This window comes from Pseudomonas sp. SDO5522_S412 (genome assembly GCF_054071215.1).
Genome location: NZ_JBSVWQ010000021.1, coordinates 1 through 53,710 on the forward strand (window position 1 = coordinate 1; position 53,710 = coordinate 53,710).

The following is a 53,710-nucleotide window of genomic DNA, read 5'->3' on the forward strand; positions in this document are numbered from 1 at the left end:
AGCAAGCTCCCTCGCCACAACAAGCGTCCTTATCACAATAAGAAAGCACCAGCCGGGAAGGTGCCCCCGGCGTCATTATCTGATCGTTCCCACGCTCTGCGTGGGAATGCATCCGGTGACGCTCCGCGTCACGACTTTAAAGCGGACGCGGAGCGTCCAGGGCGGCATTCCCACGCGGAGCGTGGGAACGATCTAGCCGGGAAGGTGACTCAGCGGCAATGCCCCGGGCGTCTTCACCGTCTGAATCGCGAAGTTGCTGCGGATATCACTCACCCCCGGCAACTTCAACAAGCTCCCTGTCAGGAACCGTTCATACCCGCGCAAGTCCGGCACCACCACTTGCAGCAGGAAATCCGACTCCCCCGACACCAGAAACGCCGAAATCACCTGGGGCAGCGCCGTCACCGCCAACCGAAACGCCTCCGCCTGTTCGTCGTTATGCCGCTCCACTTTCACCCCGACAAACACCGTCAGCCCCAACCCGACTTCATCCCGGTCCAGGCTTGCCTGGTAACCACGAATCACCCCGGCCTCTTCCAGCAGCCGCACACGCCGCAAGCAGGGCGAGGCCGACAGGCCAATCTCGTCCGCCAGTTGCACGTTGCTCAGCCGGCCATCCCGTTGCAGGGCTTCAAGAATCTTGCGGTCAAATGCGTCCAGCTTCAGATTTGGCATAAGTGAAATGTTTCGCCCGAAAAAAGTGGCAGATTGTGCCAAGACTAGACGCTTTTCCATCTGACTACGCAAGCACCTGCCCCGGCCTTCGCCCCTAAAATTGCCCTACGAATCACCTACCGCAAGGGGCAGGCACATGGCAGAACTCTGGTTGTTTTTAGTCGCGTTGGCAGTGGTGTACCTGCTGCCCGGCCCGGACATGATCCTGCTGCTGCAAACCGGCGCCCGCCAGGGCAAGGCGATGGCACTGGCAACCGCAGGCGGCTTGGGCCTGGCGCGAGCCTGCCACGTGGCGCTGGCGGGGATGGGCCTGGCGACCCTGTTCAAGGTCGCACCCTGGACATTCGATGTGGTGCGCCTGGGCGGTGCGGCGTATCTGCTGTGGATCGGCGTGCAGTGCCTGCGCTCAAACCTGCTGCCCAACCTGAACGCCGAGCACAGCACGGCGCCGGCGCATGCCTGGCGCGAAGCCTTCCAGCGGGGTTTGCTGACCAACCTGCTCAACCCCAAGGCGCTGCTGTTCTGCTCCGTGCTGCTGCCGCAATTCATTGATCCACATGGCGCATCGGTGACGGCACAGTTCGCGCTGCTGGGGGCGATTCTGGTGGCGGTCGGCCTGGGATTCGACAGTTGCTATGGATTGGCCGGCGCAAGAATCGGCCGCTGGCTGGAACGCAGCCCGTCCGCCCAGCGCCTTCAGCAATGGCTGTTTGGCAGTCTTTTGATCGGTTTTGCGATACGCCTCACCTTCGTACAGCAAGCCTGAGCTTTGCGGCGCATTTGCCGTCATCTTTTGTATCAAAGAGACGTGTAAGATACGCGACACATTGCCAGGGATGCTCACCATGTTTGATTCGTTAAAAGCGACCAGCCGCCGTTTTTTCGGGGCCTTGATCTCAGTGGTGAGTGTTCTGTTCAGCGCCGTTCGATGGCTGGCACGCAGCCTGTTCGGCCAGTGGCAGCCGCCGCGCTGGCTGCAAGCCACAGGCAACGGCCTGGTCAACGTCGGCCACAAGGCCCGGGCTTATCCGCGCCAGGCTGCGGGCGGCGCGCTGGCCCTGGTACTGGTGCTGGCCGCGGGCTTTTACGGCTGGCACTGGTATTCCCACCTGCCTCAGCCCCACACCGTGGGTTATTCGCTGCACAAGCCCAACCTGACGGATTACACCCAGCCGCAACCGGTTGTGGATAATTTGCAGGTACGCTTCGCCGAATCCGTGGCCCCGCTGGCGGCCATCGGCAAGCCGGTCACCGAAGGCATCACCCTCAAGCCTGCCATCGCCGGCGCCTGGCGCTGGGCGGATGACCGCAGCCTGGTGTTCACCCCGGAAAAAGACTGGCCCGTCGACGCCCACTACACCATCGACCTGGCCAAGAAAACCCTGTTGGCCGACGGCGTACTGCTCAGCCAATACACCAGCCAATTCTCCACCCAGCCGTTCCGCGCCACCTTGACGCAAAACGAGCTGTACCAGGACCCGAGCAACCCGACGCAGAAACAGCTGGTAGCGACCTTCCACTTTTCCCACCCGGTAGACGAAGACAGCGTACGCAAACGTGCCTCGGTCACCCTCGGCAAAGGCTTGGCCTACCGCGATGCGCAACTGCCCAATCGCCCGGAAATCACCTTCGACGAACACAAGCTCAACGCCTTTGTGCGCTCTGCCGCCCTGGCCACCCCACTGGAAAGCACCCCGGTCAGCGCCAAGCTCGATGAAGGCCTCAAGGCCCGTGATGGCGGCAATCCCAGCTCGGCGCCGCTGGTGGCCGAAGTCACCGTGCCCGGCCGCTATCGCCTGACCTTTACCGGCGCCGAAGTCAGCTTTGTCGACAACGAGCGCGGCGAACCCGAGCCGGTGTTGATGTTCAGCAGTTCCAGCGCCGTGGCCGACGAGACCATCGCCAACAAGGTGCAGGCCTGGATGCTGCCGGAAAAAGCCGAGGACGATACCCGCCCCTGGAACCTGCAAGACATCGACGACAAACTGCTGGCAAGCAGCACCAAGGTCAAGCTGACCCACGTGCCGAGCGTCGAACCGCTGAATACCCTGCACGCCTTCAAGTTCAAGGCCCCGCCGGGCCGCGCCCTGTATGTGCGGGTGCCGGCCAACCTGGAAGCCATCGGCGGCTACCTGGCGAAAAATCCGACAGCCTCTCTCGTGAGCATGCCGGCTTATCCACGCACGCTGCAGTTCCTGTCCGACGGCGCCCTGCTCAGCCTCACCGGCGAAAAACGCCTGGGCTTCATGGCCCGTGGCGTACCCGGCGCCCATGTGGAAATCGCGCGCCTGCTGCCCAACCAGTTGCAACACCTGGTGGACCAGAGCAGCGGCAGCTTTGCCCGACCGAATTTTGCCAACGACTACTTCGACCGGATGGTGGAGCGTCAGAGCCTGGACATTCCGCTGTCGGCTGGCGACCCGTCGAAAACCGTCTACGACAATGTCGACCTGAGCAGCTACCTGACGGCCAACGGCGGCCGCCGGGGGATTTTTGTGCTCAAGCTGAGCCCGCAGGACGACCCGGCTGATCGCACCTTCGACTACTCGCGCAACACCACCAGCGACCTGCGTTTCATCGTGGTCACCGACTTGGGCATCATCGCCAAGCGCTCCAGTGATGGCAGCCACGATGTGTACGTGCAGTCCATCGGCAACGGCTCGCCGGTGTCCGACGCCCAGGTCGATATCATCGGCCGCAACGGTTTGCCGGTCGCCAGCGGCCATACCGACGCCGAAGGTCACGCGCACTTCGCCAAGCTGGATGAATTGCGCCGTGAGAAAACGCCGTTGATGTATGTGGTCAGTCGCGGCAATGACCAATCCTTCCTGCCGATTGCCCGTCAGTCGCAACAGCTGGATTTGTCACGCTTTGATGTAGGCGGCCTGGAAGAGGACGGTGCGATCAATCGCCTCAGCGCCTACCTGTTTACCGATCGCGGCCTGTACCGGCCCGGCGAGACCGCGCACCTGGGCATGATCGTGCGCAGCGGCGACTGGAAAGGCGCCCTGCAAGGCCTGCCGGTTGAGTTGCAGATCACCGACCCCCGTGGCCTTGAGGTGATTCGCCAGCCGTTGAAACTGTCGGCCAGCGGTTTTGAAACCTTCGATTTCCCAAGCAGCGAAGTAGCGCCATCCGGCGATTACACCGCGACCCTGCAACTGATCGGTGAGAAGCAGCGTCGTACCGATCTGGGCAGCGTCAGCTTCAAGGTCCGCGACTTTGAACCGGACCGGATGAAAGTCAGCCTGAGCCTGCACGATACACCGGTGCTGGGCTGGATCCCGCCGGACCAGGTGGTGGCCAAGGTCACCGCGATGCACTTGTTCGGCGCTCCGGCGGCGGGTCGCCGCGTCACGGCGAAAATGTCCCTGAGCCCGACGCTCGCGGCCTTTGATCGCTACCCGGATTACCGCTTCCGCCTGAATGACTCGCTGGAAGAAGCCAGCTCCGAAGACCTGGCCGAAACCACCGTCGACGACAATGGCCAGGCGGTGCTGGACCTGAACCTGCAACGCTTCGCCAACAGCACCTACCGCCTGCAAGTGATGACCCAGGTGTACGAAGCCGAAGGCGGTCGCAACGTCGCCGCACAAAGCGCATTGCTGGTGTCGGCGGCGCCGTACCTGGTGGGTGTGAAGAGCAAGGATTCGCTGTCTTTCGTCGCCAAGGACGCTCCGCGTGAAGTGCAATGGCTGGCCGTGGCGCCAGACCTCACGCCAGTCGCAGTCGACGGCCTGACCAGTGAAGTGGTTGAGCACCGTTACGTCTCGGTGCTGGTGAAGCAATCCAACGGCACCTACAAATACGAGTCGCGCATCAAGAACATCAGCCAGCCGGCCTCGCCGCTGGTGATAACCAAGGACGGCGCCAAGCAAACCCTGAACACCGGCACCCCGGGCGATTTCACCCTGCAACTCAAGGACGCCAACGGCAACCTGCTGAACCAGATCGACTACAGCGTCGCCGGCCGGGGCAACACCTCGCGCTCCCTGGAGCGCAACGCCGAACTGCAACTGCGCCTGGATAAACGCAGCTACGCCACCGGTGATGAGATCGCCATCAGCATTCGCGCGCCTTACACCGGCGCCGGGTTGATCACCATCGAGCGGGACAAGGTCTACACCCAGCAGTGGTTCAAGGCCGACAGCACCAACAGCGTGCAACACATCCGCGTTCCTGCGGGGCTTGAGGGCAATGCCTACGTCAACGTGCAGTTCGTACGGGACATTGGTTCGTCCGAGGTCTACATGAGCCCGCTGTCCTACGGCGTAGTGCCGTTCAGTATCAACCTCGACGCGCGGCGCATGGCGCTGAAAGTCGAAGGCCCGGCGAAGATCGAGCCGGGGCAGACCCTGGACATCAAGGTCAACGCCGACCGCCCTGGCCGCGCAGTGGTCTACGCGGTGGACGAAGGCATCCTGCAAGTGGCGCGCTACCAGACGCCGGACCCGTTGGGCTTCTTCTTCCAGAAGCGGGCGCTGGAGGTCGGTACCAGTCAGATCCTTGACCTGATCCTGCCGGAATTCAGCCGCCTGCTCAGTGGGGCAGCGCCGGGTGGCGATACGGAAGGCGCCCTGGCCAACCACCTCAACCCGTTCAAGCGTAAACATCAGCCGCCTGTGGCCTGGTGGTCTGGCCTGGTGGACTTGCCGGCCGGTGAAAGCGTGCTGCACTACCAGGTTCCGGACAGCTTCAATGGCAAGCTGCACCTGTTTGCGGTGGCCGTGGACAGCGACAGCGTGGGCGTCAGCGAGGCCAACACCGAAGTGCGCGGGCCGCTGGTGATCACGCCGAACGTGCCGGCCTTTGTCGCACCGGGGGATGTGTTCAGCGTCAGCGCCGGGGTGTTCAGCAACCTGGACGCGGCGGCGGACGTGAAGTTTGAAGTGCAGACCAGCGATGGCCTGCAGGTGCAAGGCGACAAGGCCAGCACCCTGGCCCTGCAACCGCGCAAGGAGGGTGTCGCCGAGTTCAAGATCAAGGTAGGCGAAACCCTCGGCTCGGCAGACTTGCGCTTCGTCGCGGTGCTGCCGGATGGCAAGCGTATCCAGGTGGCGGAAACCACGTCGATCCGACCCTTGAGCGAGCATCGGGTGGCCCTGAGCCTGGGCCGTTTCGACAGCGCCAGCAAAGAGCTGAAACCGACCCGCGAGCTGTTCAGCCAGTTGCGCGATGTGCAGTTGGGCGTCGCCGCTTCGCCGCTGGTATGGGCCAACGGCCTCAAGCATTACCTGGATGACTATGGCTACGCCTGCACCGAGCAATTGGTGTCCAAGGCCATGCCGGCGTTGATCTGGGGTGGTAACGCGCCGGAGGCCGAGCAGGCCTTCAGCGGTGCGGTGCGCATGCTGCGTCAACGGCAGAACCAGGCCGGCGGTTTCGGCTTGTGGGCGGCCAACCCGGACGTGGCGCCGTATGCCAGCCTGTACGCCACCGACTTCCTGATCGAAGCCAGGGAGCGCGGGCTGCCGGTGCCGGAAGACCTGCTGCAACGTTCCAACGCGTACCTCACCGACCTGGCCAACGGCCCGAGCGAAGGCCTGTCGGAATTGCGCAACCGCGCCTACGCCAGTTACCTCCTGAGCCGTCAGGGGATTCTGGTGAGCGGCGCCTTGAGTGATATCCGCGAGCGCTACGAAAGCTACTTCAAGGACACCTGGCAGAACGACATTGGCGCGGCGTACCTGGCCGCCAGCTACAAGCTGCTCAAGCAGGATCGTCAGGCCGATACCTTGTTCCGCAAGGTGCCGTGGCTTTCCCTGTCGGATAAATGGAACAGCGACGGCCTGTATTACGACCCGCTGGTGCACGACGCCGAGCACCTGCATTTGCTCGCGCGGCACTTCCCGGAAATGCTCGACGATGTGCCGACAAGCCTGCTGGATAAACTCGGCAAGCGTCTCAACGAGCAACGCTACAACTCGCTGTCGGCGGCACTGTTGCTGCGGGCCCTGGACAATTACGGCCAGCGCGCCCAAAGCGACATGACCCTCAAGGCCACCGCATGGCTCAGCGACAAGCAGCAACAGTTGTTGCAGATGGCCGGCCAGCCGCCACGTGCGGCGGTGCCTGCCGGTACGCAAAAACTGCAGATGGAAAAATCCGACGGCCCGGCGGCGTTCTACATGCTGAGCGAAGCGGGCTATGACAAGGGCGCCAACCTCAAGCCGATCAACAGCGGCCTGGAAATCATCCACGAATACCTCGACCTCAAAGGCAATCCAGTCAGCAAGGTCGCGGTAGGCGATGAGTTCCTGGTGCGCCTGCGCTTGCGCGCCACCGACCGTGATCAGGTGCAACAAGTGGCGGTGGTCGACCTGCTGCCGGGCGGCGTCGAGCCTGTGTATAACTTGCCGCCGGAGCCGGAAGCGGCCAGCACCGAGGAAAGCGAAGGCGACGATTCGGAGTACGTTGAAACCGGCGAAGACACCGAAGAAGCCGATGCCTGGCAGGCGCCGATTGGCGAGACCGACTTGAGCAACTGGCAGCCGGACTACGTCGACGTGCGTGATGACCGAGTGGTGTTGTACGGCACCGCGCTGCGGGATGTAGGCACCTTCGTGTACCGCGTGCGCGCCACCAACGCCGGTACCTTCAATACGCCACCGGCCTACGCCGAGGGCATGTACGAAACCACCCTGCAAGGACGCGGCAAAGTAGGCCAGCTTGAAATTACCAAGCCTTAAAAGCCTGACGCCGCTGCTGGCAGCGGCGTTGATTCTGGCGGGGCTACGGTTGTGGCCCCACGCGCCGCTGGAACAGGCAGCCACCTCCTCACGGGTGGTGCTGGCCGATGACGGTTCGCTGCTGCGCATGACCCTGGCGGCTGACGGGCAATATCGCCTGTGGCTACCCCTGGAACGGATTTCTCCGTCACTGGTGGAGGCGTTGCTGCTCAAGGAAGACCGCAATTTCTACTGGCACCCCGGGGTCAATCCCCCGGCGTTATTGCGGGCGGCCATGGCCACCTATAGCGGCGGCCAGCGTCAGGGCGGTTCGACGCTGAGCATGCAGTTAGCGAGGCGCCTGTGGGATCTCAACACTCGCCAAGTGCCCGGCAAGCTGCAGCAGATGGCCCTGGCGTTGTGGCTGGAGGCGCGTTACAGCAAGCACGACATCCTTGAGGCCTACCTCAACCTGGCGCCCATGGGCGGCAATATCGAAGGTGCCGAAGCGGCCAGCCGGATCTATTTTGGCAAGTCAGCGGCGCAGTTGTCCTTGTCTGAAGCCCTCGCGCTGGCCGTGATTCCCCAGCAACCGGGTCGTCGGGCGCGCTTTGGGCCTTCCCTGCAAACCGCCCGGCAACGGCTGATGGCCGACTGGCGGGAAACTTATCCACAGGACCCGCGTAACGACAGTTTGCTGGACCTGCCGCTGGAAGCCCGCAACCGCCAGCAGATCCCGTTTCTCGCGCCGCACCTGAGCGAACAGTTGCTGGCCTCGCAAACCGGCAATGAGTTGAACAGCACCCTCAACCTGGCGCTGCAACAATTGCTGGAACGGCTGATCACCGGCTTCATCGCCGAGCGCCGCAGCAGCGGTGTGGAAAACGCCACGGCGATCCTGATCGACAGCCGCGACCAGAGCGTAAAAGCCCTGGTGGGCTCGGCAGACTACTTATCCACAAGCATCCACGGCCAGGTCAACGGCGTGTTGTCGCGGCGCTCGCCGGGCTCCACGCTCAAGCCATTCCTGTATGGGCTGGCGCTGGACCAAGGGGTGATCCACCCCATGAGCATCCTCAAGGACATGCCGAGTAACTTCGGCTACTTCCAGCCGGAAAATTTCGACGGCAGTTTTGTCGGTCCGGTGACAGCCCGCGACGCGCTGATTCGCAGCCGCAATATTCCGGCGGTGTGGCTGGCCAGCCAAACCCGCTCACCGTCACTCTACGGATTGCTGCAACGGGCCGGGATCAAGGGCCTGCGCGGCGAAAGCCATTACGGCTTGGCGCTGGCCTTGGGCGGCGGCGAGATGACGCCCGAGGAGCTGGCGCGGCTGTATGTGATGCTGGCTGGTGACGGGCATTTGCGGCCGCTGCGCTATTTGCAGGAACAGCCGCAAACCACTGGCGCCCAGCTACTCACGCCGCAGGCCGCGTTTATGGTGCGCGACATGCTGCGGCGCAACCCGCGCCCGGACGGGCTGCCGGGGCGCCACTGGCGTACGGCCTGGAAGACCGGCACGTCCTGGGGTTTTCATGATGCATGGAGCGCCGGCCTCGTAGGCCCGTACGTGCTGGTGGTGTGGGTGGGCAACTTCGATGGCCGTCCGAATCCTGAGTTTATCGGTGCGAAAACTGCGGCACCGTTGTTCTTCCGTATCGCCGACGCCCTGCCGCTGGCCTTGCCCAATGTGGTGATCAAGCCCGACAAGCCGCCCGCCGGGCTGATCCGCATCGACGTCTGCGCGGCCTCTGGTGACTTGCCCAACCGTTGGTGCCCACGTACCCGCAAGACCTGGTACATCCCCGGCGTGTCACCGATTCGGGTGTCCAACCTGCACCGCCCGGTGCTGATCGACACCCGCACCGGCAAGGCCGCGTGCCCGCCGTTCGACCCGCAGTACACCCGTGAAGAAGTCTTCGAGTTCTGGCCCAGCGATGTGCAGCGGCTGTTCCGCGCCGCCGGACTGCCCCGGCGTACGCCGCCCAATGTGCAGAAAAGCTGCCAACCCAACCGTGTCGGCGATCAAAGCGAAGCGCCACAGATTCGCTCGCCGCTGACCCAGGTCAGCTACCACCTGCGCCTGTCCCAGCCCCAGGAAAGCATCCCGCTGAACGCCAACGCGGCCAGTGATGCACTGACGCTGTATTGGTTCGCCGACCAGACCCTGATCGGCCAGGGCCCGCCGCAAACCACGCTGAACTGGCGGCCGGGTAAGTCGGGGGAGTACCGGTTGCGGGTGACTGACGATCAGGGCCGCAGCGCCAGCCGAGGCTTGAAGGTTGAGTTTGTACCCTGATCAGGCGTCCTCGTCGCCTAAACCGGCAGTGCCGGCATCTTTTGCGAAATGCTTGTACGCCACCCCCAGCTTGCGTTGCTCAAAGATCGAAAACACCAGGGTGCCCAGCAGAATCATCATCCACACCAGGAACACCTTCATGGTGTCCACCTGGGCCACCACCAGCAGCAAGGTCACTACGCCGCCAATCACCATGCCCAGGCCCATCCAGGCGCCCAGCACGCGGCCTACCGCCAGGCGCATGCCCGTGGGCAGCAAGAGCCGCAGCGCGAGCAACACCACAAACATCGTCAGCAAGAAGCCAAACGCGGCCATGAAAGGAATCACGAAGCCATTGTCACGGTACAACCAGGCCAGAAACCGATAGGCGGGATTCAGCTCTGCCATTTGCTGGTAGGTGGCGGGGCCCGGCAAATGCAGTTGGGCAAAATGTTCCGGCGTCATGGCCATGATGCCGACGCCGATCAAACCCACCACCACCGCGTAGAAACCACCGGCGCGCCACAGCGGCGCCAGCACACGGCGGTTTTCCACCTCCTTGGTCTCGGCCAGGCCGAAGACCGCGTCAGGTTGCCGGCCCTGGGCAATCACCGTCTTGCCCGCACGCTCGCAGGCGTCGCCAATCAGCATCACCTGCATATCGTGGGTGAGGAGCAGTTCGCCCTGGCGGCGGGAGCTGCTGATCCATTCATGGTCGTCAGGGCGCTTCTTGCCGAACAGGTCGATACCCTCGGCAATCACTGTCACTTCACCGGTGGCGTCCTGCAGGCGGAAGTCATTGCAGCGAGCCTCGGCCGAGACCTGGCTCCAGCTCCAATCGCCATCCTTGTCTTTGGTGCCTTCTTCGATGACCCACACGTAACCCGCGCAAGGCTTGCCGTGGACCGGGGAGATCAGCGGCGTGTCGACGATCACCTTGCCGTTCACCTCCACCAGCCCCATGGCCAATGAGCGTATCTGGCTGGTGGCCAGGCGCTGTTCGGTGCGATAGAAATTGGGGCCGAAGCTGGCCAGCAGTCCGATCAGGATGCACACAGGAAAAAACAGCGCCACCAGGATCGTCGGGGCGTAGACCATCAGGCCAATAAAGCCGGCGAGAAAGACCAGTGCCACCAGGGTTTTCCACGCTGGTTTTTTTGTGACAACCCCTGCCTGGGTGGTTTTCATGCCCCCGGCACCTCAAGCTTCACGCCGTCGTAGCGGGTTTCTTCGGCGCTGATGGCCAGCAGCGGAATGCGCTGATAACCGAGCATCTTGGCGAAGAACAGATCAGGAAAAATCGCGATGGCGATGTTGTAGAGGTTGACCGACTCATTGAAGAACTCGCGACGGTCGGCGATGCGTTCCTCCACCGCCGAGATCGCCTGCTGCAACTCGACCATGTTGGGGCCGGAGATCAGCGTCGGATAATTCTCGGCCACTGCAATCACCGACTTGAGCGCCGTATTGAGCTGGTTGGAGGCATCGACTTTATCGGTGAGGCTGCTGGCGTTGAGGTACGCGGTGCGGGCGTCGCTGAGGCGGGTGAACAGCGCGTTCTCATGGTTCATGGCGGTTTGCACCACGCGCATCAGGTCGGGAATCTGGTCTGCCCGCTGCTTGAGCAGCACGTCGATGTTGGCGAAGGCTTTATCCACATCGTTGCGGCGCATCACCAGGCCGTTGTAGACCCCCACCAGCCAGCCGACCAGGCCGACGACAATGATCAGCACGACGATACCGGCGATCAGCAGTTCGATGTTCATGGCGGCGGCATTCCCTGGCTAGTTATCCACAGGGCGCATTCTAGGGGTAAAGCAGGAGAATACTCCCGGAATTAGTCCACAGAAACGCCAAGACCCGATGTCCGGTAGCCTGAAAAAGCAAAACCCCCGAAGAACGGGGGTTTTGGTGGTTCGGGTGCGGCTTATTCCACCGTCACCGACTTCGCCAGGTTACGCGGCTGGTCAACGTCGGTGCCCTTCAGCACAGCCACGTAATACGACAGCAGCTGCAGCGGGATGGTGTAGAGGATCGGCGACAGGGTGTCGTGGATGTGCGGCATGTTGATGACGTGGGTGCCTTCGCCATTGGTCATGCCGGCCTTCTCGTCCGCGAACACGATCAGTTGGCCGCCACGGGCGCGCACTTCCTGCAGGTTGGACTTGAGCTTCTCCAGCAGTTCGTTGTTCGGCGCGACGGTAACGACTGGCATGTCGTCATCCACCAGGGCCAGCGGACCGTGCTTGAGCTCACCGGCCGGGTAGGCTTCGGCGTGGATATAGGAGATTTCCTTGAGTTTGAGCGAACCTTCCATTGCCACCGGGTATTGCGCACCACGGCCGAGGAACAGGGTGTGGTGTTTGTCGGCGAACAGCTCAGCGACTTTCTCCACAGTGCTGTCCATGGCCAGGGCTTCACCCAGGCGGGCCGGCAGGCGGCGCAGTTCTTCGACCAGGTGTGCCTCGACGCCTTCGCCCAGCGTGCCGCGAACCTGGCCCAGGGACAGGGTCAGCAACAACAGGCCGACCAACTGGGTGGTGAAGGCCTTGGTGGATGCCACGCCGATTTCACGACCGGCCTGGGTCAGCAGGGTCAGGTCGGACTCGCGCACCAGGGAGCTGATGCCGACGTTGCAGATCGCCAGGCTGCCGAGGAAGCCCAGTTCCTTGGCGTTGCGCAGGGCGGCCAGGGTGTCGGCGGTTTCACCGGACTGGGAGATGGTCACGAACAGAGTGTCGGGCTGCACCACCACCTTGCGGTAGCGGAATTCGCTGGCGACTTCGACCTGGCACGGGATGCCGGCCAGTTCTTCCAGCCAGTAACGGGCGACCATACCGGCGTGGTAGCTGGTGCCGCAGGCGACGATTTGCACGTTGCGCACTTTGGCGAACAGCTCAGCAGCTTGCGGGCCGAAGGCTTGCACCAATACCTGGTTCTGGCTCAGGCGACCTTCCAGGGTGCGTTGCACCACGGCCGGTTGCTCGTGGATTTCCTTGAGCATGAAGTGGCGGAACTCGCCCTTGTCGGCGGCTTCGGCGCCGTCACGATACTGCACGGCCTCACGTTCCACGGACTGGCCGTCAACGTCCCAGATCTGCACGCTTTCACGGCGGATTTCGGCGATGTCGCCTTCTTCCAGGTACATGAAGCGGTCAGTCACCTGACGCAGGGCCAGTTGGTCGGAGGCGAGGAAGTTCTCGCCCAGGCCCAGGCCGATCACCAATGGGCTGCCGCTGCGGGCGGCAACCAGGCGGTCAGGCTGGCTGGCGCTGATCACGGCCAGGCCATAGGCGCCATGCAGTTCCTTGACGGTAGCCTTGAGGGCATTGGTCAGGTCGCCGATGTCCTTGAGCTTGTGGTTCAGCAGGTGGGCGATGACTTCGGTGTCGGTGTCCGAGGTGAAGACATAACCCTGGCCTTTGAGTTGTTCACGCAGCACTTCGTGGTTTTCGATGATGCCGTTGTGCACAACCGCCAGGTCACCGGAGAAGTGCGGGTGAGCATTGCGTTCGCACGGCGCGCCGTGGGTGGCCCAACGGGTGTGGGCGATACCCAGGCGGCCTACCAGCGGCTCACCGGCCAACGCTTGTTCGAGTTCGCTGACCTTGCCCGGGCGACGCATGCGCTCAAGCTTGCCGGCGTTGGTAAAGAGCGCCACACCGGCGCTGTCGTAGCCACGGTATTCCAGGCGTTTGAGGCCTTCGAGCAAAATGGCAGTGACGTTTCGTTCAGCGACTGCGCCAACAATTCCACACATGGTTTCTCTCCTAGATGACTGCCGCGCAAATCAGCGTGATGCCGCGGGCTTGAATCTGGTCGCGGGCCTCAAGTGGCAGGCGATCATCGGTAATAAGGGTATGGACGCTGCTCCAGGGCAGTTCCAGGTTGGGGATCTTGCGGCCAATCTTGTCGGACTCGACCATCACCACCACTTCGCGGGCGACTTCGGCCATGACGCGGCTCAGCCCCAGTAATTCGTTGAAAGTGGTGGTGCCGCGCTCCAGGTCGATGCCATCGGCACCAATAAAGAGCTGGTCGAAATCGTAGGAACGCAGTACCTGTTCGGCGACCTGGCCCTGGAACGAGTCCGAATGCGGGTCCCAGGTGCCGCCGGTCATCAACAGTACCGGCTCGTGTTCCAGGTCGCTCAAGGCGCTGGCCACGTGCAGGGAGTTGGTCATCACCACCAGGCCGGGCTGGTGGCCCAATTCGGGGATCATGGCGGCGGTGGTGCTGCCGCTGTCGATGATGATGCGCGCGTGTTCCCGCAAACGCCGGACGGCCGCACGGGCGATGGCGCGCTTGTAGGCCGAAATGGGCTGTGCCGGATCACCGACCAGTTCCTGAGGCATGGTGATGGCGCCACCGTAGCGACGCAGCAACAGACCGTTACTTTCGAGGGCCGCCAGGTCCTTGCGGATGGTGACTTCCGAGGTTTCGAAACGCTTGGCCAATTCGTCCACACTGACTTCACCTTGCTCGGTGAGCATGGCAAGGATGTTGTGGCGACGTTGGGGTGTATTTCGTTTCGACATGGTGATGATAAGTTTCGTTTCGAAAGATAACGAAGGCAATCAAAACCTATTCATTCAAAATGGTCAAGCATGCGACTGAGTTTTTTGAATCAACACAGATAAAAATGTGGGAGCGGGCTTGCTCGCGGTGTGTCAGTCGGCGCATGTATCAACCGAAAGACCGCCTTCGCGAGCAAGCCCGCTCCCACATAAGTACCGCAGTGTTTCAGGGTTGTGGATAACTCAGGTCTTTTTGATTTTGACCGGGCGTTTCCAGCCGTCGATGTTGCGCTGGCGGGCGCGGGCGACGGCCAACTGGGACTTATCCACATCCTGGTTGATGGTGGAACCTGCGGCGGTGTTTGAACCATCACCGATAGTGACGGGGGCGATCAGCGAGTTGTTGGAGCCGATAAACACGTCTTCGCCAATGGTCGTCTGGTACTTGTTGGCGCCGTCGTAATTGCAGGTGATGGCGCCTGCGCCGATATTGCTGCGGGCACCGATCACTGCATCGCCGAGGTAAGCCAGATGGCCGGCCTTGGCGTCGTCACCCATCCGGGCGTTTTTCAGTTCGACAAAGTTACCCACGTGGGCCCTGGCTCCCAACACGCTGCCCGGACGCAAACGCGCGAACGGACCGGCATCACTGCCCTCGCCCATCACCGCACCGTCGATATGGCTGTTGGCCTTGATCACCACCCCCTTGCGCAGGGTGCTGTCCTTGATCACGCAGTTCGGCCCGATCACCACGTCATCTTCAATGACCACACGACCTTCAAGGATCACGTTGATATCGATCAGCACGTCGCGGCCAACGGTGACGTCACCCCGCACATCGAAACGTGCCGGATCACGCAGCGTCACGCCCAGCGCCATCAGGCGGCGGCCTTCACGCAGTTGGTAGTGACGCTCCAGCTCCGCCAGTTGCTTGCGGTCGTTGGCGCCCTGCACTTCCATCGGGTCGTGGGGCTGTTCGGTGGCTACCACCAGGCCATCGCTGACGGCCATCTCGATGACGTCGGTCAGGTAGTACTCGCCCTGGGCGTTGTTGTTGGACAAGCGGCTCATCCAGTCAGCCAGGCGATCAGCCGGCACAGCGAGGATGCCGGTGTTGCCTTCAGTGATGGCGCGCTGGGCTTCGCTGGCGTCTTTATGCTCGACGATGGCGGCGACCTTGCCGTCAGCGTTGCGCACGATGCGACCGTAGCCGGTCGGGTCGTCCAGCTCGACAGTGAGCAGGCCCATCTGGCCTGGCACCACGTGCTTGAGCAGGCGCTGCAAGGTTTCCACTTCGATCAGCGGCACGTCACCGTAGAGGATCAGCACGGTGTCTGCCTTGATGAACGGCACGGCCTGCGCGGTGGCATGGCCGGTACCCAATTGATTGTCCTGCAATACGAAATTCAGGTCATCCGCCGCCAGCCGCTCACGCACCACATCGGCACCGTGGCCGATCACCACATGAATGCGCTGTGGATCCAGCTGCCGGGCGCTGTGGATAACATGGCCAAGCATGGAGTTGCCGGCAACCGGGTGCAGCACCTTGGGCAGGGCCGAACGCATGCGGGTGCCCTGGCCTGCGGCAAGAATTACGATTTCGAGAGACATGAATGGCTACCAATCCTGGGCGGTCAGACTTCAGACCAAAGAAGTGTTTTGCAAAAAAAGAAAAAGGGTAGCCGAGGCTACCCTTTTTAATCAATCACGCATGAGGCTTGACGGCTTAGCCGCCAAACTTCTTGCGGATCTGCTGGACGGTGCGCAGCTGAGCTGCGGCCTCGGCCAGACGTGCAGCAGCAGAACCGTAGTCGAAATCTGCGCCTTTTTCGTTCAGGGCCTTCTCGGCAGCCTTGACGGCTTCCTGAGCGGAGGCTTCATCCAGGTCGGCAGCACGTTGCACGGTGTCGGCAAGTACCTTGACCATGTTCGGCTGAACCTCGAGGAAACCACCGGAGATGTAAAACACCTCCCGTTCCCCGCCCAGCTTGGTCAGAGTGATCGGACCAGGCTTCAAGGATGTAATCAATGGCGCGTGGCCAAAGTTAATACCCAGGTCGCCCAGTTCGCCGTGTGCAATCACACTCTCGATCTGACCGGAGAAGATTTCCCCTTCCGCGCTGACGATATCGCAATGGAATGTCATAGCCATCTGCTTGCCTCAACCTGATTAGCGCCCGTTACCGGGCGCCGGAATTACAGTTTCTTGGCTTTCTCGATCGCTTCTTCGATGCCGCCGACCATGTAGAACGCTTGTTCTGGCAGGTGGTCGTAGTCACCGTTGAGGATGCCTTTGAAGCCAGCAATGGTGTCTTTCAGGGAAACGTATTTACCCGAGGCACCGGTGAAGACTTCAGCCACGAAGAACGGCTGCGACAAGAAGCGCTGGATCTTACGAGCGCGGGATACCAACTGCTTGTCGGTTTCCGACAGCTCGTCCATACCCAGGATCGCAATGATGTCCTTCAGTTCTTTGTAACGCTGCAGAACGTACTGGACGCCGCGAGCGGTGTCGTAGTGTTCCTGGCCGATGACGTTCGGGTCCAGCTGGCGCGAAGTCGAGTCCAGTGGATCGACCGCTGGGTAGATACCCAGGGAGGCGATGTCACGGGACAGTACGACGGTGGCGTCCAAGTGGGCGAACGTGGTCGCTGGCGACGGGTCAGTCAAGTCATCCGCAGGTACGTATACCGCTTGGATCGAGGTGATCGAACCGTTTTTGGTCGAAGTGATACGCTCTTGCAGAGTACCCATCTCTTCGGCCAGGGTCGGCTGGTAACCTACTGCGGAAGGCATACGGCCCAGCAGTGCGGATACTTCAGTACCGGCCAGGGTGTAACGATAGATGTTGTCGACGAACAGCAGAACGTCGTTACCTTCGTCACGGAACTTCTCGGCCATGGTCAGGCCGGTCAGTGCTACGCGCAGACGGTTGCCCGGCGGCTCGTTCATCTGACCGTAAACCAGTGCCACTTTGTCCAGAACGTTGGAATCCTTCATCTCGTGGTAGAAGTCGTTACCCTCACGAGTACGCTCACCCACACCGGCGAACACGGAATAACCGCTGTGCTCGATGGCGATGTTACGGATCAGTTCCATCATGTTTACGGTTTTGCCTACACCGGCACCACCGAACAGACCGACTTTACCGCCCTTGGCGAACGGGCAAACCAGGTCGATAACCTTGATGCCGGTTTCCAGCAGGTCGTTGCCGCCCGCTTGTTCCGCGAAGGAAGGCGCAGGACGGTGAATGCCCCAGCGCTCTTCGGTGTCGATTGGACCGGCTTCGTCGATCGGGTTACCGAGGACGTCCATGATCCGGCCCAGGGTCGCTTTACCGACCGGTACGGAGATGGCTGCGCCAGAGTCAGTGACTTCCAGACCGCGCTTCAAGCCTTCGGTGGAACCCATTGCAATGGTACGAACCACGCCGTCGCCCAGCTGCTGCTGAACTTCCAGGGTGGTGCCTGCATCGCTTTTGACTTTCAAAGCGTTGTAGATGCTCGGTACGCTGTCGCGTGGGAATTCCACGTCGATAACGGCGCCGATGATTTGAACGATACGTCCGCTACTCATAGCTGGATCCTCTGAATATTTGAACCGTTAAACCGCGGCAGCGCCGCCGACGATTTCCGAGATCTCTTGGGTGATCGCAGCCTGACGCGCCTTGTTGTAGATCAGCTGCAAATCGCTGATCAAATCACCGGCGTTGTCGGTAGCGTTCTTCATCGCGATCATCCGCGCAGCTTGTTCAGCCGCGTTGTTCTCGACCACCGCCTGGTACACCTGCGACTCCACGTAGCGCACCATCAAGCCGTCAAGCAGCTCTTTGGCGTCTGGTTCGTAGAGGTAGTCCCAGTGGTGCTTGAGTTCTTGTTCCGGGGCGGCCACCAATGGAATCAACTGCTCCACGGTAGGCTGTTGCGTCATGGTGTTGATGAACTTGTTGGATACCACGGAGAGGCGGTCAATCCGGCCTTCCAGGTATGCATCCAGCATCACCTTGACGCTGCCGATCAAATCATTGATCGACGGTTCTTCACCCAGGTGGCTGATAGCTGCAACGACGTTACCGCCGAAGTTGCGGAAAAAGGCCGCACCCTTGCTACCGACCACACACAGATCGATCTCGACGCCTTTTTCGCGGTTTACCGCCATGTCCTTGACCAGGGCCTTGAACAGGTTGGTATTCAAACCACCGCACAAACCACGGTCACTGCTCACCACGACATAACCGACGCGCTTTACTTCGCGATCGATCATGAACGGGTGGCGATATTCCGGGTTGGCGTTGGCCAGATGACCAATAACCTGGCGGATACGCTCCGCGTAGGGACGGCTAGCAGCCATGCGCATTTGTGCCTTGCGCATTTTGCTGACCGCCACTTTTTCCATGGCGCTGGTGATCTTTTGCGTGCTTTTGATGCTCGCAATCTTACTGCGAATCTCTTTTGCGCCTGCCATGTAACACCTATCAGGTTAGCAAGCGGGAGCCTCGCGGCCCCCGCTGCGGCTTACCAGGTTTGGGTGGCCTTGAACTTCTCGATACCGGCTTTGATGCCAGCGTCGATGTCGTCATTGAAGTCACCCTTCACGTTGATCTTCGCCATCAATTCGGCGTGATCGCGGTTGAAGTAAGCAATCAGCGCTTGTTCGAAGCTGCCGACCTTGGTGATTTCAACGTCGGTCAGGAACCCACGCTCAGCGGCATACAGCGACAGCGCCATGTCAGCGATCGACATTGGTGCGTATTGCTTCTGCTTCATCAGCTCGGTAACGCGCTGACCATGCTCAAGTTGCTTACGGGTCGCTTCGTCCAGGTCAGAAGCGAACTGGGCGAATGCCGCCAGTTCACGGTACTGAGCCAGAGCGGTACGGATACCACCGGAGAGCTTCTTGATGATCTTGGTCTGAGCGGCACCACCCACACGGGATACCGAAACACCGGCGTTCACTGCAGGACGGATCCCGGAGTTGAACATGGCCGATTCCAGGAAGATCTGACCGTCGGTGATGGAAATCACGTTGGTCGGAACGAACGCGGAAACGTCGCCAGCCTGGGTTTCGATGATCGGCAGTGCGGTCAGGGAACCGGTTTTGCCGGTCACTGCGCCGTTGGTGAACTTCTCTACGTATTCTTCCGAAACGCGGGATGCGCGCTCCAGCAGACGGGAGTGGAGATAGAACACGTCGCCTGGGTAAGCTTCACGGCCTGGTGGACGGCGCAGCAGCAGGGAAATCTGGCGGTAAGCCACTGCTTGCTTGGACAGATCGTCATAAACGATCAGCGCGTCTTCACCGCGGTCGCGGAAGTATTCGCCCATGGTGCAACCGGAGTACGGTGCCAGGAACTGAAGTGCAGCGGATTCGGAAGCACTGGCGGCCACGACGATGGTGTTAGCCAGGGCGCCGTTTTCTTCCAGCTTGCGAACCACGTTGGCGATGGTCGATTGTTTCTGACCGATGGCTACGTAGACGCAGAAAATCCCGCTGTCTTTCTGGTTGATGATCGCGTCGATCGCCAGAGCGGTTTTACCGATCTGACGGTCACCGATGATCAGCTCACGCTGGCCACGGCCGACAGGAATCATGGCATCGACAGCCTTGTAGCCAGTCTGTACAGGCTGGTCTACCGACTTACGCCAGATCACGCCTGGAGCAACTTTCTCGACCGCATCGGTCTCGGTGTTGTTCAGCGGACCTTTGCCGTCAACTGGGTTACCCAGTGCGTCGACAACGCGACCCAGCAGTTCCTTACCAACCGGAACTTCCAGGATGCGGCCTGTGCACTTGGCGCTCATGCCTTCGGCCAGAGTCTGGTAGGAGCCCAATACAACGGCACCTACAGAGTCTTGCTCCAGGTTGAGGGCCATACCGTAGACGCCGCCCGGAAACTCGATCATCTCGCCGTACATTACGTCGGCCAGACCGTGAATCCGCACGATGCCGTCAGATACGCTGACGACAGTGCCTTCGTTACGGGCTTGGGAGGTCACATCGAGCTTGTCGATGCGGCCCTTGATAATTTCACTTATTTCGGAAGGATTGAGTTGCTGCATTGCTCTGCTGCCCCTTCAAACTCAAGATTTCAATGCTTCGGCAAGATTCGCGAGTTTGCCGCGAATCGAGCCATCGATAACCAGGTCGCCGGCGCGAATGATGACACCACCAATCAGGGTGGCATCCTCCGCAACTTGCAGGCGCACTTCCCGGTCGAGTCGTGCACTGAGAACCTTGGCGAGTTTGTCTTGCTGTTCTTGGTTCAATGCAAAAGCACTGGTCACTTCAACATCTACCGATTTCTCTTGTTCGGCCTTGTACAGGTCAAACAGAGCGGCGATCTCCGGCAGAAGCGGGAGACGGTCGTTTTCGGCAACGACGTGGATGAAGTTCTGCACTTTTACATCAAACTTGTCGCCGCACACGTCAATAAACGTGGCGGCCTTGTCTGCGCTCGTCAGTCGCGGGGCCTTGAGCACGCGCTGCATGGTGTCGTCTTGCGACACTGCTGCAGCCAGGCCGAGCATGGCTGACCAAGAGGCCAGCTGCTGGTGGGCCTGGGCGTGCTCGAAGGCTGCCTTAGCGTAAGGTCGGGCCAACGTGGTCAATTCTGCCATGATCGCCCTCGCTTAAATTTCAGCAGCCAGTTTGTTTACCAGCTCCGCGTGCGCGTTTTGATCGATTGTGGCACCCAGGATCTTCTCAGCACCGCCGACGGCCAGAGCACCCAGTTGGGCACGCAGCGCATCTTTGACACCGTTCAGTTCCTGCTCGATCTCGGCTTGAGCCTGAACCTTCACACGGTCAGCGTCGATACGGGCTTTTTCAACAGCCTCTTCAACGATCTGGTTACCGCGTTTCTTGGCTTGCTCAATGATTTCAGCTGCCTGAGCTTTCGCTTCGCGCAGTTGTTGACCCGCTTTATCTTGGGCCAACTCCAGGTCGCGAGCTGCTCGTGCGGCAGCGTCCAGTCCGTCTGCGATCTTCTTCTGACGTTCGTGCAAAGCCGCGATGACCGGAGGCCATACGAACTTCATGCAGAAAACTACAAAAATCAAGAACGCTAAGGACTGACCAATAATGGTTGCATTAATGTTCACGCCAATACCTCGCTCGTTCGTTGCACAACACACCAATCACTCGAAAAAACGAGTGATTAACCGGCGAGTTGACCAACGAAGGGGTTCGCGAAGGTGAAGAACAGAGCGATACCAACACCGATCATGGTCACGGCGTCGAGCAGGCCGGCGACGATGAACATTTTAACTTGCAGCATTGGAACCATTTCTGGCTGACGCGCTGCGCCTTCCAGGAACTTGCCGCCCAGCAGGCCGAAACCAATGGCAGTACCCAGGGCGCCCAGGCCGATCAACAGTGCAACAGCGATAGCGGTTAGACCAACTACAGTTTCCATCTTTCCTCCCGACTTTTACGTCGTATGGTTTAGGTTTTTTAGATTTTAAAGCGGTAAAACAAATCGTTTCATAGCCCTTCAGGGCTACCCTCCCATTTGACCGGGAGGGACATCAGACTAGTCGAGACTGGTCTTAATGGTTCTCTTCGTGCGCCATCGACAGGTAGACGATGGTCAGCATCATGAAGATAAACGCCTGCAGGGTGATGATCAGGATGTGGAACACAGCCCACGCCCACTGCAGAACAATGCCCAGGCCGCTAAGCCAGAGCAGACCACTGCCGAACATCACAGCGATCAGAATGAACACCAGCTCGCCGGCATACATGTTGCCGAACAGTCGCAGGGCCAGGGAAATCGGCTTGGCGACCAGGGTCACGAACTCCAGCAGGAAGTTCACCGGGATCAGCAGCGCTTGAACGAAGATGTTCTTGCTGCCGAACGGGTGCAGGGTCAGTTCGCCGATGAAGCCGCCGATGCCCTTGATCTTGATGCTGTAGAAAATGATCAACGCGAACACCGACAGGGCCATGCCCAGGGTGGCGTTAGGGTCCGTGGTCGAAACCGCACGGAATGGAATGTGGTGATCGCCGGAGATCAGGATGGCCAGCTGAGGAATCCAGTCGACCGGGATCAGGTCGACGGCGTTCATCAGGAACACCCAGACGAAGATGGTCAGTGCCAACGGTGCAATCACCGCGCTACGACCATGGAAGCTGTCCCGCACGCTGCCATCGACGAATTCGACCAATACTTCAACGAAGTTCTGCAAAGCACCTGGCTGACCGGAAGTCGCCTTCTTTGCCGCCATGCGGAAAATCAGGACAAAGATCAGACCCAATGCGACAGACCAGCCCAGAGTATCCAGGTGGAATGCCCAGAAGCCCATTTCTTTGGCTTCTGCTGCGGAGTGGGCAAAGCCCCAGCCGCCGTTGGGAAGCTGACCGAAGGTCAGGTTCTGCAAGTGGTGCTGGATATAGCCCGAAGCGGTTGTTTCTGCCATGGTTGCCTCAAACGCCCTAAGGTTTCGAAAGTCTTGTTTTCATTAGCAGGGGAGCGAACCAGCTGACCAGTTGGGTCAACACGAAGACGCCGAATACAGCCAGCGGCGCCAATGGCTTCACACCTGCAAAGGTCAGTGCAAACAGCACTGCCGTCAAAATCAATTTCCCCGCCTCGCCGGCATAAAAAGACCGGACGATAGCCTGGGCTGCTCGGGCGCCGGAAAACCGAAAGGCCCTGTGAGCAAAATACATATTGGGCAGCAAGGCTATCAGGCCTCCGCAGAGTCCCGAGTATCCGGCTACGACTCCATACCAATACCAGAGCGCCAAAGAGGCGATCAGTAAAATGACAAATTGAGCCACTAAAACCGGGAAAACGGCCAAGCGATGGAACGGCAACGTGTTTGGCGTGCGGGTTTCCATCACTCTTGCTCCTCAATGGTCGGCTGCCGGAAATCAATAACTTGGCATAATTTGTGCCGACAAAATGCGCGCAGAGTATAGGGGCGGTTCTGCCCCTATTCAACTGCCGGGTAGTGATTTCCGACTGCGCGCTACAGAAGCAATTGTTTCAGCGGATGTGGGCAAGGACGCCCTGAAGCTCATCCAATGAGTTATATCCGATGACCAATTGCCCTTTGCCTTTCTTGCCATGACGAATTTGCACCGCAGAGCCTAGGCGTTCGGCCAGGCGCTGCTCCAGGCGTGCAATATCCGGATCAGGTTTGGCGGTTTCGACCGGTGCAGGTTTGCCACTGAGCCACTGGCGAACCAGGGCCTCGGTCTGACGAACGGTGAGGCCTCGTGCGACAACGTGTCGCGCCCCCTCAACCTGTTGATTTTCCGGCAAACCGAGCAAAGCACGGGCATGACCCATTTCCAGGTCGCCATGGGAAAGCATGGTTTTGATGACTTCCGGCAGCGCGATCAGGCGCAACAGGTTGGACACGGTAACCCGGGACTTGCCCACCGCATCCGCGACTTCCTGCTGAGTCAGTTTGAATTCCTGCTGCAAACGCTGCAGGGCGATCGCTTCCTCGATCGGATTGAGGTCTTCACGCTGGATGTTCTCGATCAACGCCATGGCGATGGCGGTTTCATCCGGCACATCGCGCACCATTGCCGGAATGGTTTCCTTGCCGGCCTGCTGGCTGGCGCGCCAGCGGCGCTCGCCGGCGATGATTTCAAAGCGGCCTGCACCAATCGGGCGCACCACGATCGGCTGCATCACGCCCTGGGCCTTGATCGAATTCGCCAATTCCTCCAGCGCCTGCGGGTCCATGTCCCGGCGCGGCTGGTATTTGCCGCGCTGGATCAGGTCCAGCGGCAGGTGCTGCAGCTCGCGCTCGTCGGCCTGCACTGCCTGTTCTTCAAGGGTCGTGACAGTCGGACCACTCAGCAGTGCATCCAGTCCACGTCCGAGACCTCGTTTCTTGACGGCCATGGGGATTCCTTAAGTTGGCTGGGCTGCAGCGGTGCGTGAATTGCGGCGTTGACGGCGAACCATCTCGCCGGCCAGCGCCAGATAGGCAATGGCGCCGCGGGAAGACTTGTCGTACGCCAGCGCGGGCATGCCATAGCTTGGCGCTTCGGCCAGGCGGATGTTGCGTGGAATCACGGTGTCGTAGAGCTGATCGCCGAAGTGTTCCTTGAGCTGTGCCGACACATCGTTCATCAGGCTCAGGCGCGGGTCATACATGGTCCGCAGCAGGCCTTCGATTTGCAGGTTCGGGTTGAGCAACTCGGCGATACGCTTGATGTTATCCACAAGGTCGCTCAAGCCTTCGAGCGCGAAGTACTCGCACTGCATGGGGATAATCACCCCGTCGGCCGCAACCAGTGCGTTCAACGTCAGCATCGACAGCGACGGCGGGCAGTCGATCAAAATGTAGTCGTAATTCTCGCGAATCGGCGCCAGAGCGCTGCGCAGACGGCTTTCTTTCATCTGCATTTCCAGCAGCACCACTTCCGCCGCGGTCAAATCGCGGTTGGCCGGCAGCAGTTGATAACCGCCGTGCTCGGAGAAGTGCATGGCCTGGGCCAGGTCGCACTCGCCAATCAGCAAGTCGTAGACCGAGTTTTCCAGGCCGTGTTTATCCACACCGCTACCCATGGTGGCGTTGCCCTGTGGATCGAGATCGATCAACAGCACCCGACGCTTGGTAGCGACCAGGGATGCTGCGAGGTTGATGCAGGTGGTGGTTTTGCCCACGCCACCTTTCTGGTTCGCTATCGCGAATACCTTAGCCATTCTTGCTTGTGTTCCCAATCATGCCGTGCGGCGCAGTATCAGCAGATGGCGTTGGCCTTGGCAACCGGGTACGGCCAAGGCGTGTTCGCTATCGAGGTGGAAGTCTGCCGGCAATGCTAACAGCTCGTCGCTTGGATGAACGCCCTTCATTGCCAGCCAACGGGTATCGCGGTCGCCGAGGTGGCGGGTCCAGTTGCTGAAGTTCTCCATGCTGCTGAACGCCCGGGAAACAATTCCGTTGAAAGGCTGTTCAGGCGTAAAGGCTTCGACGCGACTGTGGATAACTTGCAGGTTATCCAGCTTGAGTTCGAGTTTGACCTGGGTCAGGAAGCGGGTTTTCTTGCCGTTGCTGTCCAGGCAGGTCACTTGCGACTCCGGAAACAGGATCGCCAGCGGGATGCCGGGCATGCCGCCGCCGCTGCCAACGTCGAGCCAGCGGCCGTTTTCGATAAACGGCATGACACTGAGACTGTCGAGCAGATGGCGGGAGACCATTTCGTCCGGGTCACGCACCGCAGTGAGGTTGTAAGCCTTGTTCCATTTGATCAACAGGGCCAGATAACCCAGCAGCAACTCGTGCTGGGCTTCGGTCAGGTTGACGCCAAGCTGGCGAGCACCTGTGGATAACTCTTCGGCGTGTTGCGAGGTGACCAACGAACTCAAGCGCTTTGCTCCAACTGACGGCCCGCGCCGCGTTTTTTCAAATGAATCATCAACAGCGAAATGGCTGCCGGCGTGACGCCCGGGATACGGGACGCCTGGCCCAGGGTCTCCGGCCGAGTTATCCCCAGCTTGCCTTGGATCTCTTTCGACAGCCCGGAAATGTTTGTGTAATCGATATCCACAGGCAGCTTGGTGTCTTCGCTGGCCCGCAGACGAGCGATCTCATCCTGCTGACGGTCAATGTAACCGGCGTATTTGGTCTTGATTTCGACCTGCTCGGCAACCTGTGGATCTTCTGCGCCAGCGCCGGTGACCGAGATCAGACCAGCGTAGTCGATTTCCGGACGGGACAGCAGGTTCAGCAAGTTGTATTCGTGAGTCAGCGGCGTGCCGAATTTTTCGGCAATCGCGTCGCCTTGCTCGGTGCCCGGGCGAACCCAAGTACTTTTCAGGCGTTGCTCTTCCAACTCGATACTTTCGCGTTTTTTGCAGAAGGCCGCCCAACGCACGTCGTCGACCAGGCCCAATTCGCGACCTTTTTCGGTCAAGCGCAGGTCGGCGTTGTCTTCCCGCAGGATCAGGCGGTATTCGGCCCGGGACGTAAACATCCGGTACGGTTCCTGGGTTCCGAGGGTGATCAGGTCGTCGACCAACACACCGATGTACGCCTCATCGCGACGCGGACACCAGCTGTCTTTGCCCTGTGCACGCAGTGCCGCGTTGGTTCCGGCCAGCAAACCCTGGGCGCCAGCTTCTTCGTAACCGGTGGTGCCGTTGATTTGCCCTGCAAAGAACAAACCGCCGATGACCTTGGTTTCCAGGCTGTATTTCAGGTCACGCGGGTCGAAGTAGTCGTACTCGATGGCGTAGCCAGGACGCACGATGTGCGCATTTTCCATACCGCGAATCGACTGCACGATCTGGATTTGCACGTCGAACGGCAGAGACGTGGAAATTCCGTTCGGGTACAGCTCATGGGTGGTCAGACCTTCCGGTTCGATAAAAACCTGGTGGCTTTCCTTGTCGGCAAAGCGGTGGATCTTGTCTTCGATCGACGGGCAGTAGCGCGGGCCAATACCTTCGATCACCCCGGAATACATCGGCGAACGGTCGAGGTTCGCAGCAATGATTTCGTGGGTGCGGGCGTTGGTATGGGTAATCCAGCAACTGACCTGCTTCGGATGCTGTTCCTTGGAGCCCATGAACGACATCACCGGAATCGGTGTATCGCCGGCTTGCTCGGTCATCACCGAGAAATCCACAGACCGGCCATCAATTCGCGGCGGCGTGCCGGTTTTCAGGCGACCAACACGCAGTGGCAGTTCGCGAAGGCGCTGAGCCAAGGCGATTGACGGTGGATCACCGGCGCGGCCACCGGAATAGTTCTGCATACCGATGTGGATAAGTCCGCCGAGGAAGGTACCGGTGGTCAACACCACGGATTCTGCGAAGAAACGCAGGCCCATTTGCGTGACAACACCGCGTACCTGGTCTTGTTCGACGATCAGGTCATCGGCTGCCTGTTGAAATATCCACAGGTTCGGCTGGTTTTCCAGGGTTTCGCGGACAGCGGCCTTGTACAGGATGCGGTCGGCTTGAGCACGTGTGGCTCGTACGGCCGGGCCTTTGCGACTGTTCAGTACGCGAAATTGAATACCACCTTTGTCGGTAGCCATGGCCATCGCGCCGCCGAGGGCATCGATTTCCTTGACCAGATGGCTTTTGCCAATCCCGCCAATCGCGGGGTTGCAGCTCATGGCGCCGAGGGTTTCCACGTTATGCGTCAGCAACAGGGTTTTTGCCCCCATGCGTGCTGACGCCAGTGCTGCCTCGGTACCGGCATGACCGCCGCCGATGACGATCACTTCAAAACGGGAAGGGAAATCCACCACGCACCTCGTGCCTGCTTCTGTAGGTAATTAGGAATGAGCGTTCGAGATCAGGTTTTCGAACGAGTCGGCAAGTATAGGGACTTCGCCCTTCCTAAAGAACCCTTTGCACAAAATTTAACCAGCTGTGGATGAATCACGAACAATAGAAATTAAAAGAGAGAAATTTATTAAATCTTTGTTTTTATGTTTATTTCTACTGAGGCATGTTTCTGTGGATAGATCTCTACAGGCCTTTATTTACGATATGTACAGAGATTCTAAAGTCTGTGGTTAGGTGCCAATGAGGCCCTTGGATAAGTGCTTTAAGCCTGTGGATTAAACGGGTGGTTATCCACAGAGGGGTTTTTACTCAGGTTTCAAGCCTGGTTATCAACCGGGCACAGGGGCGGTTATTCACAGGGCTTAATCCACAGAAAATACGGATCCCGATAAGTTTCAGGCAGGCAGATGCCTCCGAAAATCCTCGGTCAGGCAGGAAACAGTTCATTTGCATTTGTGAAACGGGTTGATGGAACGCCTATTGTGAGAAAGCGCCACGGCAGTTAATAATAGTTATTATCATTAACCTGCCTCGTCACCTCTCATGGCCCTTCCCTCGCATACCGTTGCAGTCCAGCACATCTATGAGCAGCACCATTCGTGGTTGCACAGCTGGCTCAAGGGAAAGTTGCATAACGCCTGCGATGCAGCTGACGTGGCACACGATACGTTCGTGCGGATCCTGGGCGGCCGCAATGCGACGCAGATCCTCGAGCCCAGGGACTATCTGGCCACAGTTGCCCGGGGACTGGTGATTGACCGCTATCGCCGCCGCGCCATTGAGCAGGCCTATCTGCAAACCCTGGCAGACCGGCCCGAAGCGATCGCAATCAGTGAAGAAGACAAGGCCATCATCATTGAAACCCTCGTTGCTGTGGATAAAGCCTTGTGTGGGCTGGGGGAACGGGCCAGGCGAATTTTCATGCTGTCCCAGGTCGAAGGCCTGACTTATCAACAGATCGCCGATCAGTTGCGTGTCTCGCTGACCACCGTCAAGAAACATATGGTTCGGGCCCTGACTGAATGCGCCTTGATCATGGCGGGCATGTAATGGCTGCCCCGGATCGCAAGACGTTCGAAGCCGCCGCCAGTTGGTACGTGCAATTTCAATCGCAGCCACCGACACCCGCGCAACAAAGTGCCTGGCAGCAATGGCTCAACGGCGATCCCTCCCATCAGGCGGCCTGGAACCAGATGGAGCAGTTGCAACGTGGCCTCGGTGCGCTACCCAAGGACTTCACCCGTCGTGCGCTCTCGGCCAGTCAACAACGGCGGCAAGTGCTCAAGCTGATGCTGATGCTCGGTGCCGCCGGGTACTTGGGGTGGAACGTTCAACAACACACGTCCCTGGGCAACCTCTGGGCTGACTATCGGACCAAGGTCGGCGAACGACGGCGAATCGGGTTGGCCGACGGCACTCAAATTGACCTCAATACGAACACGGCTATCGACGTACTTTTCGACGGGCAGCAGCGACTGGTCCGTTTGCGTGAGGGGGAAGTACTTATCCACACCGGAAAGTCGGGCCGGCAAACACCGTTTTATGTTGAAACCCATGAGGGTCGTGTTCAAGCCTTGGGTACGCGGTTCACTGTTCGTCAACTGCAAGGGTCGACGCGGGTTGGTGTGCTGGAAGACCGGGTCAGCGTGCAACCCGTCGACCAGCCGGCCAATAGCCGAGTGCTCGGACCTGGTGAGAGTGTCGACTTCGGCACGCAAGACGTAGGCCCCAGCCATATCTATCGCGGGAACCAAGCCGCATGGGTCGACGGCCAACTGATCGTTCTGGATGCGCGACTGGGGGATGTCATCGACGAACTGGCGCGCTATCGGCCGGGCGTTATGCAGTGCGATGCCGCATCAGCGCGGCTGCGGGTGTCCGGCACTTTCCGTCTGGATTCCACCGACGCCGTATTGGCCAACCTGCAGGTCACGCTGCCGATCCACGTGAAGTATTTCACGCGCTATTGGGTCTCCGTCACCCTTACCGCTTGATACTGAAAAAATACTCTCAGCGGGGGTTATCTTTTTTTTACCTGGCGCGGCCCTACAGGTAATCACGATGCTACCTTCAGGGCTTACTCACACATGCGCCTTCCTACAAAACTTCGCCAGCGTCTCTCCCATCACGGCATCACGTATGGCTTGCTGCTGGCCACGGCCGCGACTGCCAGCACCTTGCTATGCACTCGGGCCATTGCTGCCAGCCCAGTGCAACATTACGTGATCGCCTCCGGGCCACTCGACAATGCCTTGAGCCAATTTGCGTCGAAGGCCAATGTGATTCTGTCATTCTCGCCGCAGCAGACGGCGCGCCTGCAAAGTCCTGGGCTGGAGGGTGACTACTCGGTGGAGCAAGGGTTTGCGTTATTGCTGCAAAACTCGGGATTGCAGGCGGCGGTTCAAGGCCCCGGCAGCTACGCGCTGCAGCCGGCTGCGAGCGGGGAACAGCTCATGCTGGCCCCCACTACTGTCAGCACTTATCAACAGACTGGGTTCAATCAGGAAATTGCCGGGGACGTAGGTTACAAGGCGCAAAACAGCCGAATCGGTACCAAGACCAGCACACCATTGTCGGAAACCCCGCGCTCGGTGTCGGTGGTGACCGGCCAGCGCATCAAGGATCAAAAATCCCAGACACTCACAGAAGTGCTGGGCTATGTGCCGGGAATCTTTGCCCCTCCCTTCGCTGCGGGCGACGGGCTGGCCGGTGACTTGTTCTTCATTCGCGGTTTCAACGCCACGGATTATGGCTACGGCCTGCTGCGCGATGGCTTGCGAGTCCAAGGCAACCGGTATGACACCACCAGCGAACCTTATGGCCTGGAACGGGTGGAGATATTCCGTGGCCCTTCTTCCCTGCTCTACGGCGAAAACGCACCCGGTGGCCTGGTCAACCTGGTGAGTAAACACCCGACAGCTACACCACAAGGCGAAGTTCAGCTGACCTACGGTTCTAATAACCGGCGCCAGGTGGGTGTGGATATCTCCGGTCCCTTGGACGACAGCGGCAATATCCTTGGACGGGTGGTGATGCTCGGCAGGAAGTCCGACACCCAGACCGATCACGTTCCCGATGACCGTCTGTATATCGCACCGTCCCTGACCCTCAATTTCGACGACTACAACACCCTGACGCTGCTGGCCAACTACCAGAAAGACCACACCAATCTTGAACTTGGCCTACCTGCAGCAGGCACGTTACTGACCAACCCCAACGGAAAGCTCTCCAAGCACACCATGCTCGGTGACCCGGATTGGAACACCTTCGAACGGGAAACCTGGAGCACCGGCTACGAGTTCAGCCACAGCTTCAATGATGACTGGCAGTTTCGGCAGAACTCGCGCTACATGCAGTCGCGAATCACCCGCCATGAAACCTGGCCAGGCAACCTGAATAATGCGGGGTTCGGCACACAGCTGAACATGAATGCCTACGACCGCTACAACAAATCGATGGTCTACTCGCTGGATAACCAGTTGGAAGGCAAATTCCAGGTAGGCGGGCTGGAAAATACCGTGCTGTTCGGTGCCAGCTATGACCGTACCTCGTTCAGCCAGGATTGGAATGCCGGATTTGCAGGCACGATCAATGTGTATAACCCGGTGTACCTGAGGGACCCATTGACGCCTCTCGCGGTGCAAAACACGTTGCTCGAACAGCAGATGAAAGGTGTTTATGCACAGCTTCAGAGCAAGTATGACCACTGGTTATTCTTGCTCGGCGGGCGGCAGGACTGGGTCGACAGTGATTTTCGCGACAAGGTGGCCAAGGCCGGCAACATCAGCTCTGAAGACCGCAAGTTCACCTATCAGGGCGGGATCATGTACCAGTTCGACAATGGCCTGACGCCATATGTCAGCTACTCGACCGCGTTCGTTCCGGTACAGCAGATCTCCAATGCCGGCACACCGCTGGACCCGATCACCAGCAGTCAATATGAAGTAGGCCTCAAGTACGAGCCGATCGGCTGGGACACGGCGATGACGTTGTCGGTCTATGACTTGCGCAAGCAGGACGACACGTACCTCGACGCCACGACCAATACCTACCGCCAGGTCGGCGAAAGCCGGGCCAAGGGTTTGGAAGTGGAGGTCAACAGCAACCTCACACCTAATTTGAACGTGACTGCGGCCTACACCTACACCGATGCTCGGATTACCAAGGATTCGGCAACGTCGCTCGTGGAAGGTCACCAGATGACCGGTGTTCCGCGTAATCAGGCTTCGGTCTGGGGCAAATACCGCTTTCTTGATGGCCAGCTCAAGGGCTTGTCCGTCGGTGGCGGCGTGCGCTACTTCGACAGCACTTTCTCTTACACCGCGCCTTCTCTTTACGGGAAGCTGGATGCTGGAAGCGTGACGTTGGTGGATGCCGCCATTGGTTACCAGATTGACCAGCACTGGTCGGTAGACGTGAACGCGAAGAACCTGTTCGACAAGGAGTATGTGTCCGGCTGCAACGATGCGGGCCGCTGCTACTGGGGTGAAAGCCGGACGCTACTCGGAACAGTTTCCTACAACTGGTAACCAGCCAGCTGTGGATAACCGCCTATTTCCCGATACAGAAGCTTGAAAAGATCCGCCCCAACAAATCATCGGAGCTGAATGCGCCGGTGATCTCCCCCAACAGCTGCTGCGCCTGGCGTAAATCTTCAGCCAGCAGCTCACCGGCTCCTGCCAGCGTCAGTTGCTCACGGCCATGCTCGAGGGCGGCGCTGGCATGCCGCAGTGCCTCCAGGTGCCTGCGACGAGCGCTGAAGCTGCTTTCCGAAGTCTGCTCGTAGCCCATGCACGCTTTCAGATGATCGCGCAGCAGTTCCAGCCCTTCTCCTGCAGCCTTGGCACTCAAGCTGATTGTCACGTGGCCATCTTCACTGACTTCCAGGGCAATTGCCTCGCCCGTCAGGTCAGCCTTGTTGCGAATCAGCGTGACCTTGGCCGGGTCCGGCCGTTGTTCGAGGAATTCCGGCCACAGTGCGAACGGGTCTGCAGCCTCTGGCGCGGTGGCATCCACCACCAGCAACACGCGGTCAGCTTCCGTAATGGCCTTCAACGCGCGTTCCACCCCGATCTTTTCCACCTGGTCATCGGTGTCACGCAGTCCAGCGGTGTCCACCACATGCAGGGGCATGCCATCGATGTGGATATGTTCGCGCAGGATATCCCGCGTGGTGCCGGCGATCTCGGTGACGATCGCGGCCTCTCGCCCGGCCAGGGCATTGAGCAGGCTCGACTTGCCGGCGTTGGGACGGCCGGCAATCACCACGGTCATACCGTCACGCAGCAAGGCACCTTGCCCGGCTTCGCGCAGCACTGTGGATAACTCGTCGCGAACCTTATCCAGCATCGCCAGGACATGGCCATCGGCAAGGAAGTCGATTTCTTCCTCCGGGAAATCAATCGCGGCCTCCACGTAGATGCGCAAGCTGATCAACTGCTCGGTGAGGTTATGCACACGCAGGGAAAACGCGCCCTGCAACGAGCGCAACGCATTGCGCGCAGCTTGTGCAGAGCTGGCTTCGATCAGGTCGGCAATCGCCTCGGCCTGGGCCAGGTCGAGTTTGTCGTTGAGGAACGCGCGTTCGCTGAATTCACCCGGACGTGCCAGGCGGCAACCCAACTGCAGGCAACGCTGCAGCAGCATGTCCAGAACGATCGGGCCGCCGTGGCCTTGCAGCTCGAGGACGTCTTCGCCGGTAAAGGAGTTCGGCCCCGGGAAATAAAGGGCGATACCTTCATCCAGCACTTCTTCATCAGCACCTAAAAACGGCCCGTAATGCGCATACCTCGGCTTCAGTTCCCGCCCACTGATGGCCTGGGCCGCCACGCCGGCGAGCGGCCCGGAAATACGAACGATACCGACACCACCACGACCTTGAGCGGTGGCGACAGCGGCGATGGTTTCACGAGGAGCGCTCATGGCGGGTACCCGGATAAAAGTGACAGAAAGCAAAACGCCCCACTAGGGGGCGTCTTGAGTGGTGTTATCCACAGAGTAAATTACGCCTCGGCTTTTTTGGTAGCCGCTTCGATTTTACGTGTGATGTACCACTGTTGGGAGATCGACAGGCAGTTGTTGACCACCCAGTACAGCACCAGACCAGCCGGGAACCACAGGAAGAAGAAGGTGAAGATGATTGGCATCATTTTCATTACCTTGGCCTGCATCGGGTCCGGCGGAGTCGGGTTCAGACGCTGCTGGATGAACATGGTCGCGCCCATGATGATCGGCAGGATAAAGAACGGGTCTTTGATCGACAGGTCAGTTATCCACAGCATGAACGGAGCCTGGCGCATTTCCACGCTTTCCAGGAGCACCCAGTACAGCGACAGGAATACCGGCATCTGCACCAGAATCGGCAAGCATCCACCCAACGGGTTGATCTTCTCTTTCTTGTACAGCTCCATCATGGCCTGGGACATTTTCTGCCGGTCATCGCCATGTTGTTCTTTCAGCGCGGCCAGTTTCGGGGCCACGGCACGCATACGCGCCATCGACTTGTAGCTGGCAGCCGACAGTGGGAAGAAGATCCCCTTGATCAGCATGGTCAGCAGGATAATCGAGAAGCCCCAGTTACCCACAATGCTGTGGATATGTTGCAGCAGCCAGAAAATCGGCTGGGCAATGAACCACAGAATGCCGTAATCCACAGTCAGTTCCAGACCTGGGGATAACTCTTTGAGGACTGCCTGGCTCTTCGGACCGGCGTACAACGTGGCGCTAGCTTCAGCCTTGGCACCCGGCGCGACGGTCAACGTCGGGCCAGTAAAGCCAATGATGTAGTTGCCTTGGCTGTCTTTGCGGGTTTGAACCAGGTTGGCATCACCTTTGTTCGGGATCCATGCGGTCACGAAGTAGTGTTGCAACCAGGCAACCCAGCCACCTTGAACGGTTTCTTTCAGCGCGCCCTTGTCGATATCTTTCATCGACACTTTTTTGTACGGCTCGCTACTTGTCCACAGGGCTGCGCCCAGGTAAGTCGCGGTGCCGGTGGCGGTGCTGGAAGAAGGATCGGCGCTGTTGTCACGCTTGAGCTGGGCAAACAGGTTGCCCGTCCACGGCTTCGCGCTTTCGTTGTCGATCAGGTAAGTGACTTTCAGATCGTACAAACCGCGGGTGAAGCTGAAACGCTTGATGTAGTTGACGCCGTCGTGACTGAATTTCAGGTCGACGTTCAACTGGTTCTGGCCATCGGCCAGTTGATAAGTCTTCTGTTCGGTCGAATAAACCGGACGACCGGTAGCACGAGCATCCGGACCGTCAGTACCGGTCAGGCCACTTTGCGCCAGATATACACGTTCGCCACCGTTATCGAACAGCTGGAACGGAACATCCGGATGGTCTTGGCGACGTGGATACAGCGGCAATTTCAGCTGGGCGATATCACCACCCTGTGGGTCGATTGCCAGGTCCAGTACATCCGTTTTTACATGGATGAGGTCTTTATTGGTGACGACCGGGGTTTCTACCGGGGTACTGGTATCGGCATTCGCGCTGGGTACATCGGCACTGGCGGCAGCATTGTTACCCAGTGGCGTATCCGGAATAGCCGGCGCCGACTGATTGGTAGCAACATTCTGAGTCGGCAGGGCAGCTTGGCCATAATCCTGGTTCCACTTAAGAACCATAGAGTAGGACACGATTGCCAGGGCGACGATCAGGATCGTGCGTTTAATATCCATGATTACTCGGCCATCGAAGAAGAACGGGAGGTAGGGATAGGCGGAACCGGGTCATAACCACCGGGATTCCACGGATGACAGCGACCTAAACGACGAAAGGTCAGCCAGCCACCGCGCAGAAGGCCATGATTTTCTATGGCTTCCAACGCGTAGCAGGAACAACTGGGGTAGAAACGACAGTGGTTTGCCATCAGGGGACTAATGGCATAGCGGTAAAACTGGATCGGAACGAGGGCCAGTTTACGCATCAGTACTGTCTACCCCTACAGTTTCGGTGCTGACAGCTGGTGCTGGCTTGTTGGTACGAGCCAAACGTTTCCAGAGCTTGCCGAAATGCTGAATCAATTCGGGGTTTTCTACGTCCCCCAAGCCTTTGCGCGCGACGATAACAATATCCCAACCAACCAGAGTCTCCTGGTGGAGGCGAAACGATTCGCGCATCAGACGCTTGAGGCGATTGCGCTCAACGGAGAGCTTTACGCTCTTCTTGCCGATCACCAACCCGAGACGGGGGTGATCCAGATCGTTGTTACGCGCAAGGAGCAGGAGATTTTTCCCCGGAACCTTGCCGGTGGGGGAGTCAAAGACTGCCTTGAAATGCCGGGGGGTTAGCAGACGCTTTTCCCGACTGAAGTCCTGACTCACCACCAGTACCGGATTATCAAACTGCCAGACGCGCACGACCTTTGGCGCGGCGACGCGACAGGACAGCACGGCCGTTCTTGGTGGCCATGCGAGCACGGAAGCCGTGAGTACGGGCGCGTTTGATGGTGCTTGGTTGGAAAGTACGTTTCATGGCGTGTTACCTGGTTCGTCCACAACGGGCCGGAATGGCCCCCGTTTTAAGAGACCGGCGATTCTAGAGAAAGCAAGCCTCTAGGTCAATTTCCAACCAGCTTTTCCTTTAATTAGATATCTGGAGGCCTGCGGACCGAATCCGGGCGATTCGCCTTTGACGAGCAATGCCATAGATATAAAAATAAAGAAGGAAGTTATTTAAAGCTTTTCTGTAAAGCTTATAAAAGCTAGGCACCCCATCTTCTGTGGATAACTGCCTTGAGGCCATATTCTACGGGCTGTACAGAGAATGACAACACGGGGGAGAAACGGTGCTCTGCCTGTGCTGCGCTATCGGATAAGCTGTGTGTGGAATGGCTAGTTATCCACAGGCCAGTTACCCACAGACTTTCGACCCCACTTGTACAACGAGCTTAGGGGCGCTTATCCACAGAGCTTATGCACAGACCATTTGTCGCCTTTTTTACGGTTAAGGCATTGATTCTTGGCGCCCTGTGAGCAACCTACATGTGGATAAGTGGGCGGCTGGCCGCTACAATGGCGGCTGTTTTTGCCTCACCGGCTTTCAACTTAGGGGATATCCGTGTCAGTGGAACTTTGGCAGCAGTGCGTGGAGCTTTTGCGCGATGAGCTGCCTGCCCAGCAATTCAACACCTGGATCCGTCCGCTACAGGTCGAAGCCGAAGGCGACGAGTTGCGTGTCTACGCACCCAATCGTTTTGTTCTCGACTGGGTCAACGAGAAATACCTGAGCCGCGTTCTCGAATTGCTCGATGAACATGGCAACGGGCTTGCTCCGGTGCTCTCCTTATTAATAGGCAGCAAACGTAGCTCGGCACCTCGTGCTGCGCCGAATGCACCGTTGGCTGCCAGTGCCTCCCAGGCTCAGGCCGCTGCGGCACCTGTTAATAACTCGCCAGCCCCGGTCGCCCAGACGCCTTCGAAATCCTCGTCGCAGAAAAACGCGCCTATAAATGAAGAGCCGTCCCGCGACAGCTTTGACCCAATGGCCGGCGCCAGCTCACAACAGGCCCCGGTTCGTGCCGAACAGCGCACCGTCCAGGTAGAGGGTGCGCTCAAGCACACCAGCTATCTGAACCGCACGTTCACCTTTGAGAATTTTGTCGAAGGTAAATCCAACCAGCTGGCCCGCGCGGCTGCCTGGCAGGTCGCCGACAACCCCAAGCATGGTTACAACCCGCTCTTCCTTTATGGTGGCGTTGGCTTGGGTAAAACTCACTTGATGCACGCCGTGGGTAACCACCTATTAAAGAAGAACCCGAATGCCAAGGTCGTGTACCTGCACTCGGAGCGCTTCGTGGCCGATATGGTCAAGGCGTTGCAGCTCAACGCCATCAACGAGTTCAAGCGGTTCTACCGTTCCGTTGATGCCTTGCTGATCGATGACATTCAATTCTTCGCCCGCAAGGAACGTTCCCAGGAAGAGTTTTTCCACACGTTCAACGCGTTGCTCGAAGGTGGCCAGCAGGTCATCCTGACCAGTGACCGTTATCCGAAGGAAATCGAAGGCCTGGAAGAGCGCCTGAAGTCGCGCTTCGGCTGGGGCCTGACCGTAGCGGTAGAACCGCCGGAGCTTGAAACCCGCGTCGCGATCCTGATGAAAAAGGCCGACCAGGCCAAAGTCGACCTGCCGCACGACGCCGCGTTCTTTATCGCCCAGCGCATTCGCTCCAACGTGCGTGAACTGGAAGGCGCACTCAAGCGGGTCATCGCTCACTCGCACTTCATGGGTCGTGACATCACCATCGAGCTGATTCGCGAATCCCTGAAAGACCTGCTGGCGTTGCAAGACAAGCTGGTGAGTGTGGATAACATCCAGCGCACCGTGGCCGAGTATTACAAGATCAAGATTTCCGACCTGCTGTCCAAGCGCCGTTCGCGCTCGGTGGCACGTCCCCGCCAGGTAGCGATGGCGCTCTCCAAAGAGCTGACCAACCACAGCCTGCCGGAAATTGGTGATGTGTTTGGCGGTCGCGACCACACCACGGTCTTGCACGCGTGCCGCAAGATCAACGAACTTAAGGAATCCGACGCGGATATTCGCGAGGACTACAAGAACCTGCTGCGTACACTGACTACTTGATGAACACCAGCGCAGCTTATTAAGGCAAGGGACTAGACCATGCATTTCACCATTCAACGCGAAGCCCTGTTGAAACCCCTGCAACTGGTCGCAGGCGTCGTCGAGCGCCGACAGACCTTGCCGGTGCTTTCCAACGTATTGCTGGTTGTCGAAGGCCAGCAATTGTCCTTGACCGGTACCGACCTGGAAGTCGAGCTGGTCGGTCGCGTCCAGCTCGAAGAGCCCGCCGAACCCGGCGAGATCACCGTGCCGGCGCGCAAGCTGATGGACATCTGCAAAAGCCTGCCCAACGACGCGCTGATCGACATCAAGGTTGATGAGCAAAAGCTGGTGGTCAAGGCCGGTCGCAGCCGTTTCACCCTGTCGACCTTGCCGGCCAACGACTTCCCGACCGTGGAAGAAGGCCCAGGCTCGCTGACCTGCAGCCTGGAACAAAGCCGACTGCGCCGTTTGATCGAGCGCACCAGTTTCGCCATGGCCCAGCAGGACGTGCGTTATTACCTTAACGGCATGCTGCTGGAAGTCTCCGAAGGCATCATCCGCGCCGTAGCCACCGACGGTCACCGACTGGCCATGTGCTCGATGAAAGCCGATATCGGTCAGCCGGATCGCCACCAGGTGATCGTGCCGCGTAAAGGTATTCTGGAACTCGCGCGCCTGCTGACTGAGCCGGATGGCAATGTCAGTATCGTGCTGGGCCAGCACCACATCCGCGCGACCACTGGCGAGTTCACCTTCACTTCCAAGCTGGTTGACGGCAAGTTCCCGGATTACGAGCGCGTTCTGCCTAAAGGCGGCGACAAGCTGGTGATCGGTGATCGTCAGGCCCTGCGTGAAGCGTTCAGCCGTACCGCTATTCTTTCCAACGAGAAATACCGTGGTATCCGCCTGCAATTGGCCAACGGCCAACTGAAAATCCAGGCGAATAACCCTGAGCAGGAAGAAGCGGAAGAAGAAGTGGGCGTCGACTACAACGGCGGCAACCTGGAAATCGGCTTCAACGTCAGCTACCTGCTGGACGTGCTGGGCGTGATGACCACTGAACAGGTTCGCCTGATTCTGTCTGACTCCAACAGCAGCGCCCTGGTACAAGAATCCGACAACGATGACTCGGCTTACGTTGTCATGCCGATGCGCCTGTAATCATGTTCAGCAGAAGCTAGATGTCCCTCAGTCGCGTCTCGGTCACCGCGGTGCGCAATTTGCACCCGGTGACCTTCTCCCCCTCCCCCCGCATCAATATCCTCCACGGCGCCAACGGCAGTGGCAAAACCAGCGTGCTGGAAGCCATTCACCTGCTGGGGCTCGCTCGTTCCTTTCGCAGTGCCCGCTTGTTACCGGTGATTCAGTACGAACAACTGGCGTGCACAGTATTTGGCCAAGTCGAATTGGCCGAAGGCGGTCATAGCAGCCTGGGGATTTCTCGTGATCGTCAGGGGGAGTTTCAAATCCGCATCGATGGGCAGAATGCTCGCAGTGCTGCGCAGCTGGCAGAAATCCTGCCACTGCAACTGATCAACCCGGACAGCTTCCGCTTGCTGGAAGGCGCGCCAAAAATCCGCAGGCAATTCCTCGATTGGGGAGTGTTCCACGTGGAACCGCGTTTCATGGCCACTTGGCAGCGCCTGCAGAAGGCCCTGCGGCAGCGGAACTCATGGCTGCGGCATGGTACACTTGACGCCGCTTCACAAGCTGCTTGGGACCGGGAACTGTGCCTGGCCAGCGCTGAAATAGATGAATACCGCCGCGCCTATATCAAAGCCTTGAAACCAGTCTTTGAGCAGACCTTGAGCGAGTTACTTGAACTCGAGGGGCTGACGTTGAGCTACTACCGTGGTTGGGACAAAGACCGGGAACTGAGTGCAGTGCTCGCGACGTCCTTGCAACGGGATCAGCAAATTGGTCACACCCAGGCCGGACCACAACGGGCTGATTTGCGCCTTAGATTGGGCGCACATAATGCTGCGGATATCTTGTCCCGCGGTCAGCAGAAGTTGGTGGTCTGCGCTTTGCGTATCGCCCAGGGGCATCTGGTTAGCCAGGCCCGGCGCGGGCAATGTATTTATCTGGTGGATGACTTGCCGTCCGAACTGGACGAGCAGCACCGCCGCGCGTTATGCCGCTTGTTGGAAGACTTACGCTGCCAGGTGTTTATCACCTGTGTAGACCACGAATTATTGAGGGAAGGCTGGCAGACGGAAACGCCAGTCGCTTTGTTCCACGTGGAACAAGGCCGTATCACCCAGACCCACGACCATCGGGAGTGAAGGCATGAGCGAAGAAAATACGAATACGTACGACTCGACCAGCATTAAAGTGCTTAAAGGTTTGGATGCCGTACGCAAACGTCCCGGTATGTACATCGGTGATACCGATGATGGCAGCGGTCTGCACCACATGGTGTTCGAGGTGGTCGATAACTCGATCGACGAAGCTTTGGCCGGTCACTGCGACGACATCAGCATCATCATCCACCCGGACGAATCCATCACCGTACGCGACAACGGTCGCGGCATTCCGGTAGATGTGCATAAAGAAGAAGGCGTTTCGGCGGCAGAGGTCATCATGACCGTGCTCCACGCCGGCGGTAAGTTCGACGATAACTCCTATAAAGTATCCGGCGGTTTGCACGGTGTAGGTGTTTCGGTAGTAAACGCCCTTTCTGAAGAGCTCATCCTGACTGTACGTCGTAGCGGCAAGATCTGGGAACAGACTTACGTTCATGGTGTTCCACAGGAACCGATGAAAATCGTCGGTGACAGCGAAAGCACTGGTACGCAGATTCACTTCAAGCCTTCGGCTGAAACCTTCAAGAACATCCACTTCAGCTGGGACATTCTGGCCAAGCGGATTCGTGAACTGTCTTTCCTGAACTCCGGTGTGGGTATCGTCCTCAAGGACGAACGCAGCGGCAAGGAAGAGCTGTTCAAGTACGAAGGCGGCCTGCGTGCGTTCGTTGAATACCTGAACACCAACAAGACCGCGGTCAATCAGGTGTTCCACTTCAACATCCAGCGTGAAGACGGCATCGGCGTAGAAATCGCCCTGCAGTGGAACGACAGCTTCAACGAGAACCTGTTGTGCTTCACCAACAACATTCCTCAGCGCGATGGCGGTACTCACCTGGTGGGTTTCCGTTCTGCACTGACGCGTAACCTGAACACCTACATCGAAGCGGAAGGCCTGGCGAAGAAACACAAAGTCGCCACCACCGGTGACGATGCCCGCGAAGGCCTGACCGCCATTATCTCGGTCAAGGTTCCGGATCCGAAGTTCAGCTCCCAGACCAAAGACAAGCTGGTGTCCTCCGAAGTGAAGACAGCGGTCGAACAGGAAATGGGCAAGTACTTCTCCGACTTCCTGCTGGAAAACCCGAACGAAGCCAAGCTGGTTGTCGGCAAGATGATCGACGCAGCACGGGCTCGTGAAGCGGCGCGTAAAGCCCGTGAGATGACGCGTCGTAAAGGTGCGCTGGATATCGCCGGCCTGCCGGGCAAACTGGCTGACTGCCAGGAGAAAGACCCTGCCCTCTCCGAACTGTACCTGGTGGAAGGTGACTCTGCTGGCGGTTCCGCCAAGCAGGGTCGCAACCGTCGCACCCAGGCCATCCTGCCGTTGAAGGGTAAGATCCTCAACGTCGAGAAGGCGCGTTTCGACAAGATGATTTCCTCACAGGAAGTCGGCACCTTGATCACCGCCCTGGGCTGTGGCATCGGCCGCGATGAGTACAACATCGACAAGCTGCGCTACCACAACATCATCATCATGACCGATGCTGACGTTGACGGTTCGCACATCCGCACCCTGCTGCTGACGTTCTTCTTCCGTCAGTTGCCGGAGTTGATCGAGCGTGGCTACATCTACATCGCCCAGCCGCCGTTGTACAAAGTGAAAAAAGGCAAGCAAGAGCAATACATCAAAGACGACGACGCCATGGAAGAGTACATGACGCAGTCGGCCCTGGAAGATGCGAGCCTGCACTTGAACGACGAAGCCCCGGGCATCTCCGGTGAAGCGTTGGAGCGCCTGGTAAACGACTTCCGCATGGTGATGAAGACCCTCAAGCGTTTGTCGCGCCTGTACCCCCAGGAGCTGACCGAGCACTTCATCTACCTGCCATCCGTCAGCCTGGAGCAGTTGGGTGATCATGCCCACATGCAGGCTTGGTTGGCCCAGTACGAAGTCCGCCTGCGTACCGTTGAAAAATCCGGCCTGGTCTACAAAGCCAGCCTGCGTGAAGACCGTGAACGTAACGTCTGGCTGCCAGAGGTCGAACTGATCTCCCACGGCCTGTCGAACTACGTCACCTTCAACCGCGACTTCTTCGGCAGCAACGACTACAAGACGGTTGTTACCCTCGGCGCGCAACTGAGCACCCTGCTGGACGACGGTGCTTACATTCAGCGTGGCGAGCGCAAGAAAGCGGTCAAAGAGTTCAAGGAAGCCCTGGACTGGTTGATGGCGGAAAGCACCAAGCGCCATACCATTCAGCGATACAAAGGTCTGGGCGAAATGAACCCGGATCAGCTGTGGGAAACCACCATGGACCCAGCCCAGCGTCGCATGCTGCGCGTGACCATCGAAGACGCCATTGGCGCGGACCAGATCTTCAACACCCTGATGGGTGATGCGGTCGAGCCTCGTCGTGACTTCATCGAGAGCAATGCCCTGGCGGTTTCCAACCTGGACTTCTGATCAGGTTGCAGCGCAAAAACAAAAAAGGCCAACGCTTAGCGTTGGCCTTTTTTATGGGCTGGATATGAGCATTTTATAAATGCTCCACGTGGAACATCTCAGTCCTCGGAAGCCGCCGTCACACTCTCCAACCGATATCCGTACCCATAGATCGTCAGCAACTGCCAACCCCGATCCGCCGTCAGCCCGAGCTTATTCCGCAGCCGATAAATATGCGTATCCAGCGGCCGCGACGACACCATCTCCTCATGGGTCCAGAACCGTTCATACAGGTACTCTCGAGACAGCGGCCGCGCCAGGTTCTCAAACAGGCACCGCGCCAGGCGGTATTCGCGCTCCGTCAGGCTGATGGGTTTTCCCGCCCTGCTCACCGTGAGTTCAGCATCATCAAAGGTCAGGTCATTGAAGGTATGCACCTCACTGGCTGCAGACTTCTGCAACCCGTGGCGACGCAGAACGGCATTCACCCGAGCCTTAAGCTCATTGGGACGAAACGGCTTGCTGACGTAATCATCTGCACCACTGTTCAGCGCCTGGACGATATCGCTCTCGGCATCGCGGCTGGTAAGCATGATGGCGGCTGGCGGCGCTTCCATGTGCTCGCGGGTCCAGCGCAGCAATGCCAGGCCACTGAGGTCGGGCAGTTGCCAGTCAAGGATCAGCAAGTCGAAGGTCTCGCGGCGCAGTTGTCGCAGCAGGTCTTCTCCACGCTCGAAGCAGTGCAGGGTCCATGGCTGATCCGCAGCGCTGGGGATTTGTCGCAGTGTCTGTTCCACCCGCCGCAGTTCAGCAGGTTCGTCATCCAATATTGCGACACGCATGGCAGGGTCCTTTCTTATTGAAGAATGCGGGCATCGAATCTGAACAATTATGGCCAGATTCTCAGGCCCTCTGAATCTCTCGATACGCTGATATCAAATGGCCGCAAGCCATTGGAAATCGTCAACACCCAAGCTGGGAAGATACCGGCTCGAGACCTTCAGGAAAAGGATCAATGGCAATCTGGTTTTATGCTGTTTCGAGACGTATGGCCGTTCTGGGGAAGGTTGATGTATGGGGAAGACTGGTATTGGTGGTGATGGTTGCTACGCTGGGCACGGAAACGGTCGGGGCCAATAAGCCGGCGATACCTATGCCGTTCGAGGAACGGCAGACTTTGAGTGAGCCCGGCAATGGCATGGGCTTCGCCCGTTCACCGTTTCAGCAACTCAGCGAACAGCAGCAGACCCAACGTTGGGTATTTTAAGTACCCGCAAATCTGAACAAATGTTGCGAATCGGTCCGATGCACCTATGTTGTAGGTAAATTCGCTCTCGCTGGATGACACACGGATTGGAGCGACGGAAGTGCTCCGACACAGGGACGTGTCATCTTCTGCAATGGATCTCACGCTCCCAGATATTTCGGCTATCGACTGGATACCTCATCGAGTATCGTAGACGGTACTCAAGGTCTTCCCGCTGCAAGACGCTGCCTGAAAGTGCTTTCTGATGACCCATTAGAACTAGAATCTTGATGAGCGCCATGACCTTTTTCCCTTGCCGATTCCGCTCTGCCGCTTCTACGCTGTTGAGTTCGGGCCTGATCGTTACGCTTGGCGTAGTGAGTCTTCCGGCCTTGGCACGCCCTTCCCCTCCCCGTGCACCCTATATCGACGACAACCGGATGTGCCGCGCGCAACCGCTTCCGGCAGTGGTGCAGCACCTCACGGGTGAAGCCTGGAAACTGGATGCCAAGGGTGTGTCCACGGCCCTGGAAGAAGGCATGTTCATCGATGAACAAGAAAGCGTAAAAACCTCATCGGGCGCATTTGTCAGCCTGTTGCTGGGGGACGGCTCGCGGATTGTCTTGCCCTCCAGCTCCCAGGTCCGATTGCATCTGGTCGAGGAGCAATCCATTCCCCAGGTGATTCTTGAAGAAGGTCAGGTCGAGGCTTACGTGATCAAGCGTGCCAGCGACTATGACCGTTTCCAGATCATGACCCCGGTGGGCGTTCTAGGGGTACGCGGCACGCATTTCCGTGTGCGTAACGATGGCGAACAATCGCTGGTGGAAGTACTCAACGGGCAAGTGGCGGTCAATCGTGATGACGCTCCACCGAGCCCGCGCCCTATCAAGAAGAAGCCCATTACCGGTCCAGTCTCTGGTGAAGTAAAGGTTGGTGCGCGGCAGGGCCTCGCGTTCAAGAAACAAGGCGAACTCAAACCCGTGGAACTGCTTGATGCGCCACGGTTGGTCGGCCAGGACGGCCAAAAGGGCGATGCGCCTGTCTGGACCCTGTTCCTGCGGCCATTGGCCGGGGCCCAACGCTACCGGGCCCAGGTCGCGACCGATAAGGAGTTTCTGAACATCAAGCAGGAAAATTTCTCCGACAAGCCGCAAATGCGCTTCACTGGGCTGAAAGCATCGTTCTATCACGTTCGCTTGTCGGCATATGATGAACACGGGCTTGAGGGAGAAACCGGGGTTTATGACATTTTCTATTACCCACCCGCGAACCGCGTTCAGTAGTGCCCTGGACGCGAGCCGGTGAGGCTGTGGCACAGGGCTGAAAAGCGCCAACCGACTCAGGCTCAGCGGCTGTTCAATGGCCTGGTGCGCGAATGGCTGTGGGTCAGCATGTTGCTATTACCCATCACGGCCTTCCTGTCCCTGAGCCCTGGCCTGGCCCTCAATAACCTGCTGTATGACAGCCTCCGCCGGCTGGCACCTTTATCGGTGGATCCACGCATCCTGCTGGTAACGATCGACGACCGAAGCCTGAAGGAACTTGGCCAATGGCCATGGTCCCGACGTGTGCATGCCGACCTGCTTGATCGGCTGAGCGCCGCCAAGCCTGCCGGCATCCTGTTTGATGTGATCTTCAGCGAGCCCGCCCGGGAGCCAGCCAATGACCTGCGCCTGGCCGAGGCTATGTGCAACGCTGGCAACGTCCTGTTGCCTTTGATTCGTGAAGGCTCGCCGCGCTACGGCCAGCCTGTGGCGCAAATCCTGCCCGTGTTGCCCTTGCGTGATTGCGCCCGTAGCGTCGGCCATATCAACGTGGAAGCGGACAGCGACGGCATCGTTCGAAGCCTGTATTTGCGTGAAGGTCCACCAGGTAATTTGACACCGCAGTTAGCCTGGCTGGCGTTTGAACTGAGCGGCCAGCCAACCCTAATGCCGGGCGCACCTGGTCCGTCGGAAAGCTCCAGCTGGCAGCGGGAAAATGCCATTCGAATTCCTTTTATTGCCAGTCATGCCGGCTTTCCCAGCGTGCCGTATATCAGTGTCTTGCGCGGGGAGGTGCCATCCGAGTTGCTGCGCGACCGCTTGATCCTGATTGGCGCTACGGCACCGGGCATGGGCGACCGTTATGTCACGCCGCTTTCGGCCAGTGTCGGCACCACCCCGGGCGTGGAGATCCAGGCAAATATTCTCAATGGCTTGCTGCAAGGGCGCAGTATTGTCGATCTGCCCGTGTGGATGGCGACGCTACTGGCCACCGCGATGGTCGCGGTGCTGTTGGGCCTTCTGCTGTTTCGCCCGCGTTATGCACTTTGGCTGACCCTCGGTTGCATGGGGGCTGCGCTTCTGGGTTCTTGGGGCCTGTTGCGCCTGGGCCATTGGTGGTCGCCGGCAGCAAGTCTGGTTGGCATGTTGCTCAGCTATCTGATCTGGAACTGGCGGCGCCTGAGCGTGATCCTGGCCTACTTCGGCTGGGAACTGGCACGCCTGGACAACGAGCCCAAAGTGCTCCCGGAGCGCCGTCGAGCGCCCGCCAGCCAGGGTGATGTATTGCAGGGACGAATCTTCGCCCTCGAACAAGCGGTCAGCCGTACCCGGGACACTCGTCGCTTCATGGCCGATGGGCTGGAATGTTTGCCTGTAGCAACCTTGATTACCGATCCCAAGGGCAACGTCCTGCTGGCCAATCGAATTGCCCGCGATGTGTTCGACAATGAACTGGTGGCCGAAAACCTCTTGGATCAGCTCGCCGCATTAGGTTATCCACCGCTGCAGGACGGTGTTCGCCCTGCCCTGTCGACGCTGGAGATTGTCGAGTTCCGCGATACCCTTGACCGCAGCCTGCGCCTCGACCTGGCGCCGCTGCTGCCCGCAGACGGTGACGTGGCCCTGGGCTGGCTGCTGAGCCTCACAGACCTGAGCATTGAGCGTGATGCCCAGCAGCAACGGGAGACCCTGCTGCGCTTTCTGTCCCATGACCTGCGTGCGCCGCATTCGGCGATCCTGGCCCTGTTGGATGTTCAGGACTCCGCCGCGCCGATATTTGCGCAGATCGAACAACAAGTCCGCCGTGCCCTGAACCTGACCGAATCATTCGTGCAGTTGGCGAAAGCCGAATCCGATGGCTACCAATTCCAGCCCAGCCTGTTCGCCATGTTGGTGCTCGACGCATTTGATCAACTCGCAGTGCACGCCCAGTTGAAAGGCATTCGCCTGGTCCATCACCTGGATGAAGACGGCGAAGAAATGGTCTGGGCGGATCAATCGCTGCTGACCCGCGCCTTGTTCAATCTGTTGGAAAATGCGGTGAAATACAGCCCATCGGGCACCACCGTTACGTTAAGCCTGACCCGCCATGAAGACGCTTTGGAGTGCCGTATCAGCGACCAGGGGCGAGGAATCTCCCCGCAGGATTTGCCCGAACTCTTCGCTCAATACCGGCGCTTCGCCTCTGCTCATGGCAGTGAAGGATTGGGGTTGGGGCTGACCATGGTCAAGGCCGTCGTGGATCGTCACGGTGGGAGAATTCGCTGCGAAAGCGAGGTGGGTAAAGGTACGACCTTCATCCTTCAGCTGCCATTGTGGCGAGACTGAATCGCGGCTTTTCACCTGTGCATAAAAAACCGGTCTCAGGGACCGGTTTTTTAATGCGGGAAAAACTTATGCACCTTTTCCGCTGTTTTATGAGTTTGGGAAATATGTAAGTAAATCAGCAGCCTATAAGCTAAAAAGAGCAATTCGCCAACAAACCGTACACAGGTTATCCACAGAAACTCAAATTACCGGCGTGTCGACCACAACCGGCTCCGGCGGCAACGAACCCATGGCCCTTTGTTGCGCTTCATTCCATGCCTGGGCACGGTCGTTCAGCGCTGCAATGGCACGTGGGCCTTCGCCCTCGGCATACATGGGCTCGCCAATGATTACAGTGATGGTGCCTTCACGCTTGGCCCAGCCGGTCTTTGGCCAGAACTTGCCGGCGTTGTGGGCAATCGGCAGCACCGGCAGCCCGGCGTTCACCGCCAGGGCAGTACCGCCACGTGAGAACTTGCCCACAGTGCCGTAGGGCACGCGTGTGCCTTCAGGGAAGATCAGCACCCAAACCCCATCCTTCAACAGCTCATCGCCCTTCTTGGCCACATGCTTGAGTGCGGCCTTGGGGTTGTCGCGGTCGATGGCGATCGGTCGCAGCATGGCCATGGCCCAGCCGAAGAATGGCACGTACAGCAGCTCACGCTTGAGCACTTGGCTCAGGGGCGAGAAATACGCAGACAGGAAAAAGGTTTCCCAGGTGCTCTGGTGGTTCGACAGAATCACACAAGGCTGGTCCGGGACGTTTTCGGCGCCCTTGATCTCGAAACGAATGTTCAGGAACACCTTGGTCAACCACAGCGCGCAGTTGCACCAAAAGACGTTGATGAAACGATAGCGCGCCTTGAACGGCAGGAAAGGCGCGATAAAAAAGCTCAGGGTGCACCAGAGAAAGGAGCTGGTGCCCAACAGCAGGTAAAAGAAGAAGGTTCTGATGGCCTGCAAAATCGACATGGCGGCATTTACCGTTGCGGGACAACGCCCGCCTGTTAAAAGCGCGCTCCCGAACAGTCCTTGGTCAGGAAGTCAGAAGGGCTGCTAGTTGTTGATAAGTTCTGCGGCAACCGCCGCCAGATCGTCAAAAATCAAGGTACCTACCGGCAGGGTTTTAGCCTGGGTCTTTTCGCCTTTCCCGGTTTTTACCAAAACTGGCTGAGAGTCGACGGCTTTGGCGGCTTCCAGGTCACCGAGGCTGTCCCCGACAAACCATAGCCCAGCCAACGGCACGTTGTAATGTTCAGCAATAGTTTTAAGCATACCCGGTTTGGGCTTGCGGCAATCGCAGCCTTCATCCGGGCCGTGCGGGCAATACACCACCAGCCCTACTTCACCGCCCTGCTCGGCCACCAGCGTGCGCAGGCGCGCGTGCATGGCGTCGAGGGTGGCGATGTCGTAGTAGCCGCGAGCGATGCCGGACTGGTTGGTGGCGATGGCCACTGTCCAGCCCGCTTTGCTCAACTGCGCGATGGCCTCGATCGAGCCGGGCAGTGGAATCCATTCCGCCACCGATTTGATGTAAGCGTCGGAGTCGTAATTGATCACTCCGTCCCGATCGAGAATCAGCAGTTTCAACATGGTCAGCTCAGTACGGAAATGTCAGCGATATTGATGAACAGGCCGCGCAGGCGCGCCAGCATGGCGTAGCGGTTTTTCCGCACGCCCGCGTCTTCGGCATTGATCATCACCGCTTCGAAGAACGCATCCACCGGCTCACGCAAGGTGGCCAGGCGCGCCAGTGCTTCGGCGTAGTTGCGTTCGGCGATCAGCGGCTTCACTGCATTTTCTGCCTTGGCGATGGCCGAGTTCAGCGAGAACTCCTTGGCATCGGCAAACAGGCCCGGGTCGACTTCGGCATTGCCGAGGTTGTCGGCCTTGCTCAGCAGGTTCGATACACGCTTGTTCACGGCGGCCAGGGCACCGGCTTCCGGCAGCTTGCGGAAGGCCTGTACGGCCTGCACACGCTGGTCGAAGTCCAGCGCCGAACCTGGTTGCAGGGCACGTACCGACAGGTACACCGAAACGTCCACGCCTTCGTCTTCGTAACGCGCACGCAGACGGTCGAACACGAACTCCAGCACTTGCTCGGCCAGGCCGGCTTGCTTGACCTTGGCACCGAACTGGCCAACCGCAAACACCACGGCCTGGGTCAGGTCGAGGTCGAGCTTCTTGTCGATCAGGATGCGCAGCACGCCCAGGGCCGCACGGCGCAGCGCATACGGGTCTTTGCTGCCGGTAGGCAACATGCCGATACCGAAGATACCGACTAGGGTATCCAGCTTGTCAGCGATGGCCACGGCCGCACCGGTGAGGGTGGTCGGCAGCTCGGCGCCAGCACCGCGCGGCATGTACTGCTCGTTCAGCGCCAGGGCGACGTCTTGCGGCTCGCCATCATTCAGGGCGTAGTAGTAACCGGCAACACCTTGCATCTCCGGGAACTCGCCGACCATCTCGGTGGCCAGGTCGCACTTGGACAGCAGGCCGGCACGCGCAGCCCAGGCAGCATCGCCACCAATGCGTGGCGCGATGTAGGCCGCCAGCTTGGAAACCCGTACGGCCTTGTCGTAGACGCTGCCGAGTTTTTCCTGGAACACCACGTTCTGCAGGCGCAGGTTGAAGTCTTCGAGCTTCTGCTTCTTGTCTTGCTTGAAGAAGAACTCGGCGTCAGTCAGGCGCGGGCGAACGACTTTTTCGTTACCGGCGATGATCTGCTGCGGGTCCTTGCTTTCGATGTTGGCCACGGTGATGAAGCGCGGCAGCAGCTTGCCGTCGACGTCCAGCAGGCAGAAATACTTCTGGTTGTCCTGCATGGTGGTGATCAGCGCTTCCTGCGGCACGTCGAGGAAACGCTCCTCGAACGAGCACACCAGCGGCACTGGCCATTCAACCAAAGCGGTCACTTCGTCCAGCAGGCTTGGCGGCACGATGGCGGTGCCTTCCTGCAGGCGGGCCAGCTCTTCGGTACGCTTGCTGATCAGCTCGCGGCGCTCATTGGCATCCGCCAGCACATAGGCTGCACGCAGGTCATTGAGGTAGTTGGCGGGCGCGGTGATGCGCACGGCTTCAGGATGGTGGAAGCGGTGGCCACGTGAATCACGGCCGGCCTTCTGGGCGAGGATGGTGCAGTCGATGACCTGGTCACCGAGCAGCATCACCAGCCATTGGGTCGGGCGCACGAACTCTTCCTTGCGGGCACCCCAGCGCATGCGCTTGGGAATCGGCAGGTCGTTCAGCGAGTCTTCAACGATGGTCGGCAACAGGCTGGCGGTCGGCTTGCCGGTGATGACCTGGCTGAAACGCAGCTTCGGGCCACTCTGGTCGATTTCGCTCAGCTCGACGCCACACTTCTTGGCAAAACCAAGGGCGGCTTGAGTCGGGTTGCCTTCAGCATCGAAGGCGGCCTGGCGTGGCGGGCCGTCGAGGTTGATGCTGCGGTCCGGCTGCTGGGTTTCCAGTGCGGTGAGCAACACAGCCAGTCGGCGCGGCGCGGCGTAGACCTTTTTTGCGGCGAACTTCAGGCCAGCGGTTTGCAGGCCTTTTTCGATACCGGCCAGGAATGCGTCGGCCAGGGTATTCAGGGCCTTGGGTGGCAGCTCTTCGGTGCCCAGTTCAACCAGGAAATCTTGAGCACTCATTGTGCAGCCTCCAGCTTAGCCAACACTTCATCACGCAGGTCCGGGGTGGCCATCGGGAAGCCCAGCTTGGCGCGAGCCAACAGGTAGGCTTGGGCGACGGAACGCGCCAGGGTGCGTACACGCAGGATGTATTGCTGGCGCGCAGTTACCGAGATGGCACGACGGGCGTCCAGCAGGTTGAAGGTGTGGGATGCCTTCAGAACCATTTCATAGCTTGGCAACGGCAGCGGCTGATCCAGTTCGATCAGGCGCTTGGCTTCGCTTTCATAGAAGTCGAACAGTTCGAACAGCTTCTCGACGTTGGCGTGTTCGAAGTTGTAGGTCGACTGCTCCACTTCGTTCTGGTGGAACACGTCGCCGTAGGTCACCTTGCCGAACGGGCCGTCAGCCCACACCAGGTCGTAGACCGAGTCCACGCCTTGCAGGTACATGGCCAGGCGCTCGAGACCGTAGGTGATCTCGCCGGTCACCGGGTAGCACTCGATGCCGCCGGCTTGCTGGAAGTAAGTGAACTGCGTCACTTCCATGCCGTTGAGCCAGACTTCCCAGCCCAGGCCCCAGGCGCCCAGGGTTGGCGATTCCCAGTTGTCTTCGACGAAACGGATGTCGTGGACCAGCGGGTCCAGGCCGACATGTTTCAACGAGCCCAGGTACAGCTCCTGGAAGTTGTCCGGGTTTGGCTTCAGAACCACCTGGAACTGGTAGTAGTGCTGCAGGCGGTTCGGGTTTTCGCCGTAGCGGCCGTCAGTCGGGCGACGACTGGGCTGCACATAAGCGGCGTTCCAGGTTTCCGGGCCGATGGCCCGCAGGAAGGTAGCGGTGTGGAAAGTGCCGGCGCCTACTTCCATATCGTAGGGCTGAAGTACCACACAACCTTGCTCGGCCCAGTATTGCTGGAGGGCGAGGATCAAGTCTTGGAAGGTACGCACGGCTGGCGTAGGCTGGCTCACGAAATTCACCTGTTACTTGGGCTGCGATTTAAAGAGCGGGAGTATACCCGATTCGGCCGCGCCACCATCCCCTGGAGCCTTATGCCACGCTGCTTTTGGTGTTCTGAAGATCCGCTGTACATGGCTTATCACGATCAGGAGTGGGGAACGCCGCTGCGCGATGCGCAGGGACTGTTCGAGTTGCTTTTGCTCGAAGGGTTCCAGGCGGGCCTGTCCTGGATCACCGTTTTACGCAAACGCGAGCATTATCGAAAGGTCTTGTTCGGCTTTGATGCGCAGCGTCTGGCCCAACTGAGCGATGCCGAGATCGAAGCGCTGATGCTCGATCCGGGCATCGTGCGTAACCGCCTGAAACTCAATGCCACCCGGCGCAATGCCGCCGCCTGGCTGGCGCTGCAGGACCCCGTGGAGTTTCTGTGGTCGTTTGTGGGCGGCGTGCCCAAGGTCAATCATTTCAAGGACCGCAGCCAGGTCCCGGCCATTACGCCGGAGGCTGAGGCCATGAGCAAAGCCTTGAAAAAAGCCGGCTTCACCTTCGTCGGGCCGACCATCTGCTACGCGTTCATGCAGGCCTCGGGCATGGTCATGGACCACACTCAGGACTGCGACCGTTACGCGGACCTCGCCAACGCCGGTTAGAATGGCGGCTTTGCGCACCACACACGATCAGGAGTGACCTGTGGAAAAGTTTAAAGGCGCCTTGCTGGTAGGCGCTCTTCGGTTGTTTGCCCTGCTGCCCTGGCGCGCGGTGCAAGCGGTCGGTTCGGCAATTGGCTGGATCATGTGGAAAACCCCCAACCGTTCCCGTGAGACGGTGCGGATCAACCTGTCCAAATGCTTCCCGGACATGGATCCGGCCGAGCGCGAGCGTCTCGTTGGACGCAGCCTGATGGACATCGGCAAGTCCCTGACCGAAAGCGCCTGCGCCTGGATCTGGCCGGCCCAGCGTTCCATCGACCTGGTGCGCGAGGTCGAAGGCCTGGAAGTGCTGCACGAAGCCCTGGCTTCGGGCAAAGGCGTGGTCGGCATCACCAGCCACCTGGGCAACTGGGAAGTGTTGAACCACTTCTATTGCAGCCAGTGTAAACCGATCATTTTCTACCGCCCGCCGAAGCTCAAGGCGGTGGATGACTTGCTGCGCAAACAGCGGGTGCAACTGGGTAACCGCGTGGCGGCGTCCACCAAGGAAGGCATCCTCAGTGTCATCAAGGAAGTGCGCAAAGGCGGCCAGGTGGGGATTCCTGCGGATCCGGAGCCGGCGGAATCGGCCGGGATCTTCGTGCCGTTCTTCGCCACCCAGGCGCTGACCAGCAAGTTCGTGCCGAACATGCTGGCGGGGCACAAGGCGGTCGGGGTCTTCCTGCATGCCCTGCGGCTGCCGGATGGCTCGGGCTACAAAGTGATCCTGGAAGCGGCGCCGGAAGACATGTACAGCACCGACACCGCCACTTCGTGTGCGGCGATGAGCAAGGTGGTGGAGCGCTATGTGGGGGCTTACCCGAGCCAGTACATGTGGAGCATGAAACGCTTCAAGAAACGCCCGCCGGGTGAGGCGCGGTGGTATTAATGTACGGCTGACTCAAGGTTGGCACAAAACAAAATGTGGGAGCGGGCTTGCTCGCGAAG

Annotated in this window: 44 protein-coding genes; 15 read left to right on the plus strand and 29 right to left on the minus strand. The window is 59.2% G+C overall.

Going from position 1 to position 53,710, the window contains the following annotated elements; genetic code table 11:
• Positions 1-192: 192 nt before the first annotated feature.
• Positions 193-666: an Lrp/AsnC family transcriptional regulator gene (locus ACW9I6_RS07505; protein WP_032899927.1), complete on the minus strand. Its 474-nt coding sequence runs from the start codon at positions 664-666 to the stop codon at positions 193-195.
• 145 nt (positions 667-811) lie between these two features.
• Here ACW9I6_RS07505 and ACW9I6_RS07510 point away from each other — a divergent pair, with 145 nt between their 5' ends.
• The 3 genes from ACW9I6_RS07510 (at position 812) to pbpC (ending at position 9,642) form a co-directional block, all read left to right on the plus strand.
• Positions 812-1,441 (plus strand): LysE family translocator, encoded by a 630-nt coding sequence (locus ACW9I6_RS07510; protein WP_177009026.1) that lies wholly within the window; start codon positions 812-814, stop codon positions 1,439-1,441.
• A 79-nt stretch (positions 1,442-1,520) separates the two neighbouring features.
• Positions 1,521-7,364 carry an alpha-2-macroglobulin gene (locus ACW9I6_RS07515; protein ID WP_457339121.1) on the plus strand — a complete coding sequence of 1,948 codons (5,844 nt, stop codon included), beginning with the start codon at positions 1,521-1,523 and terminating at the stop codon, positions 7,362-7,364.
• Positions 7,345-9,642 carry a penicillin-binding protein 1C gene (gene pbpC / locus ACW9I6_RS07520; RefSeq protein WP_177048270.1) on the plus strand — a complete coding sequence of 766 codons (2,298 nt, stop codon included), beginning with the start codon at positions 7,345-7,347 and terminating at the stop codon, positions 9,640-9,642. Before ACW9I6_RS07515 ends, pbpC begins: the two co-directional genes overlap by 20 nt.
• On the opposite strand, the gene ACW9I6_RS07525 is transcribed toward pbpC, so the two are convergent.
• The 18 genes from ACW9I6_RS07525 to mnmG form a co-directional block, all read right to left on the minus strand.
• On the minus strand, positions 9,643-10,809 hold the full coding sequence (locus ACW9I6_RS07525; protein ID WP_457339122.1) for a hypothetical protein: 1,167 nt from the start codon (positions 10,807-10,809) through the stop codon (positions 9,643-9,645). It lies immediately after the preceding gene.
• On the minus strand, positions 10,806-11,387 hold the full coding sequence (locus tag ACW9I6_RS07530; protein WP_003213535.1) for a LemA family protein: 582 nt from the start codon (positions 11,385-11,387) through the stop codon (positions 10,806-10,808). The genes ACW9I6_RS07525 and ACW9I6_RS07530 overlap by 4 nt, the downstream gene beginning before the upstream one ends.
• 161 nt (positions 11,388-11,548) lie before the next feature.
• Positions 11,549-13,381: a glutamine--fructose-6-phosphate transaminase (isomerizing) gene (gene glmS / locus ACW9I6_RS07535; protein WP_003213537.1), complete on the minus strand. Its 1,833-nt coding sequence runs from the start codon at positions 13,379-13,381 to the stop codon at positions 11,549-11,551.
• A gap of 10 nt (positions 13,382-13,391) precedes the next feature.
• Positions 13,392-14,159, minus strand: coding sequence for a DeoR/GlpR family DNA-binding transcription regulator (locus ACW9I6_RS07540; protein WP_003213539.1), 768 nt, complete (start codon positions 14,157-14,159; stop codon positions 13,392-13,394).
• A 222-nt stretch (positions 14,160-14,381) separates the two neighbouring features.
• On the minus strand, positions 14,382-15,749 hold the full coding sequence (gene glmU, locus ACW9I6_RS07545; RefSeq protein ID WP_457339123.1) for a bifunctional UDP-N-acetylglucosamine diphosphorylase/glucosamine-1-phosphate N-acetyltransferase GlmU: 1,368 nt from the start codon (positions 15,747-15,749) through the stop codon (positions 14,382-14,384).
• A gap of 115 nt (positions 15,750-15,864) precedes the next feature.
• The gene (locus ACW9I6_RS07550) at positions 15,865-16,290 is read right to left on the minus strand and encodes a F0F1 ATP synthase subunit epsilon (RefSeq protein ID WP_008439541.1); all 426 of its coding nucleotides are present in this window, start codon (positions 16,288-16,290) and stop codon (positions 15,865-15,867) included.
• Between the two features lie 44 nt (positions 16,291-16,334).
• The gene (gene atpD / locus ACW9I6_RS07555) at positions 16,335-17,714 is read right to left on the minus strand and encodes a F0F1 ATP synthase subunit beta (protein WP_003213545.1); all 1,380 of its coding nucleotides are present in this window, start codon (positions 17,712-17,714) and stop codon (positions 16,335-16,337) included.
• 27 nt (positions 17,715-17,741) lie between these two features.
• Positions 17,742-18,602, minus strand: coding sequence for a F0F1 ATP synthase subunit gamma (gene atpG / locus ACW9I6_RS07560; RefSeq protein WP_003213547.1), 861 nt, complete (start codon positions 18,600-18,602; stop codon positions 17,742-17,744).
• Between the two features lie 50 nt (positions 18,603-18,652).
• Entirely contained in the window at positions 18,653-20,197 is a 1,545-nt protein-coding gene (gene atpA / locus ACW9I6_RS07565; RefSeq protein ID WP_003213549.1) for a F0F1 ATP synthase subunit alpha, read from the minus strand.
• 21 nt (positions 20,198-20,218) lie between these two features.
• Positions 20,219-20,755, minus strand: a complete 537-nt coding sequence (locus ACW9I6_RS07570; RefSeq protein ID WP_003213551.1) for a F0F1 ATP synthase subunit delta — start codon at positions 20,753-20,755, stop codon at positions 20,219-20,221.
• 12 nt (positions 20,756-20,767) lie between these two features.
• Entirely contained in the window at positions 20,768-21,238 is a 471-nt protein-coding gene (locus tag ACW9I6_RS07575; RefSeq protein ID WP_008439543.1) for a F0F1 ATP synthase subunit B, read from the minus strand.
• 56 nt (positions 21,239-21,294) lie between these two features.
• Positions 21,295-21,552, minus strand: a complete 258-nt coding sequence (gene atpE / locus ACW9I6_RS07580; protein ID WP_002555987.1) for a F0F1 ATP synthase subunit C — start codon at positions 21,550-21,552, stop codon at positions 21,295-21,297.
• Positions 21,553-21,685: 133 nt separating this feature from the next.
• Entirely contained in the window at positions 21,686-22,555 is an 870-nt protein-coding gene (gene atpB, locus ACW9I6_RS07585; protein ID WP_003213554.1) for a F0F1 ATP synthase subunit A, read from the minus strand.
• 16 nt (positions 22,556-22,571) lie between these two features.
• Positions 22,572-22,979, minus strand: a complete 408-nt coding sequence (locus ACW9I6_RS07590) for a F0F1 ATP synthase subunit I (protein WP_003213556.1) — start codon at positions 22,977-22,979, stop codon at positions 22,572-22,574.
• A 148-nt stretch (positions 22,980-23,127) separates the two neighbouring features.
• A complete protein-coding gene (locus ACW9I6_RS07595; protein WP_003213558.1) occupies positions 23,128-24,000 on the minus strand; it encodes a ParB/RepB/Spo0J family partition protein in 873 nt (290 codons plus the stop codon).
• A gap of 9 nt (positions 24,001-24,009) precedes the next feature.
• Positions 24,010-24,807, minus strand: coding sequence for a ParA family protein (locus ACW9I6_RS07600; RefSeq protein ID WP_003213559.1), 798 nt, complete (start codon positions 24,805-24,807; stop codon positions 24,010-24,012).
• Positions 24,808-24,825: 18 nt separating this feature from the next.
• Positions 24,826-25,470 carry a 16S rRNA (guanine(527)-N(7))-methyltransferase RsmG gene (gene rsmG, locus ACW9I6_RS07605; RefSeq protein ID WP_003213561.1) on the minus strand — a complete coding sequence of 215 codons (645 nt, stop codon included), beginning with the start codon at positions 25,468-25,470 and terminating at the stop codon, positions 24,826-24,828.
• Entirely contained in the window at positions 25,467-27,359 is a 1,893-nt protein-coding gene (mnmG, locus tag ACW9I6_RS07610; RefSeq protein ID WP_087694608.1) for a tRNA uridine-5-carboxymethylaminomethyl(34) synthesis enzyme MnmG, read from the minus strand. The genes rsmG and mnmG overlap by 4 nt, the downstream gene beginning before the upstream one ends.
• 586 nt (positions 27,360-27,945) lie before the next feature.
• Between mnmG and ACW9I6_RS07615 the strand changes: the two genes are divergently transcribed.
• From ACW9I6_RS07615 to ACW9I6_RS07625, 3 genes are all read left to right on the plus strand, one after another.
• Positions 27,946-28,452 (plus strand): sigma-70 family RNA polymerase sigma factor, encoded by a 507-nt coding sequence (locus tag ACW9I6_RS07615; RefSeq protein ID WP_008439546.1) that lies wholly within the window; start codon positions 27,946-27,948, stop codon positions 28,450-28,452.
• The gene (locus tag ACW9I6_RS07620; protein ID WP_177020335.1) at positions 28,452-29,396 is read left to right on the plus strand and encodes a FecR domain-containing protein; all 945 of its coding nucleotides are present in this window, start codon (positions 28,452-28,454) and stop codon (positions 29,394-29,396) included. The genes ACW9I6_RS07615 and ACW9I6_RS07620 overlap by 1 nt, the downstream gene beginning before the upstream one ends.
• A 93-nt stretch (positions 29,397-29,489) precedes the next feature.
• Positions 29,490-31,931 carry a TonB-dependent siderophore receptor gene (locus ACW9I6_RS07625; protein ID WP_457339124.1) on the plus strand — a complete coding sequence of 814 codons (2,442 nt, stop codon included), beginning with the start codon at positions 29,490-29,492 and terminating at the stop codon, positions 31,929-31,931.
• Positions 31,932-31,953: 22 nt separating this feature from the next.
• Here the strand turns inward: ACW9I6_RS07625 and mnmE are convergent, their stop codons facing one another.
• From mnmE to rpmH, 5 genes are all read right to left on the minus strand, one after another.
• Positions 31,954-33,324: a tRNA uridine-5-carboxymethylaminomethyl(34) synthesis GTPase MnmE gene (gene mnmE / locus ACW9I6_RS07630; RefSeq protein WP_457339125.1), complete on the minus strand. Its 1,371-nt coding sequence runs from the start codon at positions 33,322-33,324 to the stop codon at positions 31,954-31,956.
• Positions 33,325-33,404: 80 nt separating this feature from the next.
• Positions 33,405-35,087 (minus strand): membrane protein insertase YidC, encoded by a 1,683-nt coding sequence (gene yidC, locus ACW9I6_RS07635; protein ID WP_003213572.1) that lies wholly within the window; start codon positions 35,085-35,087, stop codon positions 33,405-33,407.
• A 2-nt stretch (positions 35,088-35,089) separates the two neighbouring features.
• Positions 35,090-35,335, minus strand: coding sequence for a membrane protein insertion efficiency factor YidD (gene yidD, locus ACW9I6_RS07640; protein ID WP_003213574.1), 246 nt, complete (start codon positions 35,333-35,335; stop codon positions 35,090-35,092).
• Complete coding sequence (gene rnpA / locus ACW9I6_RS07645) at positions 35,328-35,732, minus strand: ribonuclease P protein component (protein WP_010168490.1); 405 nt, start codon at positions 35,730-35,732, stop codon at positions 35,328-35,330. Before rnpA ends, yidD begins: the two co-directional genes overlap by 8 nt.
• 16 nt (positions 35,733-35,748) lie before the next feature.
• Positions 35,749-35,883: a 50S ribosomal protein L34 gene (gene rpmH / locus ACW9I6_RS07650; protein WP_003213577.1), complete on the minus strand. Its 135-nt coding sequence runs from the start codon at positions 35,881-35,883 to the stop codon at positions 35,749-35,751.
• Positions 35,884-36,468: 585 nt separating this feature from the next.
• Between rpmH and dnaA the strand changes: the two genes are divergently transcribed.
• Genes dnaA through gyrB form a run of 4 tightly spaced genes read left to right on the plus strand, consistent with a single transcriptional unit; the run spans position 36,469 to position 42,684 of the window.
• Positions 36,469-37,989: a chromosomal replication initiator protein DnaA gene (gene dnaA, locus ACW9I6_RS07655; RefSeq protein WP_032868695.1), complete on the plus strand. Its 1,521-nt coding sequence runs from the start codon at positions 36,469-36,471 to the stop codon at positions 37,987-37,989.
• A gap of 39 nt (positions 37,990-38,028) precedes the next feature.
• The gene (gene dnaN, locus ACW9I6_RS07660; protein ID WP_003213582.1) at positions 38,029-39,132 is read left to right on the plus strand and encodes a DNA polymerase III subunit beta; all 1,104 of its coding nucleotides are present in this window, start codon (positions 38,029-38,031) and stop codon (positions 39,130-39,132) included.
• Between the two features lie 20 nt (positions 39,133-39,152).
• Positions 39,153-40,256 (plus strand): DNA replication/repair protein RecF, encoded by a 1,104-nt coding sequence (gene recF, locus ACW9I6_RS07665; RefSeq protein WP_003213585.1) that lies wholly within the window; start codon positions 39,153-39,155, stop codon positions 40,254-40,256.
• A 4-nt stretch (positions 40,257-40,260) separates the two neighbouring features.
• On the plus strand, positions 40,261-42,684 hold the full coding sequence (gene gyrB / locus ACW9I6_RS07670) for a DNA topoisomerase (ATP-hydrolyzing) subunit B (RefSeq protein WP_003213587.1): 2,424 nt from the start codon (positions 40,261-40,263) through the stop codon (positions 42,682-42,684).
• A gap of 98 nt (positions 42,685-42,782) precedes the next feature.
• Here gyrB and ACW9I6_RS07675 read toward each other — a convergent pair whose 3' ends face one another.
• Positions 42,783-43,505, minus strand: a complete 723-nt coding sequence (locus ACW9I6_RS07675; RefSeq protein WP_003213588.1) for a response regulator transcription factor — start codon at positions 43,503-43,505, stop codon at positions 42,783-42,785.
• A 173-nt stretch (positions 43,506-43,678) separates the two neighbouring features.
• Between ACW9I6_RS07675 and ACW9I6_RS07680 the strand changes: the two genes are divergently transcribed.
• The 3 genes from ACW9I6_RS07680 (at position 43,679) to ACW9I6_RS07690 (ending at position 47,505) form a co-directional block, all read left to right on the plus strand.
• The gene (locus ACW9I6_RS07680; RefSeq protein WP_003213590.1) at positions 43,679-43,930 is read left to right on the plus strand and encodes a hypothetical protein; all 252 of its coding nucleotides are present in this window, start codon (positions 43,679-43,681) and stop codon (positions 43,928-43,930) included.
• 269 nt (positions 43,931-44,199) lie between these two features.
• Positions 44,200-45,195: a FecR family protein gene (locus ACW9I6_RS07685; RefSeq protein WP_023659285.1), complete on the plus strand. Its 996-nt coding sequence runs from the start codon at positions 44,200-44,202 to the stop codon at positions 45,193-45,195.
• 18 nt (positions 45,196-45,213) lie between these two features.
• On the plus strand, positions 45,214-47,505 hold the full coding sequence (locus ACW9I6_RS07690) for a CHASE2 domain-containing protein (RefSeq protein WP_457339126.1): 2,292 nt from the start codon (positions 45,214-45,216) through the stop codon (positions 47,503-47,505).
• A gap of 180 nt (positions 47,506-47,685) precedes the next feature.
• On the opposite strand, the gene ACW9I6_RS07695 is transcribed toward ACW9I6_RS07690, so the two are convergent.
• From ACW9I6_RS07695 to glyQ, 4 genes are all read right to left on the minus strand, one after another.
• On the minus strand, positions 47,686-48,456 hold the full coding sequence (locus ACW9I6_RS07695; protein ID WP_003213596.1) for a lysophospholipid acyltransferase family protein: 771 nt from the start codon (positions 48,454-48,456) through the stop codon (positions 47,686-47,688).
• An 84-nt stretch (positions 48,457-48,540) separates the two neighbouring features.
• Entirely contained in the window at positions 48,541-49,077 is a 537-nt protein-coding gene (gene gmhB, locus ACW9I6_RS07700; RefSeq protein WP_166742131.1) for a D-glycero-beta-D-manno-heptose 1,7-bisphosphate 7-phosphatase, read from the minus strand.
• 2 nt (positions 49,078-49,079) lie between these two features.
• Positions 49,080-51,134, minus strand: coding sequence for a glycine--tRNA ligase subunit beta (glyS, locus tag ACW9I6_RS07705; protein WP_003213599.1), 2,055 nt, complete (start codon positions 51,132-51,134; stop codon positions 49,080-49,082).
• Positions 51,131-52,084, minus strand: a complete 954-nt coding sequence (gene glyQ / locus ACW9I6_RS07710; protein ID WP_003213601.1) for a glycine--tRNA ligase subunit alpha — start codon at positions 52,082-52,084, stop codon at positions 51,131-51,133. Before glyQ ends, glyS begins: the two co-directional genes overlap by 4 nt.
• Positions 52,085-52,165: 81 nt before the next feature.
• On the opposite strand from glyQ, the gene ACW9I6_RS07715 reads away from it, so the two are divergent.
• Together ACW9I6_RS07715 and ACW9I6_RS07720 are read left to right on the plus strand one after the other, a co-directional pair.
• Positions 52,166-52,723, plus strand: a complete 558-nt coding sequence (locus tag ACW9I6_RS07715; RefSeq protein WP_087694571.1) for a DNA-3-methyladenine glycosylase I — start codon at positions 52,166-52,168, stop codon at positions 52,721-52,723.
• Positions 52,724-52,763: 40 nt separating this feature from the next.
• Positions 52,764-53,651: a lysophospholipid acyltransferase gene (locus tag ACW9I6_RS07720; protein WP_003213605.1), complete on the plus strand. Its 888-nt coding sequence runs from the start codon at positions 52,764-52,766 to the stop codon at positions 53,649-53,651.
• The last annotated feature ends 59 nt before the right edge of the window (positions 53,652-53,710 follow it).

Excerpts from the sequence above, each read along its gene's own strand:
- gyrB (WP_003213587.1), top strand. The coding sequence starts at position 40,261 with ATGAGCGAAGAAAATACGAATACGTACGACTCGACCAGCATTAAAGTG.
- ACW9I6_RS07595 (WP_003213558.1), bottom strand. The coding sequence starts at position 24,000 with ATGGCCGTCAAGAAACGAGGTCTCGGACGTGGACTGGATGCACTGCTG.
- ACW9I6_RS07540 (WP_003213539.1), bottom strand. The coding sequence starts at position 14,159 with ATGTCGAAACGAAATACACCCCAACGTCGCCACAACATCCTTGCCATG.
- atpE (WP_002555987.1), bottom strand. The coding sequence starts at position 21,552 with ATGGAAACTGTAGTTGGTCTAACCGCTATCGCTGTTGCACTGTTGATC.
- ACW9I6_RS07525 (WP_457339122.1), bottom strand. The coding sequence starts at position 10,809 with ATGAAAACCACCCAGGCAGGGGTTGTCACAAAAAAACCAGCGTGGAAA.
- ACW9I6_RS07600 (WP_003213559.1), bottom strand. The coding sequence starts at position 24,807 with ATGGCTAAGGTATTCGCGATAGCGAACCAGAAAGGTGGCGTGGGCAAA.
- atpB (WP_003213554.1), bottom strand. The coding sequence starts at position 22,555 with ATGGCAGAAACAACCGCTTCGGGCTATATCCAGCACCACTTGCAGAAC.
- rpmH (WP_003213577.1), bottom strand. The coding sequence starts at position 35,883 with ATGAAACGTACTTTCCAACCAAGCACCATCAAACGCGCCCGTACTCAC.
- dnaN (WP_003213582.1), top strand. The coding sequence starts at position 38,029 with ATGCATTTCACCATTCAACGCGAAGCCCTGTTGAAACCCCTGCAACTG.
- ACW9I6_RS07515 (WP_457339121.1), top strand. The coding sequence starts at position 1,521 with ATGTTTGATTCGTTAAAAGCGACCAGCCGCCGTTTTTTCGGGGCCTTG.
- ACW9I6_RS07620 (WP_177020335.1), top strand. The coding sequence starts at position 28,452 with ATGGCTGCCCCGGATCGCAAGACGTTCGAAGCCGCCGCCAGTTGGTAC.
- ACW9I6_RS07530 (WP_003213535.1), bottom strand. The coding sequence starts at position 11,387 with ATGAACATCGAACTGCTGATCGCCGGTATCGTCGTGCTGATCATTGTC.
- ACW9I6_RS07590 (WP_003213556.1), bottom strand. The coding sequence starts at position 22,979 with ATGGAAACCCGCACGCCAAACACGTTGCCGTTCCATCGCTTGGCCGTT.
- glyS (WP_003213599.1), bottom strand. The coding sequence starts at position 51,134 with ATGAGTGCTCAAGATTTCCTGGTTGAACTGGGCACCGAAGAGCTGCCA.
- mnmE (WP_457339125.1), bottom strand. The coding sequence starts at position 33,324 with ATGAGCGCTCCTCGTGAAACCATCGCCGCTGTCGCCACCGCTCAAGGT.
- glmU (WP_457339123.1), bottom strand. The coding sequence starts at position 15,749 with ATGTCTCTCGAAATCGTAATTCTTGCCGCAGGCCAGGGCACCCGCATG.
- ACW9I6_RS07615 (WP_008439546.1), top strand. The coding sequence starts at position 27,946 with ATGGCCCTTCCCTCGCATACCGTTGCAGTCCAGCACATCTATGAGCAG.
- glmS (WP_003213537.1), bottom strand. The coding sequence starts at position 13,381 with ATGTGTGGAATTGTTGGCGCAGTCGCTGAACGAAACGTCACTGCCATT.
- ACW9I6_RS07680 (WP_003213590.1), top strand. The coding sequence starts at position 43,679 with ATGGCAATCTGGTTTTATGCTGTTTCGAGACGTATGGCCGTTCTGGGG.
- ACW9I6_RS07675 (WP_003213588.1), bottom strand. The coding sequence starts at position 43,505 with ATGCGTGTCGCAATATTGGATGACGAACCTGCTGAACTGCGGCGGGTG.
- yidC (WP_003213572.1), bottom strand. The coding sequence starts at position 35,087 with ATGGATATTAAACGCACGATCCTGATCGTCGCCCTGGCAATCGTGTCC.
- yidD (WP_003213574.1), bottom strand. The coding sequence starts at position 35,335 with ATGCGTAAACTGGCCCTCGTTCCGATCCAGTTTTACCGCTATGCCATT.
- ACW9I6_RS07570 (WP_003213551.1), bottom strand. The coding sequence starts at position 20,755 with ATGGCAGAATTGACCACGTTGGCCCGACCTTACGCTAAGGCAGCCTTC.
- ACW9I6_RS07550 (WP_008439541.1), bottom strand. The coding sequence starts at position 16,290 with ATGGCTATGACATTCCATTGCGATATCGTCAGCGCGGAAGGGGAAATC.
- ACW9I6_RS07625 (WP_457339124.1), top strand. The coding sequence starts at position 29,490 with ATGCGCCTTCCTACAAAACTTCGCCAGCGTCTCTCCCATCACGGCATC.
- ACW9I6_RS07510 (WP_177009026.1), top strand. The coding sequence starts at position 812 with ATGGCAGAACTCTGGTTGTTTTTAGTCGCGTTGGCAGTGGTGTACCTG.
- ACW9I6_RS07695 (WP_003213596.1), bottom strand. The coding sequence starts at position 48,456 with ATGTCGATTTTGCAGGCCATCAGAACCTTCTTCTTTTACCTGCTGTTG.
- recF (WP_003213585.1), top strand. The coding sequence starts at position 39,153 with ATGTCCCTCAGTCGCGTCTCGGTCACCGCGGTGCGCAATTTGCACCCG.
- atpA (WP_003213549.1), bottom strand. The coding sequence starts at position 20,197 with ATGCAGCAACTCAATCCTTCCGAAATAAGTGAAATTATCAAGGGCCGC.
- gmhB (WP_166742131.1), bottom strand. The coding sequence starts at position 49,077 with ATGTTGAAACTGCTGATTCTCGATCGGGACGGAGTGATCAATTACGAC.
- ACW9I6_RS07685 (WP_023659285.1), top strand. The coding sequence starts at position 44,200 with ATGAGCGCCATGACCTTTTTCCCTTGCCGATTCCGCTCTGCCGCTTCT.
- atpD (WP_003213545.1), bottom strand. The coding sequence starts at position 17,714 with ATGAGTAGCGGACGTATCGTTCAAATCATCGGCGCCGTTATCGACGTG.
- atpG (WP_003213547.1), bottom strand. The coding sequence starts at position 18,602 with ATGGCAGGCGCAAAAGAGATTCGCAGTAAGATTGCGAGCATCAAAAGC.
- ACW9I6_RS07715 (WP_087694571.1), top strand. The coding sequence starts at position 52,166 with ATGCCACGCTGCTTTTGGTGTTCTGAAGATCCGCTGTACATGGCTTAT.